This window comes from Frigoribacterium sp. CFBP 13729, from assembly GCF_014841875.1.
GTDB lineage: Bacteria > Actinomycetota > Actinomycetes > Actinomycetales > Microbacteriaceae > Frigoribacterium.
Window position 1 is genome coordinate 1 of record NZ_JACYUR010000005.1, and the last position, 56,202, is coordinate 56,202.

The window sequence follows — 56,202 nt, forward strand, 5'->3', positions numbered from 1 at the left end:
GCGGCGAGGCCGTGCTCAGCGTGCTGCGCGAGGCGACCTCCACGGCCGACGCGACCGCCGCCTCCGACCCGACCGCCGCCGGCACCGAGGCCGACGGCCCCGTCTGGGTCCAGGCGAGCACGATCGGCGCCGCCGACACCGCGCGGGTCGTCGACCTCGCCGCCGAGCGCGGCGTGCCGCTGGTCGAGGCGATGATGCTCGGCACCAAGAAGCCCGCCGAGACCGGCACGCTGGTCATGCTCGCCGCCGGCGCCCCCGACCTCCTGGCCCGGGTGCAGCCCGTGCTCGACGCGATGGGCGCGAAGACGATCGCCGCGGGCGACTCCGTCGGCCAGGGCACGGCGCTCAAGCTCGCCGCCAACGCGTGGATCGCGTCCGTCACCGCCGCGACCGCCCAGTCGCTGGCCCTGACCCGGACGCTCGGGCTCGACCCGCAGCTGTTCCTCGACGCGATCGAGGGCGGGCAGGCCGACACCCCTTACGCGCACCTCAAGGGCGCCAGCATGATCGCCGGCGAGTTCCCCGCGCAGTTCGCGCTCGACGGTCTCCGCAAGGACGTCTCGCTGATGCGCGAGGCCGCGACCGCGGCCGACGCCGGGTTCGACACCGCCCTGCTGGAGGCGCTGGCCGGTCTCTACGGCACCGCCTCCGACCGAGGGCACGGCGGCGACGACATCGCTGCGGTGCACACCGCCTTCACCGGGTGACCGCTCCCGGGGGCTGCGCTCCCGGAGCTGCCTCCCTGAGGCCGCGCCCCCGGAGCTGCCTCCCCGGGGCTGCGTTCCTGAGGCTGCGTTCCTGAGAACTTCCTCCTCCGTGCTCGTCGGACGGAATGACCGCGCCGTGACCCGGGTTGGGTCGCAGGTGCGCGACGACGGGCACTCTCCCTGACGCGTCGCGAGGCGACGCGGCCACCTCCTCCCTCACCACCGGAAAGGACCCCTTCGTGGATCTCTTCTCCTCCGCCGTCCTCGGCGACCTCGTCCTCTCGAACCGCGTCACCATGGCGCCGCTGACCCGCACCCGCGCCGACGCGGGCGACGTGCCCGGCGACATCGTGGTCGAGCACTACGGCCAGCGGGCCACCCTCGGCATGATCGTCACCGAGGGCACCTACCCGACCCAGGAGGGCAAGGGCTACACCGGCCAGCCCGGCATCGTCACCGACGAGCAGGTCGCCGGCTGGAAGCGCGTCGCCGACGAGGTGCACGCGAAGGGCGGCACCATCGTCATGCAGGTGATGCACGCCGGCCGCGTCTCGCACCCCGACGTCACCGGCACCGAGCGGATCGTCGGCCCGAGCGCCGTCGCCATCGACGGCCAGCTGCACGTGCCCTCCGGCAAGGCCGCCTACCCCGTGCCGCACGCCCTCACCACCGAGGAGGTGCGCCAGACCGTGCAGGACTTCGTCACCGCCTCGAAGCGCGCCGTCCTCGAGGCCGGCCTCGACGGTGTCGAGCTGCACAGCGCCAACGGCTACCTGCTGCACGAGTTCCTCTCGCCCGTGTCGAACGTCCGCACCGACGAGTACGGCGGCAGCCCCGCCGCGCGCGCCCGCCTCGGCATCGAGGTGGCCGAGGCCGTCTCCGCCGCGATCGGCGCCGGCCGCGTCGGCATCCGCATCTCGCCGATGCACAACATCCAGGACGTCGTCGAGACCGACCTCGACGACGTGACCGCGACCTACGACGCCCTGATGGACGGCCTCGCCCCTCTCGGCCTCGCCTACATGAGCGTGCTGCACTCCGACCCGCGCGGCGAGCTCGTCCAGCGCCTCCGTCGCCGCTTCGGCCAGGCGGTCGTGCTCAACAGCGGCTTCGGCACGGTCACCGACCTGGCCGAGGCGAAGGACCTGGTCGAGAACGGCCACGCCGACGCCGTCGCCGTGGGCCGCATGGCCATCGCGAACCCCGACCTCGTCGCCCGCTGGGAGCGCGAGACGGAGCTCAACGAGCCGAACCCGGCCACGTTCTACGCCGACGGGGCGACCGGCTACACCGACTACCCGACGCTCGAGTCCGTCTCGCGCTGACCTCGGGGCGCCTCCTCGGCACGCTCGCCGAGACGGAGCGAGAGCCCCGGCCCGGCACCTCCGGCCACGCCACGGCGTGTGCCCTGCACCTGCAGGGCGCACGCCGTCGTGCGTCCGCCCCCGATCGAGGTCTGTCCGAGGTCGGCGGCGCGGGATACGATCCTCGCGGCGGACGTACCCGGTCCGCCGTCGAGGAGCCGTCGCACCCGGCCCCGCCCGTCAGGAGCAGCCCGTGTCGCCGTCGATCCCTCCCACGCCCGCCGACCTCGAGCGCCTGGCCGGCCTGCTGCGCCACGGCCTGACGGGGGCCGAGATCGCCGTCGTCCCGTCCGTGTACTCGGCCGACCCGCGTGGGGCGGTCCGGGTCCGTCTCGGCCACCGCGCGTTCCTCGACCTCGCCGACGACGGCGCGTCCTGGTTCGTCGCGGGCCTCTGGGCCGACCAGGGCGGCGAGACCCCTCCGGGCGAGCGCCGTCGCGAGTTCCTCGCCGTGCCGCTGCAGGCCGAGGCCCCCGTCGTCGCGACCGCGGTCGTCGCCTCCGTCTGGCGCTGGGTCGAGGCGATCGGCGCGCAGGAGGCGGACGCTCCGTTCACGCGCACGTCCCGTTCCGCTCCTCCCGCGATCCCCGGCCCGGCCGCGTTCGGCGCGCCGGCGCCCGCGCCCTACGCGCCCCAGGCGTCGTCGACGCCGCCGGCCGGGGCGTGGCCGGGCTACCCCGCACCGAACGCCTACGTCCCCCACGCGGCCCCGGTCTACGGCGCGGCCCCGCCTCACGGGGCCTGGCCCCCGGCCGCACCGTCGAGGCCACGCAACCGGGGCCTGCTCATCGGCGGCATCGTCGCGGCATCCGTCCTCGTGCTCGGCGGGATCTCAGCCGCGGTGGTGCACGGCGTCGGATCCCTGGCGAGCGAGGTCGTGGCAGGCTCCGCCCCCGGCGTCGACCCCGATGCCGTCCCCGACACCGGCATCGAGGAGCTCACGGTCGGCGACTGCTTCTCGTTCGGCGCTGCCGACGCGTCGGCCGACCAGGTCTCGATGGTCGACCTCCGCTCGTGCGACGAGGACCACCAGAACGAGGTCTTCCTGCAGGACGAGCTCAGCGGCACGGCCGCCTACCCCGGCGACGACGAGACCGCGGTCGAGGCCGACGACCTCTGCTACGGCGCGTTCGAGGGCTACGTCGGGCTCCCGTGGGAGGAGTCCGAAGTCGATTACCTCTACCTGACCCCCACGGAGGAGAGCTGGAGCGAGGGCGACCACAGCGTGCTGTGCTACGTGTACCTGTACGGCGACACGTCGCCCGGCAGCCTGCAGGACTACGGGTACTGACCCGCCGCGTCCCCCCGAGGCCCCGTCCGCGCCTCCCGAGACCTCCCGTCCACGCGTGACCTCTCGTGCACGCGTGACCGGTGCGTCGACCGACTCGGTGGTCCCCGTAGGATCGGATGCGCCCCGGCAGCCCGCAGGGAGCCTGAACCCAGGAGCCCCCGTGCAGCTCGTCGACCGCCTCTTCCGCACCGACGAGTGGCGGACCGTGCCGAACGCGATCACGGCCCTCCGCCTCCTCCTGCTGCCGGTCTTCGTCGTGCTCATCGTCGGCGAGCACTACTGGTCGTCGATGGTCGTCATCGCGGTCGTGTTCCTCACCGACTTCGTCGACGGCTTCGTCGCGCGCCGCACGCACACCACCTCCGAGCTGGGCGCCTGGCTCGACCCGGTGGCCGACCGGCTCACCGTCATCGTCGTGGTGCTGGCCTTCTGGCTGGGCGGACTGCTCAGCTGGCCGGTGTTCGTGCTGATCCTGCTGCCCGACGTGGTGCTGAGCCTGATCGCGCTGATCGCGTTCGGGGGCGCCTCCTTCCCCGTGACGTGGGTGGGCAAGGTCCGCACCGCCCTGATCTTCGTCGGCCTGCTGATGCTGCTCGTCGGCGTCGCGGTCGTGGCCCAGTGGCGCGGCTCCGAGGGCGGCGACGGCCCTGAGGCGCTCGGCCAGCTGCTCGTCGTCGTGAGCAGCTTCGTGCTGCTGCTCGGGCTCGTCGGGCACTACGTCGCCGCCGTGCTCTACGGCCGCGACCTGGCCCGCCGCTGGCGGGCTCGCGGCCGCACCGCCGCCTGACCGGCGTCCTGTCCTCGCCGGTGGACACCGCGCCTCCTAGGCTCGGGGCATGTCGTCGCGCACCCTCGCCGCCGCCCGTGAGCCACGGTCGCCCGTCGCCCTGCTGCTGCCCGGAGCCGGCTACGCGGTCACGGCGCCGCTGCTCGCCTGGTCGGGGGCCGTCCTCGCCGCCCGCGGCTGGCACGTCGAGGCGGTCACGTGGTCGTTCGACGCCCGCTCCGGTGAGGGCGACCCCGTCCCGCTGATCGAGGAGGAGGCGGTCGCGGCTCGCGAGTCGGCCCGCGCCGCCGGGGCGCACGGCCCGTGCGTCGTCGTGGCCAAGTCGCTCGGCACGCTCGCCCTGCCGTGGGCGCTCCGCGAGGGCCTCGCCGGCGCGTGGCTCACGCCGCTCAGCACCGACGTCGCCGTCCGGACGGCGCTCGGCGACGCCGGCCCGGAGCACCTCGTCGTGGCCGGCGACGCCGACCCGTTCTGGCGGCCCGCCGAGCTGGTGACCCGAGCAGACGTCGTCACCGTCCCGGGGGCCGATCACGGGCTCACGCTCGGCGACGACTGGCGTGCGTCGCTCGCGGCCCAGTCCGCCGTCTTCGAGCACCTCGACGCCTGGGCTGCGCGGTTCGGCGCGTAGTCGGCGGCCAGCGCCTCAGGTCGCGTCCCAGAACCCCCGGTAGAAGGCGGTCCGCAGCGGGTCGGGGTCGATCCCGTAGGCGTCGAGCCAGACGGCGTCCCAGCCGGGGCCGTAGTTCCACTCGAGGCTCATCGTCGCGACGGCGATGTCGGCCCAGCGGTCGGCGGCCCCGAGCGCGTCGAGGTCGACGTGGCCCGACCACGTCCCGTCGTCGAGCAGCAGCGTGTTCGGCACGCACGCGTCGCCGTGGCAGACCACGAGCCGGTCGACCTCGGGGGCCGGCCCGAGCGAGTCGGGGTGCGACGACGGAGGCGCGGTGCGCGCCCGCGCACTCGTCGCGATCCGGTCCTCCACCGACCAGCTGAACGGGCAGCCGTCCACCGGCAGGGCGTCGTGCAGCACGCGGAGCCCGTGCCCCGCCGCCCGCACCGCACGCTCCGGGTCGCGCACCCACCGCAGGTCGACGGCGCTGCGGCCCGGCAGGCCCGCGGTCACGAGGTGGTCGCCCTCGTCGTCGCTGCCGATCTCGAGCACCCGCGGCACGACGGCGTGCTCGACGGCCCAGCGCAGGCGCATCTCCTCGGCGTGCAGGTCGAGCCCGCTGCCGTGCGGCGCCCACTTGGCGAACCGCCGGTCGGGACCGTCCCCGAGGCGGTACGTCACGCCTCCTGCCTCGTTCAGCCACACCGGCGTGACGGTGTCGCCGTCGGCCGCGGCGAGCACGGGCTCCGGCACCACGAGGAGGCGGTCGTCACCGGCCGAGGACGCGTCGGGGATCATCCGCCCACGCTACGGCAGCGCCCGCAGCGCCCGCAGCGCCCGCAGCGCCCGCAGCGCGGCGCCGACCGCGGCGGCGCCCACGTGGCCGCACCCCTCGGACCCGCGCGCACCCCTCGGCGCGCGCGAGGGTCTGCGCGGGTTCCGCGGGTCCGGACGCACTGGCGGCGCCTGCCGCGCACACGACGAGGCCCGCCCCGCTCAGCGGGACGGGCCTCGTCGACGTACGCGTGCTCAGGTCAGCGCGAGGCCTTCTTGGCCTTCTTGATCGCGGCCTTGCGGGCGACAGCGACGTTCTTCTTGGCGCTCTTGCGCGCCTTCTTCACCTGGGGGTCGTTCCAGAACGAGCCGACGTAGCCCGAGATCTGCTTGTAGCGACCGTGCCCGGCCTTCGCGCCGAAGGTGTAGGCGATGAACGCGATGATGGCGATGAGCAAGAATCGGAAACTCATGGGTCCTCCCAGGGAACGTTGACGTGTTGCCTCGACGGTAGTCCCCGCGCCTGTGCGGCGTCTCGCCCGTGCGGATGAGACCGCCGAGAACTCGCTCGGCGGCTCGACCGGGCCCCCGGCGAGCTCCGACCGGCCCCGACCTGGCCCCGCCGGGAGCCCCGTCCCCGCCCGCAACCGCCCGGAAACACCCTGGCAACACCCCGTCAGTAGCGTCGAGCCATGGCAGACCTCTTCGACCGCTACGCCGCGGCGACCCCGGCCCGGGGCTCCTCCATCAGGCAGCCGGCGCCCGCCTGGGACGAGATGTTCGCCTCCGACCGCGAGGTCCGCCGGGCGTACCAGGAGATCCACGCGACCCTCGAGGGCATGACGCAGGACGACCTGCGCGGCCGCACCGCAGCCCTCGCCGACTCGTACCTCGCGCAGGGCGTCACCTTCGACTTCGCGGGCGAGGAGCGACCGTTCCCGCTCGACGCCGTGCCCCGCGTGATCGAGCACGACGAGTGGCTGGACGTCGAGAAGGGCGTGAAGCAGCGGGTCAAGGCGCTGGAGGCGTTCCTCGCCGACGTCTACGGGCCGCAGCGCGCCGTCGCCGACGGGGTGATCCCCGCGGGGCTCATCACCAGCTCGAGCCACTTCCACCGCCAGGCCGCGGGCATCGACCCCGCGAACGGCGTGCGCATCCAGGTCAGCGGCATCGACCTGATCCGTGACGAGGCCGGCGCCTGGTGCGTCCTCGAGGACAACGTCCGCGTGCCCAGCGGCGTCAGCTACGTGATCTCGAACCGGCGGGTGATGGCACAGACGCTGCCCGAGCTCTTCGTCTCGATGAAGGTGCGCCCCGTGGGCGACTATCCCGCCCGCCTCCTCGCCGCCCTCAAGAAGAGCGCGCCGTCGGGGGTCGACGAGCCGACGGTGGTCGTGCTGACCCCCGGGGTCTTCAACTCGGCCTACTACGAGCACACCCTGCTGGCCCGGCTGATGGGCGTCGAGCTCGTCGAGGGCCGCGACCTGTACTGCTCGGGCGGCCGGGTGTTCATGCGCACGACCGGCGGTCCCGAGCGGGTCGACGTGATCTACCGCCGGGTCGACGACGAGTTCCTCGACCCGCTGCAGTTCCGTGCCGACTCCGTGCTCGGCTCGCCCGGCCTGCTGATGGCCGCGCGCCTCGGCACCGTCACCATCGCGAACGCGGTCGGCAACGGCGTCGCCGACGACAAGCTCGTCTACACGTACCTGCCCGAGCTGATCCGCTACTACCTGGGCGAGGAGGCGCTGCTGCCGAACGTGCGCACCTGGCGCCTCGAGGATCCCGGCGCCCTCGAGGAGGTGCTCGACCGCCTCGACGAGCTCGTGGTCAAGCCGGTCGACGGCTCCGGCGGCAAGGGGCTGGTCGTCGGGCCGGCCGCGAGCCGACGCGAGCTCGACGAGCTGCGCACCCGCCTGCAGCAGGACCCGCGCGGCTGGATCGCGCAGCCCGTCGTGCAGCTGAGCACCATCCCCACCCTCGTCGACGACGGCCTGCAGCCCCGCCACGCCGACCTCCGGCCCTTCGCCGTGCACGACGGCGACGACGTCTGGGTGCTGCCGGGCGGGCTGACGCGCGTGGCCCTGCCCGCGGGCCAGCTCGTCGTGAACAGCAGCCAGGGAGGCGGGTCGAAGGACACCTGGATCGTCGGCGGCGACGTGGCGGCCTGGGCAGGCCACGACGTGAGCGCCCTCATCGCGGAGCAGACGACGCCGACGCAGTCGATCCCGGTGATCACGCCGGAGGCGGCGGCCGCGGCAGCAGCGGCGGCCGCGGACCACACGCCCGACCACGCACCCCAGGACGACCCCCGCAACGACCAGCAGGCGCAGCAGCAGCAGCAAGAGCAACAGCAGAGACCCACGACCACGACTGAAGGACGACCATGCTGAGCCGCATCGCCGAGAGCCTCTTCTGGATCGGCCGGTACATCGAGCGGTCCGACGGGACGGCGCGCATCCTCGACGTGCACCTGCAGCTGCTGCTCGAGGACCCGTGGATCGACGAGGACACCGCCTGCCGCAGCCTGCTCGCGGTGATGGGCAGCGAGGCCGCCTCCGACGAGGCGCTGACACGCGGCGACGTGCTCGCCCGGCTGGCCGTCGACCGGCACGACCCGGCCTCCATCGCCTACTCGCTCGGCGCCGCCAGGGAGAACGCCCGACGGGCCCGCGAGATCGTCTCGACCGAGCTGTGGGAGTGCCTCAACACGACCCGCGCCCGCATGCCGCGAAAGGTCGCGGACGACAAGGTGCACGAGTTCTTCGCCTGGGTGCGGGAGCGCAGCGCGCTCGCCGTCGGCATCATCGAGAGCGCGACCAGCCGCGACGAGGTGTGGCAGTTCTTCACCCTGGGCCGGTCGATCGAGCGCGCCGACATGACGGCGCGGCTGCTCGCGACGCGCACGCTGACCGAGGCGTCGGGGCCGTCGTGGACGACGATCCTCCGCTCGTGCGGTGCCTACGAGGCCTACCTGCGGACCTACCGGGGCGTGCCGAGCGCCCGCAACGCGGCGGAGTTCCTGCTGCTCGACCGGCTGTTCCCGCGCAGCGTGATGTTCGCGGTCAGCCGTGCCGAGGCGTGCCTCCGCGAGGTCGAGCCGTCGAACGGGCGGGTGATCGCGACCGACGGGGGAGTGCGGATCCTCGGGCAGATGCGCAGCGAGCTCGAGTTCCGGCCGATCGGCGACATCCTCGACGACCTGCCGGCCCAGATGGACGCCGTCCAGGCGGCGACGAGCGCCGCCTCCGAGGCCATCCGCCAGCGGTACTTCCCGACCAGCGCGGCCCCGACCTGGGTCGGTGAGCGATCGTGAGCCGGCTGCGGATCCGCCACCACACCGGCTTCTCCTACGCCGGCGAGGCCGTGGCGAGCTACAACGAGGCGCGCATGCTGCCGGCGCACGCCGAGGGGCAGTTCGTGCTCTCGTCGCACCTCCGCATCGACCCCGCCGCAGGGACCCACGAGTACGTCGACTACTGGGGCACCCGGGTGTCGGCCTTCGAGGTGCTGCTGCCGCACCGGCAGCTGTCGCTGACGGCGACCTCGACCGTCGAGCTGCGGCCGGTGCTGCACCCCGAGACGACGACGGGCTGGGACGACCTGGCCCGCGTCGCCGGCGCCACCGCCCAGTTCGTGGAGCACCTCGAGCAGACGCCGCTGACGGCGCCGCCGGCCGACCTCGTCGACCTGGCCCTCGAGGCGAAGGGGGCGTCGACCTCGCCCTGCTCGACCGCGATGGAGATCTGCCAGAGGGTAGGAGGCGCGGTCCGGTACCTGCCCGGCGTCACCAACGTGAAGACGACGGCCGCCGAGAGCTGGGCCGCCCGGGCCGGGGTCTGCCAGGACATCGCGCACGTGACCGTGGGGGCGCTCCGCGCGGCGGGGATCCCGGCGCGGTACGTCAGCGGGTACCTCCACCCGCGGCCGTCGGCGGAGCTCCGCGAGACCGTCACGGGAGAGTCGCACGCCTGGATCGAGTGGTTCTGCGGAGCCTGGCACGGCTACGACCCCACGAACCTGATCGACATCGGCGACCGTCACGTGGTCGTCGGCCACGGCCGCGACTACCGCGACGTGCCGCCGCTGCGCGGGGTGTACGCGGGGTCGGGCGCGTCGTCGCTGTTCGTGACCGTGGAGATCACGCGCGAGGCGTAGCCGGCTCAGCAGCGAGCGAACGAGTACCCGGGGTCGTCGGCCGGCACCAGGTCGCGGTCGCGCACGACGGTGCTGCGCGGGGTCGTCGCCCGGGCGCAGAGCCCCTCGACGGTGTCGCGCAGGTCGTCCGTGTACTCGATCGCGAGCACGTGGTCGCCGTAGACGGACGTGTAGGCGTCGCACTCCGAGTAGCGGTCGCACTCCTCGGCCACCGCGAAGTCGAAGCCGATCTCGTCGCGGCCCCGCGCCTCCAGCTCGGCGGTGTTCTTCTGCCCGGCGAGCAGCCCGGTGTCGTGGGCCTCGCCGACGAGCAGGGTCGCGAAGGCGACCGCGTCGTCGAGGTCGAAGGCGCCGTCGGACCGGGTGTACGAGTCGAGGTTGTCGAACTCGACGGCGTCGAAGCCGTCGTCTGCGCAGCCCTGGACGGTCGCGCGCATCCGTTCGGCCACCGCCTCCCTCGTGGTCGCGTCGGCGAGGTCGAAGAGGTGCTCGTCGGGCCAGCCGGGGTCGACCAGCAGCTCGCCGGAGGAGCGGTGCAGCAGCCACTCGTCGGGCCACTCCACGCCCGGCTGGGTCTGGAACCCGTTCACGTAGCAGACGTTCCACACCCCGGAGGCAGGCTGCTCGGTGCTGTCCCGCACGACGATCCCGGTGCCGCTCGGCGGGTCGGAGGAGCCGCCGAGCTGGTAGTCGAGCGCCGCGCCGACGGGGAAGCCGTCCGGGTCCGGCGTGGCCGCCGGCATCGTCTCGACGAGGAGGGGAGCGCTGGCGCCGGACTCGCCCGGCGTGCAGCCCGTCAGCGAGAGCGCGAGGACGACCATGCCCGCGGCGGCTGTGCCGAGCGCCCTGGCCGCGGCTGTCCTGGGTCTGCGCATGCAGCGAGCATAGGTCCCCGGACAGCCGCGACCGCAGCTGCGGCCACGGCCGTGCCCGGTCCCTAGAAGGTGCGCAGCGGGATCTCCGCCGGCGCCTCCAGCAGGCGCTTCACCTCGTCGTCGAGCTTGACCAGGGTGATCGACGCGCCGGCCATGTCGAGCGACGTGCAGTACTCGCCGACGTAGCTGCGGACCGGGGTGATGCCCTGGGCGACGAGCTTCTCGTGGGCGATGCCGTAGAGCAGGTACAGCTCGCTGATCGGAGTGCCGCCGAGGCCGTTGACCATCAGAGCCACCTCGTCGCCGTCCGAGAACGGCAGATCGGACACGATGGGCTCGAGCAGCAGGTCGACGATCTCGTCGGCGGGCACGATCTTCTGACGGGCCCGGCCCGGCTCGCCGTGGATGCCGACGCCGACCTCGATCTCGTCGTCGCCCAGCTCGAACAGCGGCGAGCCCTTCGAGGGAGGCGTGCAGGCCGTCAGGGCGACGCCCATCGTGCGCGTGACCGAGTTGACCTTCTCGCCGACGCGGACGACCTCGTCGAGGTCGGCGCCCTCCTCGGCCGCCGCCCCGACCGCCTTGATCACGAAGAAGTTGCCGGCCACGCCTCGACGGCCGATCGTGTAGGTCGAGTCCTTGACGGCGACGTCGTCGTCGATGAACAGGGTCTTCACCTTGATGCCCTCGGCGTCGGCGAGCTCCTCGGCCATCTCGAAGGCCATCTTGTCGCCGGTGTAGTTGTTGACCAGCAGCAGCACGCCCTTCTCGCTCTGGACCCGACGCGCCGCCTCGACCACGTAGTCGGTCGGCGGGGCCGCGAAGACGTCTCCGGGGCAGGCAGCATCGAGCATGCCCTTGCCGACGACCATCACGTGGGCGGGCTCGTGGCCGGAGCCCGAGCCCTGCACGATCGACACCTTGTCCTGGTCCGGCGCGTCGGCGCGGACGATCAGGTTGTACTTCGGGTCGTAGGTGAGCGTGTCGGGGTTCGCCAGGGCGAGGCCCTTGAGCATCTCGGGGACGAACGCCTTCGGGTCGTTGATGAACTTCTTCATTGCGGGTGCCTCACTTCGTCGTGTGTCGCCGTGGTGGGAGGGGGAGGGGAAGTCGGTCGGACGTGCCGGGTCACCACGCGCCCGCGACGCGCTCGGCGAGCACGGCGACCGCGATCGCTCCGGGGTCGGGGGACCCGATGCTCCGCGCGCCCGTGTAGGAGGCGCGGCCCCGTCGTGCCTGGAGGCTCGCGGTGGCCTCGGCGGCGGCCCGCGCGACCTCGGCGGCGTGCCGCGCAGTCCCGGCCGCGTCGGTGCCCGCGGCGACGTCGGCCTCGACGGCGTCGGTCAGGGGCACGAGCGCGTCGAGCAGGGTCTTGTCGCCGACGTCGGCGCCGCCGCGCTTCTTGATGCCCTCGATCGCGGCCCGGAGCATCGCGACCGCGTCGTCGGGCGTCGTCTCGCTCTTGCCCTTCATCGTGATCGCGGCACGGAGGAAGGCGGTGCCCCAGATCGGGCCCGAGGTGCCGCCCATCCGGCTGCTCATCGTCGTGGCCACCTTCTGCAGGAACGCCCCGAGGTCGTCGTGGTCGAACTGGTCGAGGTCGGCGAGGACGGTCTCGAAGCCGCGCGCCAGGGAGTAGCCGAAGTCGCCGTCGCCCGCGACCGCGTCGAGGTCGCAGAAGTACGCCTCGTTGTCGACGCAGGTCTGGGCGATCAGCCGGACGGCGTCCACGAGACGGGACGAGTTCGTGTCGGCGGGGGGAGCGTCGTTGCTCATGTGTTCCTCGGTCTCCTGTGTTCGGGGTTCGGGTTCGGTCGGGTCAGTGCGTCAGCGCGACGAGGGTGCCGAGGTCCACGACGTCGAGGGGCCCGACGCCGCGCGGGTCGGCGAGCACCCGGCTCGGGGAGGCGGGCAGGTCGCCCAGGCTGTCGACGACGAGCGCGGCTCCCGAGAAGTCCTCGTCGACGGTGAAGCTGCTCGTCGTCACGACCGTCGACAGGCCAGCGGCGACCGCAGCACGCAGGCCGTTGGCGCTGTCCTCGACGACGACGGCGTCGTCGGCCGGCACCCCCAGCTCGCGGAGCGCGAGCTCGTAGATGTCCGGGGCGGGCTTCTTGCGGGGGACGACGTCCCCGGCGAACACCGCGAACCGCGAGGCGGCCTCGGGCCCCACCACGTGCTCGAGCACGGCCCGGACGGACTCCTCGGCCGAGGTCGACGCGACCGCGAGCAGCCAGCCGGCGGCGTGCGCCTCGTCGGCGATGCGGGCGATGCCCGGGCGGCCGGGCATCTCGCCCGCCCGCACCTTCGCGGTGTACCGGCGGGTCTTCTCCGCGTGCCATTCCGCGATCGTCGCGCGCTGCGCCTCCTCGTCGTCGGGCAGGCCGGCGCGCTCGACGAACTCGGGTGTCAGCAGCGAGGTGAGACGCTCCTTGCCGCCGCCGATGCGCAGCACCCGTGCGTAGTCGTCGGCGCTCCACCGGACGGGCAGCCCGAAGTGCTCGAACGTCTCGTTGAACGCGGGGAGGTGGCCGTCGCGTTCCGTGTCGGCCAGCACCCCGTCGCAGTCGAAGAGGAGGGCCCTCGTCATCGTGCGCTCCCGGTGCCGGCGGCCTTGCCGTCGGCCCCGAACCAGGCGACGTGCTCGGCGATGACGTCGGTCACGGCGGCGGAGACGTCGGCGATCAGGCGGGGCGGGTCCCAGCGGTCCTTCGCGCGCGCCACCTCGAGGTGGGCCAGGGACGCCTGCATGTAGGCGTGCTTGACCGCCGTCGAGATGTTGATCTTCGAGACCCCCGCGTCGATGAACGACCGGAAGTCCGCCTCCGACAGGCCGGTCCCGCCGTGCAGCACGATCGGGCGGTCGGTCAGCGCCGCGAGCTCGGCCGCCCGCTCGGGCAGCAGCTGCGGGTGCGCCTTGTAGAGCCCGTGGCTCGTGCCCAGCTGCGGGGCCAGCAGGTCGCTGCCGGTGCTCTCCGCGATCTCGGCGAGCTGCTCGACGGAGTAGGCGTGCTGCGACTCGTCGCTGCCGACCCCGTCCTCGACGCCGAGGATGTTCTCGATCTCGGACTCGACGTCCACGCCGGCCGCGTGGGCCTCGGCGGTGACCTCGTGCGTCTCGCGCACGGCGTCGTCGAGGTCGCGGTCGGAGGCGTCGAAGAGCACCGAGGACCAGCCGGAGGCGATGACCTCGGTGAGGACCGCCCGGTCGGGGCAGTGGTCGAGGTGCAGGGCCACCGGCACGGTCACGTCGCGGGCCAGGGCGGCGAAGAGGTCGGTGACGAACGCGCAGCCGGCGGTGCGGACGGTCTTGGTCGAGATCTGGACGATGAGCGGGGACGCGGTCCGCTCCGCGGCGGCGAGCACGGCTCGCATGCTGATCTCGTCGAAGACGTTGACCGCGGGCACCGCGTAGCCGGCGTCCCGCGCGGTCCGGGTCATGGACAGTGTCGATGCGACCACGGATTCGACCTCACTTCCTCGTGGGGGTGGTGCCGCCTCCGGCACCTGCTCGGAATGTACATGTCCATACAGGGCTAGACAAGTAGACTCCGCAAGAATTCGCCGTGAGGGATCTGGGAGGGTGGTGCTCGTGTCCGACGTCGTCGACCGGGACTCCCTCGTCCCCCTCTACCAGCAGCTCGAAGAGATCTTCCGCGCGCGCATCGCGAGCGGCGAGTGGGCCCCGAGCCAGCGCATCCCGTCCGAGAACGAGCTCAACCGGCTGTTCGGCCTGAGCCGGATGACCGTCCGGGGGGTCCTCACGAAGCTCACCGCCGACGGGCTGCTGGTGCGGGTCCAGGGCAAGGGCACCTACGTCGCCCCCGACAAGATCACGGCCGTCTCGCCGGCCTACCAGGGCATCCGCGAGCAGCTCGAGGTGCTCGGCTACGACATCTCGACCGAGCTCGTCTCGTTGGTCTGCGAGCCCGCGCCGACGCGCGTCCGCGAGCGGCTGAGGCTGCCGCCGGGTGCCCTCGTCTTCGCGATCGTCCGGCTGCGCTCCGTCGACGGGCAGCCGCTGAGCGTCCACCGCTCGTTCGTGCCCGCCGACCTCGCACCGACCCTCGACCGTCTCGACGTCGTGGGCGAGCAGCTCTGCGTCGTGCTCGAGTCGGCGTTCGACCTGGCCATGCACGACGTCGCCGAGTCGCTCGAGGCGGTGGCCGTCACCGCGGTCGACGCCGAGCTGCTGCACCTGCAGCCGCGCGACCCGGTCCTGCAGCTGACCGACGTCATCTCGGACGCCGCAGGCGGTGCCTTCGAGTACTCGACGATCGTGTTCCGGGGCGACCGGATGCGGCTGTCGTTCGACTACAGCAAGCGCTGAGCCGCGGCCCCGCGGGGTGCTGCACCGTGCCCGCCCGCCAGGGCACCTGGGCCGTCTGGGCGCTCAGGGGGCTCGGCCGGGCTCTGGTCGTCGTGCTGCGGACGGTCCAGGTCCCGGGCTGCCGCGGGCGACGACGTGGCGAGCGGGACGCCCGCGCCGACGGCGGTCCGCTCGGACTCGTCCTCGAGTGGTCCGGGAGCCGAGGTCGCGTGCGCAGCCGTCGACCTCGCCGCCCCGGCGGCACGCGCAGCGGCCACGGACCGCGTGACCGCGTCCGTGAGGGAGCTCGTCGCGGAACGCCGCGCCGCAGCCGCTCGGTGGGTCGCCGAGGTCGCCGCGCGCCCTGCCCTGGCCGCGTGCCGGCGGGTCGTCGTCCAGGCCGCCGCGAGAGCAGCCGGCTCCGAGGCCGACGTGCGGACCGCCTCCTCGGGGGTGAGCACGGTCGCGGCGGGGACCGGGGTCGGGGCCGTCTCCGAGCTCGACGTCGGCAGTCGCCCGAGCAGGCGGTCAGCCAGCGCGACGAGCAGCACGACGACGCCGCCGACGACGAGCGCGGACGCCAGCAGCAGGAACGCGACCGCGACGTAGTCGTAGGGGCCGTCGACGGCGCGGGCGTCCGCTGCCAGGCCGAGCGCGCCTCCGGCGACGACGGCGGCGAGAGCCGCTGCCGCGCACCGCGCTGTCCTGCCCATGTCGGGACCCTCCACGACGGGACGCCGCGGGGCCGGATCAGACCCGAGGACTCGTCATGGGCGGACTGTACGCCGGGCGGCCCGACCGTGGTAGCCCCTTGCGCTCAGCGGCCACGCGCTCACGACGTGCGCGACGCGACCTCGTCGGCGGCCAGCACGGCGGCGGCCTCGTCGCGCCGCTCGCGCGCGGGTCGGCCCCCGTCGCCGTCGTGCTCGACGGTGAAGTGCGGCACGAGCCGCGGGGCGATCCGCCGCACGACCCCGGCGTCCGCGGCCGCGGCGACCGGTGCCACGCGCCGCACCCGCAGGTGCTGACGGCGCACGAGCCAGACCACGGCGATCCCCGCGGCGACGAAGCCGGCCGCGGCGCCGACGCCGATCGCCCAGCGGGGCCCGGCCGTGTCGGCGACCCAGCCCACGATCGGGGCGCCGAGCGGCGTGCCGCCCGTGAAGATCGCCATGTAGAGCGCCATCACGCGGCCGCGCATCTCGGGCGCGGTCGACAGCTGCACCGTGCTGTTGGCCGTGGTCATCAGCGTGATCGACGACAGCCCGACGGCGACGAGCACGGCGGCGAACGTCCAGTAGCTGGGCATCAGCGCGGCGACGGTGCAGGTCACCCCGAAGGAGGCGGCGGCCAGCACCAGCACCCGCATCCGCGGGCGCTCGCGTCGGGCCGAGAGCAGGGCGCCCGTCAGCGACCCCACGGCGATGCACGACGACAGCAGGCCGAACCCGCTCGCGTCGACGCCGAACTCGACGCTCGCCATCGTCGAGGTGAAGATCGGGAAGTTGAGCCCGAAGGTGCCGATCACGAAGATCATCGTGAAGACGACGAGCAGGTCGGGGCGCCCCTTCACGTAGCGGAACCCCTCGCGGATCTGGCCCTTGGCCCGCGACACCGGCGGCTTGTGCTCGAGCTGCGACACCCGGATGAACCGCAGCGACAGCAGCACCGCCGCGAACGACGCCGCGTTGATCAGGAACACCCAGCCGGTGCCCACGCTCGCGATCAGCACGCCGGCGACGGCCGGGCCGAGGAGGCGCGCGCCGTTGAACGAGGCCGAGTTCAGCGAGACGGCGTTCGAGAGGTGCCCCGGGGGGACGAGCTCCGACACGAAGCTCTGTCGGATCGGGGCGTCGATCGCGTTCACCGTTCCGAGCAGGAGCGCGAAGATCCACACCATCCAGAGCTGCGCGACGTCGGTGAGCACCAGCAGGCCGAGGGCCAGGCCGAGCAGGGCCATCGTGCCCTGGGTGAGCATCAGCATGCGGCGCCGGTCGAACCGGTCGGCGATGAGGCCGGTGACGGGCACGAGCAGGATGGGCGGCGCGAACTGCAGCGCCATGGTGATGCCGACCGCGGTCGCGTCGTGGTCGGTGAGGTGGGTGAGCACGAGCCAGTCCTGCGCGGTGGCCTGCATCCACGTGCCCGTGTTCGAGACGAGCGCGCCGCCGAACCAGAGCCGGTAGTTGTAGAGGCCGAGCGAGCGGAACATCGCGCTCACGACCGGTTCAGCTTCCGCAGGATCTCGGTGGCGTCGGCCAGGGTGCGGCGCTCGTCGGCGGTCAGCGCGGCCAGCCGCGGCACCAGCCACTCGTCGCGGCGGCGTCGGGTCTCGAGCACGAACGCGGCACCCGCCTCCGTCGTCTCGAGCACCACCCGGCGACGGTCGTCGTCGTCGACCCGACGGCTGACCAGGCCGGCGTCGACGAGCTTGCCGACCGTGCGGTTCATCGACGGGGGAGTGACGCCCTCGTGCTCGGTCAGGGCCCCGATGGTGAGCGGCTGCTCGTGGAAGACGTAGCCCAGGGCCGTCATCTGCGCGTCGGAGACGTCGACGTCGGCCTTCTGCTGGCGCATCCGGCGGGCGAGGCGGAGCACCGAGCCGCGCACGTCGGAGGCGAGCTGGGCGTGCGGGACGGAGCGGCGGGCGGGTGCTGCAGCTGCGGGTGCGGTGGTCTCGGTCATCGCCCACCAGCCTAATCATTTAGCTCGCCTAAGTAAACGATTCGCCTCGATGTACGACACCTGTTGCTGTCAGGTCCATGCAGGCGTATCGTCGAGGGCGGCTCGTCGAAGAGCCCCACACGACACGAGGAAGAAGCGACAGCATGGGCAAGTTCAGCGGCAAGACGGCGATCGTGACCGGCGGCGGGAGCGGCATCGGCGCCGAGGTCTCGCGCCAGCTCGCGGCGGAGGGGGCGTCGGTCGTCGTGACCGACATCAACGTCGAGGCGGCACAGCGCATCGTCGACGAGATCACCTCGGCCGGCGGCACCGCGGCCCCGTTCGAGCAGAACACCGCGAAGTGGGAGCACTCGGAGGCGGCCGTCGCGTTCGCGAAGGAGACCTACGGCGCCCTGCACCTCGCCGTCAACAACGCCGGCATCGGCGCCGCGCCGCAGACCATCGGCGACTACGACATCGCCGCCTGGGACAGGGTCCGCTCGGTCGACCTCGACGGCGTCTTCTACGGCCTCAAGTTCCAGCTGCCCGCGATGGTGGAGGCCGGCGGCGGAGCCGTCGTCAACATGGCCTCCGTGCTCGGCTCGGTCGGCATCGCGAAGAACGCCGCGTACGTCACGAGCAAGCACGCCCTGATCGGCCTGACCAAGGTCGCGGCGCTCGAGTACACGGCGCAGGGCGTCCGCACCAACGCCGTCGGCCCGGGCTTCATCGACACGCCGCTCGTCCGCTCGTCGATGTCGACCGACGAGCTGCACGCCCTCGAGGGCCAGCACGCGTCGGGCCGCCTCGGCACCGACTCCGAGGTCGCGGCGCTCGTGCTGTTCCTCCTCAGCCCCGAGGCGTCGTTCATCTCCGGCAGCTACCACCTCGTCGACGGCGGCTACTCGGCGCACTAGCGCGCGGCTCCTGCGATCCGCCCCGCGCGCCGCTTCAGCCCTGCTTCAGCGCACCCGCGCCAGGATGGGCACGCGGGCAGGGTGCGCGCGAGGAAGGGGCTGTCGTGCGCGTGCTCGTCGTCGAGGACCAGCCGACGCTGGCCGAGGGGCTCCGCGTCGGGCTCGAGGCCGAGGGCATGGCCGTCGACGTGGCGGGCACCGGCACCGACGCGCTCTGGCGCACGCGCGAGGGCAGCTACGACGTGGTCGTCCTCGACATCATGCTGCCCGGCATGAGCGGCTACGCCGTCTGCCGGGCGATGCGTGAAGGAGGCGACTGGACACCGGTCATCATGCTCACGGCCAAGGACGGCGAGTGGGACCAGGTCGAGGCCCTCGACACCGGCGCCGACGACTACCTCACCAAGCCGTTCTCGTTCGCGGTGCTGCTCGCCCGCCTCCGTGCGCTCGTGCGCCGCGGGGCCCGCGAGCGGCCGGTCGTGCTCGAGGCGGGCGACCTGCGGCTCGACCCGGCGTCGCGCGACGTCCACCGCGGCGACGAGCAGATCGAGCTGACGAGCCGCGAGTTCGCCGTGCTCGAGTTCCTGATGCGCCGTGCCGGCAGCGTCGTCACGAAGCGCGAGGTGCTCGACGGCGTCTGGAACGACGACTTCGAGGGCGACCCGAACATCGTCGAGGTGTACGTCCGGCACCTCCGCAACAAGGTCGACCGGCCCTTCGGCCGCGAGTCGATCGTCACCCTGCGCGGCGCCGGCTACCGGCTGGAGGCGCGGGGTGGCTGACGACGCCGGTCGCGTCGGCCCCGGTGGTCGCGACGACGACGGTGGCCGCGCGGCCCGCGCCGGTCGACAGGCCCGCACCGGTCGCCGTGGCTCGCTGCGCCTCCGCATCACCGCGGCCGCCGTGCTCGCTGTGGCGCTCACGCTCGGCGCGTTCGCGCTCGTCTTCGCGCTGGTGCAGCAGGCGGTGCTCGCGGACGCCCCGCGCTCGGCCGCGTCCGCCGACGTCGACCGGGCCGTCGCCGCGCTCGCGGGCGGGTCGAGCCCGGCCGTCGCCGTCTCCGGCGACGCGGACGGAGCGCTCGTGGCCGTCTTCGACTCCGCGGGGCAGCTCGTCGCGACGGGCGGCGACGACGACCTCGCCGGGTACGCGCGACAGCTCGCAGGGGCCGCCTCGGGCAGCCGGGTCTCGCTCGACGGGGACGACTTCGTCGTCGAGACCGACGGTGCCGAGTCGGTGAGCACGACCACGTCGACTCCCTCGCCGTCGTCGAGCCCGAGCGCGAGCCCGTCCACCGCGCCGGAGCCGTCGGAGTCCCCGTCCTACGACGACGACGCACTCGACGAGGACGACGCCGCCGAGGCCGCTCGCGACGCGGCCGACGACGCGCGTGAGGCAGCCGAGGACGCGAGCGCTGCGGCTGCCGCTGCCGCCGCCGCCGAGGGCGACGACGACCTCGACGTCCAGACCGTCACGACACGGTGGGACGTCGTGGCCGCGCGCTCCCTCGACGAGGCGCAGGCCGCCTCCTCGGCCAGCCTGCTGACGCTCGGCGTGGCCGTCCCCGTGGCGCTGCTCGTGCTGGGGGTGACGACCTGGTTCGTGGTCGGGCGGGCGCTGCGCCCGGTCGAGTCGATGCGCCGCGAGGTCGCCGAGGTGACCGCCGCGAACCTGTCGCACCGCCTCGCCGACCCAGGTGGGGGAGACGAGGTGTCGCGGCTCGCCTCGACCCTCAACGGCATGCTCGACCGGCTGGACGCCTCCGCGACCGCGCAGCGGCGCTTCGTCGGCGACGCCTCGCACGAGCTCAAGACGCCGCTCGCGACCATCCGCCAGCACGCCGAGGTCGCGCTGCTGCACCCCGAGAGCATCGACGGGCGGGCGCTGGCCGGCACCGTCCTCGGCGAGGAGGCGCGCCTCACCTCACTTGTGCAGGGCCTGCTGGTCCTCGCCCGCGCCGACGAGGGCGCGCTCGGCGTCGCCCGCCGCCCGGTCGACCTCGACGACCTCGTGCTGACGGAGGCGGCTCGCCTGCGGTCGGGCACGGGCACGGGCACGAGCGCGGGCGCGGGTGGGGGTGCGGCCTCGGGTTCGGGGTCGACCTCGGGCTCGGGCGAGGGCGTCGGTCGTGGCGTCTCCGTCGACGCCACGGCCGTGGGACCGGCACGTGTGCGCGGCGACGAGGGGCTGCTCGGCCAGGTCGTCCGCAACCTCGTCGCCAACGCCTCGCGGCACGCGCGCTCGGCGGTGGCCGTGGGGCTCGTCGAGACGGCCGACGGTCGCGCGGTCCTGACGGTCGACGACGACGGTGCGGGGGTCGACGCGGACGACCGCGCGCGGATCTTCGAGCGCTTCGTCCGCCTGGACGAGGCCCGCGACCGCGACGCCGGAGGCAGCGGCCTCGGGCTCGCCATCGTCGCCGAGATCGTGCGAGTGCACGGAGGGTCGGTGCGGGTCGAGACGTCACCGCTCGGCGGGGCGCGCTTCGTCGTCGACCTGCCGGCCGACGCCGCCTGACCTGCAGGCCGACCTGATCTGACCTGTCGGCGTGACCAGCGCCTCCTGGCCTCCTCGATGTCGAGACACCCCGGAGTGGACCATGCACCCCGGAACGACGGGGTGCATCGTCCACAACGGGGTGCGGCGCGCAGTGACGGGCGGCGGGTGACTGACGGGCGGGCGGCGACGCTCGCTGAACGTTCCTTCAGGTCGCTTCAGGGGCGCTTCAGCGCCTGCCCGAGACAGTGGGGTCATCGCTCGAGAGAGCACCACCTGCCGCACCGCGGCCCACGATCGGAGACACCGTGAAGAACGTCCTGAAGAGCAAGAAGTCCCTCCTCGTCGCCGGCGGGGTCGTGGGGATCCTCGTGCTGGGCGGCGGCGGCGTGGCCGTCGCGTCGACCCTCGACGACCGCGTCGGCGGCGCGGCGAACGACCGGGCGCAGGAGGCGGCGCTCGCCGAGACCGGCGGAGGCACCGTCACCGACGTCGACCGCCTCGACGACGGCCTGCCCGGCTACGAGGTCGACGTCGTGCTGCCCGACGGCCGCGAGAGCACCGTGCTGCTGGGCGACGACTTCAGCGTCTCCTCGTCGCGCATCGACGACGACAGCGCCGGCCGCGACGACCGCTCTGGCCGCGACGACCGCTCTGGCCGCGACGACCGCTCCGGCCGTGACGACCGCGACGGCGACGACGACTCCGGCCGGGACGGCCGCGGCGACGACGACCTCTCCGACGACTCGACGGCCACGCCCGGCTCCTCGAGCACGCCCGGCTCCGACAGCACCTCGGGCAGCACCTCCGGCAGCGACGACGACCTCGTCGGAGCCGACTTCGACCAGGCCGCCGCCGCCGCGATCGCCGCTGCCGGCGGGGGCACCGTGACCGACGCCGACCGCAGCGACGACGGCGACACCGCGTACGAGGTCGACGTGCGCCTCGACGACGGGACCGAGGTCGACGTCGACCTCGACGCCTCCTTCGGGGTGCTCCGCACCGACGTCGACGACCGCCGCTGACCTGCCCGGCGCGCTCCGCGCCTCCTCCGCACCCTCCGGACCTGCGCACGCCCCCGTGCGCGCCGGAGGGTGCGCGGCGTAGGCCCGGGCTCTGTTCCGGTTCCGTAAATGCCGACTGGTCGGGCCCTACTTCGGCTACAAGACCGCGATATCCGGTGGTTGCAGCCTCTCCGGTCGGGTCCTGCAGCCCGAGTCGCCCCAGGCGCCGAGCCGCCCGCCGCCCACGGCCCGCTGATGCGAGGATGGCACCGTGCCCACCTTCTCCGCCGCGCGAGGCGACCACACGTTCGTCGACGCCCACGGCGTCACCGTCCACTGGTACGTCTGGCGGGCGGCTGACCCGCGCGGCTCCGTCCAGCTGATGCACGGCGTCGGCGAGCACGCGCTCCGCTACGAGGAGCTGGCGCAGGAGCTCGTCCGCGCCGGCTGGACGGTCTACGCCGACGACCACCTCGGCCACGGCGCGACCGGCCTCGGGCAGCACAGCGGTGACCACACGAAGCTCGGCCGCCTCGGCCCGTCGGGGCTGCGGGGAGCGGTGGAGGCGGTCGTCCAGTTCACGGGGATCATCCGCGACGACGCACCCGGCCTCCCCCTCGTGGCGCTCGGCCACTCGTGGGGGTCGCTGATGCTCCAGAAGATCGTCGACGAGCGGGCCTCGCTCTACGACGCCGTCGTGCTCAGCGGGACCGCGTACCGGGTGCCCGGCAGCATGAACGGCGGCGACCTCAACGCCCGGCACGCGCACCTCGGCACGACCGGCTTCGAGTGGCTGAGCCGCGACCCGGCGGTCGCGGCCGAGATGGCGGCCGACCCGCTGGCCGTCGACGCGAAGGTCGCGACCCTGTTCGGCTGGCGCGACGCGCTGCGCCTGCTCGGGCGTCCGGCCAAGCAGCTCGACCGCGACGTGCCGCTGCTGATCCTCGTCGGGGGAGACGACCCTCTCGGCGGCGAGGAGAGCGCCCGCAAGCTCGCCGAGGCCTACGTGTCGCGCAGCGGCCTCACGGACGTCGAGCTCGTCGTCTACGACGGCGCCCGGCACGAGGTCTTCAAGGAGACGAACCGGGCCCAGGTCTTCGCCGACCTCGTCGCGTGGCTCGACGCCCGCCTCCCGCGCCCCTGACCTGCCCTGCCGCGCCCCTCGACCCGCGGCGCGCCGTCGCCGTGCGCAAGCCGCAAATGCCGACCGCGGGACCTCGCATAGTGGGATATCCAAGGGTTGCGGGGCCGTTCATGCTGCTGCGGTCGGCATTTGCCACAGCCCCGACGCAGAGCGCGCAGGCATAGGCTGCAGCCATGCACGGTGAGTACAAGGTCCCTGGCGGCAAGCTCGTGGTGGTCGACCTGGAGGTGCGCGAAGGACGCATCGCCGAGTTCCGGCTCGCGGGCGACTTCTTCCTCGAGCCCGACACGGCGCTCGACGCCATCGACCGTGCCGTGAACGGCCTGCCGGTCGAGTCCGACGCGGTGTCCATCGCCGCCGCGATCAAGGCGGGCCTCCCCGACGACGCCGTCCTGCTCGGCTTCTCGCCCGACGCGGTCGCGACGGCCATCCGCCGCAGCCTCTCGAAGGCGACCGACTGGCGCGACCACGACTGGCAGATCATCCACGACGCGCCCGTCTCGCCGAACATGCACCTCGCCCTCGACCAGGTCCTGACCGAGGAGGTGGGGGCCGGCCGCCGCCAGCCCACCCTCCGCTTCTGGGAGTGGGACCAGCCCGCCGTCGTCATCGGCAGCTTCCAGTCGCTGCGCAACGAGGTCGACCTCGACGCGGCCGCCGAGCACGGCTTCGAGGTCGTGCGGCGCATCAGCGGAGGCGGCGCCATGTTCATGGACGCCCAGTCGATCGTCACCTACTCGCTCTACGCCCCCGGCGAGCTCGTGCAGGGCATGAGCTTCGCCGACAGCTACGCGTACCTCGACGAGTGGGTCATCACCGCCCTGAAGTCGCTCGGCATCGACGCGTTCTACCAGCCGCTGAACGACATCACCAGCGCGAAGGGCAAGATCGGCGGGGCCGCCCAGAAGCGCCTCGGCAACGGGGCCCTGCTGCACCACGCCACGATGTCGTACGACATGGACGGCGAGAAGATGGTGAAGGTGCTCCGCATCGGCCGCGAGAAGATGAGCGACAAGGGCACGACCAGCGCCGCCAAGCGCGTCGACCCGCTGCGCAGCCAGACCGGGCTGCCGCGCGCCGAGATCATCGAGCGCATGAAGCAGACGTTCACCGGCCTCTACGGCGCCGAGGTCGGCCACGTCACCGACGACGAGCTGCAGGCGGCCGAGCAGCTCGTCACCACGAAGTTCGCGACGCCGGAGTGGCTCCGCCGCGTCCCCTGAGCAGCAGAGCCTGACCGAAGGAGGCGCGGGCTCGGCCCCGGGGACCGGTCGCCGACCTCCCAGGACCCGGCCCCGAGCTCGGGACCCTCGAGTGGTCAGCAACTGTCCGTCCCGCGCGGGGGAACGACAGGAACTGACCACTCGACGTGACGCCCGGGCCATCGCGGCCCGAGCCCGTGCCCGTGCCCGTCCCCGAGCCTGAGGCCGGGCCCGTCCCCGAGGCCAGGGCCTAGCGCGTCAGGAGCTCCTGGTAGTCGACGTGTTCGTCGACCCAGTCGACGACGAACGGGCACATCGGCACGACGCGCAGCGACGTCTCGGAGCGGACGTCGTCGAGCGCGCCCTGCACGAGCTGTGCCCCGAGGCCGGCGCCGCGGCGGGCCGGCTCGATCTCGGTGTGCGTGAAGCGGATCTCGTCGCCGACGACGTCGTAGGCGGCGAGCCCGATCGTGCTGCCGTCCTCGACGAGGACGTACTGGTTCTGATCGGGGCGGTTCTCGACTGCTGTGCTCATCCCGACACGGTACGCCGGGTGGCTCCGGGGGTGTCCACCGGTGCGAGAGGATGGCGACCATGCCCGTCGACTGGACCCGCGCCTCCTCGAGTCTCGTGGTCCACGGCGACAACCTCGACGTGACCCCGACGCTGCCCGACGGCGCGTTCACGGTCGTCTACCTCGACCCTCCGTTCAACACGGGCCGGCCGCAGACGCGGCGCTCGACGACGTCGGTCCGCAGCGTGCCCGACTCGGTGACCGCCGTGACCGGTTTCAAGGGCCTCGGCTACGAGCGGATCCGCGGCGACCTGATGCGCTACGACGACCGCTTCGACGACTACTGGTCGTTCCTCGAGCCGAGGCTCGCCGAGGCGTGGCGGCTGCTCGCCGACGACGGCACGCTCTACCTGCACCTCGACTACCGCGAGGCGCACTACGCGAAGGTGCTGCTCGACGCGCTGTTCGGCCGCGACTCGTTCCTCAACGAGATCATCTGGGCCTACGACTACGGCGCCAAGAGCCGCAACCGCTGGCCGACGAAGCACGACACGATCCTCGTCTACGTGAAGAGCCCGAAGGGGTACTTCTTCGACTCGGAGACCGTCGACCGCGAGCCGTACATGGCGCCCGGCCTGGTCACGCCCGAGAAGGTCGCGCGCGGCAAGCTGCCGACCGACGTCTGGTGGCACACCATCGTGTCGCCGACGGGACGCGAGAAGACCGGCTACCCGACGCAGAAGCCCGAGGGGGTGCTGCGGCGCATGGTGCAGGCGTCGTCGCGCGAGGGCGACTGGGTGCTCGACTTCTTCGCCGGCAGCGGCACGCTCGGCGCGGTGGCCGAGGCGCTGGGTCGTCGCTACGTGCTGGTCGACAGCAACGAGGAGGCGGTGGCCGTCATGCGCAGACGCCTCCCGGACGCGACGTTCGTCGTCGCCGAGCCGCCCCGCGCCTCCTCGGCCAGCTGACCTGCGGCCGCAGCCGCCCGAGTTGCCGTCATGGCGGCTATAGCTCCGCAAATGCCGACCATCTGCCCGAAATCGCCCCTGCAACAAGGGGAAAAGCCGGTATTGCAGCGCGCCCGGTCGGCATTTGCGGCCAGCGGGTCCGGTCAGGCGGAGACGGGCTCCGAGCCGGCGTGGGCGTCGCGCGACGGCTCGGCGGCGGCAGTCCCAGCGGGGACGGCGTCGCGGCCCTCGAGCTCGGCGAGTGCCTCGGCCTCTGCCTCGGCCCGCGCCTCGGCCAGGGCGATCTCGGCGAGGGCGTGGTCGTCGACGTCGACGGCGGCCGTCATGGCCTCGAGGAACGAGACGACGGCTGCGGTCTCGTCGGGCGAGAGCCCCTGGGCCGCGGTGATCATGCGGCCGTGCATGCCGGAGAGCGTGTCGGTGACCTCGGCGTGCGTGCCCTCGGTGGCCCGCAGCAGGACGCCGCGCTTGTCGGTGGGGTGGGGCAGGCGCTCGACGTGGCCGCTGGCGACGAGGCGGTTGATCAGCACGGACGTGGACGCGGAGGTGATGGCGAGGTGCTCGGCCAGCACCTTGGCGCTGACGGGCTCGTGCTTGCGGCCGGCCCGCACGAGGAACCGGAGCGCGGCGAGGTCGGTCTCGTTCATCTTCATGCTGTCGCGGGTGCGACGACGCATGTCCGACTCGGCGGCGCGGTAACGACGGAGGGCGTTCAGCACGGCGACTCCGCGCTCGCTGGCGCTGGAGCCGTACCAGTACCCCGTCGCGTCGTAGTTACGCCGGGTCGGCTCGGGAGGCATGCTAGAGAGTGTAGCTAAGCCGATCAGGGAGTCCTAGCCTGCGGCGAGCGTCGCGAGGGGTTCCCAGTCAGTTCATGGCGGGTGCGACCAGCCCCGGTCAGCTCGAGGAGGGTCGGTCCGAGGACGGCCCGCCCGACGCGGGGCGGTCCGAGGACGGCCCGCCCGACGCGGGTCGCTCCGCCGACGGCCCGTCGCCCTCGACGACCGGGACGCTGCCCGTCGTCGGCGCGACCAGCGCGCCCGATGCGGCCGCCGCCTCCTGCGCTGCCAGCTCGGCCGCGAGCCGGTCGTCGTTCGCCTCGTCGATGGCCGACTTCTGCCTCAGCGGCGTCGCCTTGAGGAAGAAGCTGAGCACGAAGGCGACGAGCACGATGCCGAGCGCGACCCAGAACACGGTGACGGTCGCCTGCGCGAACCCGTCGAGGAACGGCGCCGCCAGCCGGCTGTCGGCCGTGTTCAGGAACGACGTGTTGCCGTTCAGCGCTCCACCGACCTGCGACGTGTCGCCGTTCTGTGCCGCCTGGTAGAGGCCGAGGATGCTCGCGTTCGCGCTGTCGGCGGTGACGCTCGGGTCGGCGAGCGCGGCCTGGGCGTCGCGCTGCAGGGCCGGGTCGGCGAACGCCGCGGCGATCGTCTGCGGGATGCGCGAGAAGAGCACCGAGAACAGCACGGCGGTGCCGAGCGTGCCGCCGATCTGGCGGAAGAACGTCGACGCCGAGGTGGCCACGCCGATGTCGCGCGGGCCGACCGAGTTCTGCGACGCGATGGTGAGCGTCTGCATCAGCTGCCCGAGCCCGAGGCCGATCAGCAGCATGCCGATCATCATGAACCAGTAGGGCTTGTCGTACGAGAGGTTCGTGAACCAGAAGAAGCCGAGCGACATGAACGCGGTGCCCGTGATCGGGAAGATCCGGTAGCGGCCCGTCCGAGAGATGAGCTGGCCCGAGACGATCGACGAGATCATCAGCCCGGCGATCATCGGCAGCATCTGGAACCCGCTCTCGGTCGGCGTCGAGCCGAGCACGAGCTGCAGGTAGAGCGGCACGGTCAGCAGCGCGCCGAACATGCCGAAGCCGACCAGCACGCCGAGCACGGTCGCCATCGAGAAGGTGGCGTTGCGGAACAGCTTCAGCGGGATGAGCGCGTCGTCGCCCATCGCCCGCTCGACCATGACGAACGACACGATGCCGATCGCGCCGATCACGTAGCAGGCGAAGGCGCCGGGCGACGACCAGCCCCACTCGCGGCCCTGCTCGGCGACGAGCAGCAGGGGCACGGCGGCGACGATCACCGAGGCCGCGCCCCACCAGTCGATGCGGACGTTCTCGCGACGCACCTGGCCGGGGATGTGCAGGAACCGCACGACGACCGCGAGCGCGACGACGCCGATCGGCAGGTTGACGAGGAACACCCAGCGCCAGCCGGTGACGAACAGGATCTGGTCGGCACCCGCGAAGAGCCCGCCCACCAGCGGGCCGATCACGCTCGAGATGCCGAACACGGCGAGGAAGTAGCCCTGGTACTTGGCGCGTTCGCGCGGAGCGAGGATGTCGCCCATGATCGTCAGCGGCAGCGCCATCAGGCCGCCGGCGCCCATGCCCTGCACGGCCCGGAACAGCGCGAGCTGGTACATGCTCGTCGAGAAGCCGGCCAGCAGCGAGCCCAGCAGGAAGATCGAGATCGCGATCAGGAACAGCGGCCGCCGGCCGAAGATGTCGGACAGCTTGCCGTAGATCGGCGTCGAGATCGTCGAGACGATCAGGTAGGCGGTGGTCACCCACGCCTGCAGGCTCAGCCCGTCGAGGTCGTCGGCGATGGTCCGCATCGACGTGCCGACGATCGTCTGGTCGAGCGCCGACAGGAACATGCCCGCCATCAGGCCGAAGATCACGAAGAGGATCTGGCGGTGGGTCATCAGCCCCTGTCGCTCCGCGGGTGCCGAGGAGGCGGTGGTCGCAGGGGAGGAGGAGGCGGTGGTTCTCGACATGGCGCGGCGTCCTTCGGAGGGCACGAGGTGGTGAGGCTGCGGAGCAGGGCGGGGGCTGCGGGACCGGGCGTGGGCTGCGGAACGGGAGGGGGCGAGGCGGCGACGCTGCAGCCGAGGGAGGCGCACCGAACGTGCGCAGACCGCAAAAGTACTGCACCGGCACGGCTTCCACCAGACGTCGTGATGAGCCTGGGGACGGAGCAGGCCGAGCGGCTGTCGGGGGAGGAGCCTTAGCCTGGTGCGATGCCGTCCTCCCGCCGCCGCCCGTCGCGTCACCGCACATCGGCGTCGGCCCCGTTGGCCGCGCTGGCGCTGGCCCTGGTGACGGCTGCGCTCGCGGGGTGCACCTCGGGTGCCGAGCCGGACGCGAGCACGAGTGCGAGGCCGAGCGCGCCTCCGTCGTCCTCTGCTCCCGCCGCGACCGCCGAGCCCTCCGAGGAGCCTGCCCCCGTGACCAGCCCCGCCGAGCCCCCGACGCCTGCCGCGCCCGCCTTCGACAAGTCGGCGATGTCGATCGACGACCCCGCGAGCCTCTGGGTCGTGAGCGACAAGCTGAGGCCGCTGAGCCCGATCGACTACGTGCCGAGCGACCTGGTCACCATCGACGTGGCGTCGCAGAACCCTCCCGTGTTCCGTCGCGAGGCCGGCGACGCCCTGCTAGCGCTGTTCGCCGCGGGGGAGGCGGAGGGGGCCGGGCAGTTCCAGGTGCAGAGCGCGTACCGGTCGTACGCCACGCAGGTGAGCGTCTACCAGGGCTGGGTCGACCGGCTCGGCCAGGCGCAGGCGGACATCCAGAGCGCTCGCCCCGGGCACAGCGAGCACCAGACGGGCCTCGTCGCCGACATCAGCCCGATCCCGCTGAGCTGCGCCCTGCAGGCCTGCTTCGGCGACACCGCCCAGGGGCAGTGGCTCGCCGCCAACGCCTGGCGCTACGGCTGGCTGCTGCGCTACCCGGCCGACAAGACGGCCGTCACGGGGTTCACCTACGAGCCGTGGCACTTCCGCTACGTGGGGGTGCCGCTCGCGACCGAGCTGCACACCACGGGAGTGACGACGCTCGAGGAGTTCTTCGGGCTGCCGGCCGCGCCGACCTACGCCGGCTGAGCCCGGACGCGACGGCGGGCGAGTCCGGCGCCGGCGGTCCGTCGTGACGGACCGCGCCGACGCCGAACTCGCCCGTCGAGCCAGACCCGCCGTCCGGCGCCTGGCTAGGCGCCGAGCGCCGCGTCGACGATCTGCTTCGCCTCGGCCTGCACACGCGTGAGGTGCTCGGGGCCCTCGAACGACTCGGCGTAGATCTTGTAGACGTCCTCGGTGCCGCTCGGGCGGGCCGCGAACCAGGCCTTGTCGGTGACCACCTTGAGGCCGCCGACCGCAGCCCCGTTGCCGGGCGCCTCCGCCAGCTTGGCCGTGATGGGGTCGCCGGCGAGCTCGGTCGCGGTGATGTCGTCGCCGCTCAGCTTGCCGAGGCGTGCCTTCTGCTCCTTGCTGGCGGCGGCGTCGACGCGCTCGTAGACGGGGTCGCCGAACTCCTCGGTCAGCTCTGCGTAGAGCTGCGAGGGGGTCTTGCCCGTGACGGCGATGATCTCGCTGGCGAGCAGCGCGAGCAGGATGCCGTCCTTGTCGGTCGTCCACACCGTGCCGTCCTTGCGCAGGAACGACGCCCCGGCGCTCTCCTCGCCGCCGAAGGCGACCGAGCCGTCGACCAGGCCGGGCACGAACCACTTGAAGCCGACCGGCACCTCCCACAGGCGACGACCGTGCTTCTCGGCGACCTTGTCGATGATGCTCGACGACACGAGCGTCTTGCCGATCGCGGCGTCGTCGCGCCACTGCGGGCGGTGGGTGTAGAGGTAGTCGATGGCGACCGCGAGGTAGTGGTTGGGGTTCATCAGGCCGCCGTCGGGCGTGACGATGCCGTGGCGGTCGGCGTCGGCGTCGTTGCCCGTGAGCACGTCGAACTCGTCCTTGCGGTGCACGACGCTGGCCATCGCGGAGGCGCTCGACGGGTCCATCCGGATCTTGCCGTCCCAGTCGAGCGTCATGAAGCGCCAGGTGGGGTCGACGCCGGGGTTCGTGACCGTCAGGTCGAGGCCGTAGACGTCGCGGATGGCGCCCCAGTACTCGACGCTCGCGCCGCCCAGGGGGTCGGCGCCGATCTTCACGCCGGCCGCCTTGATGGCGTCGATGTCGATGACGTTGATCAGGTCGCCCACGTAGCCGCGCAGGAAGTCGTGGCGTCCGGCGCTGCCGTCGGCCTTGACGACGTCGACGTTGCCCGCCGCGATGATCTCGTTCGCGCGGTTCGCGATCCACGACGTGGCGTCGCTGTCGGCAGGCCCGCCGTGCGGGGGGTTGTACTTGAAGCCGCCGTCGCGGGGCGGGTTGTGGCTGGGGGTGACGACGATGCCGTCGGCCTTCTCGGTGTTGGCCGGGTCGGCGTTGTGCACGAGGATCGCGTGGCTCAGCGCGGGTGTCGGCACGTAGCCGCCGTCGGCGTCGGCGAGCACGTGCACGCCGTTGCCGACGAGCACCTCGATCGCCGTGCGCTCGGCGGGGGCGCTGAGCATGTGGGTGTCGCGCCCGATGAAGAGGGGGCCGGTGATGCCCTGGCCGGCGCGGTACTCGACGATGGCCTGCGTGATCGCGGCGATGTGCGTCTCGTTGAACGCGGTGTCGAGCGACGAGCCGCGGTGGCCCGAGGTGCCGAAGACGACCTTCTGCTCGGGCACCGACACGTCGGGGACGAGCGAGTAGTAGGCGTCGACGAGCTCACCGGTGTCGATGAGGTCGCTGTCGAGTGCGGGGGTGCCTGCGCGATCGGTCATGCGCTCATCCTGGCACCAGCCGCCGACCTCCGTCGCTGCCCGGCCACGGCGCTCAGCAGGCTCTCGGACATCAGCGGGCTCTCGGACATCAGCAGGCCCCCGGTCGTCAGCACGCCATCTGCCATCAGTAGGCTCTCCGTCATGCCGACCCCCGCCTCCTCGTCGACCTACAGCTACCTCGGCCCGGCCGGCACCTTCACGGAGGCGGCCCTCAAGCAGGTGCCCGAGGCCGCGGGCGCCGAGTGGCGCAGCGTCAACAACGTGGGCGAGGCGCTCGCCGACGTCGTCTCCGGCCGCAGCGCCGCCGCGATGATCGCGATCGAGAACAGCGTCGAGGGCGGCGTCTCGGCCACGCAGGACGCCCTGGCCACCGTGCCCGGCCTCCGCATCGTCGGCGAGTACTTGGTCGCGGTCGACTTCGTGCTCGTCGCGCGTCCGGGCACCCGCCTCGAGGAGGTGCGGGTCGTCAACGCGCACCCGGTCGCCTACGCGCAGACCCACCTCTGGCTCGAGGCGAACCTGCCGGGGCACGGGCACCTGCCGGCGACCTCGAACGTCGCCGCGGCGGCCGACCTGCTGTCGACGCCGGCCGGCGCAGGCCGCGCGGACGCCGCGGTGGCCCCGCCGACGATCACCGAGCACCACGACGTCGAGGTGCTGGCCCGCGAGATCGGCGACAACCGCAACGCCGTGACCCGCTTCGTGCTCGTCAGCCGCACCGTGCCGGTGCCGCCCGCGACGGGCGCCGACAAGACGAGCATCATCGTCGAGCTGCCCGAGGACGGCGCGGGCGCGCTCGTCGACATGCTCGAGCAGTTCGCGACCCGCGGCATCAACCTCAGCCTGATCCAGTCGCGGCCGATCGGCGACGCCCTCGGACGGTACCGCTTCGTGATCGACCTCGAGGGGCACGTGCTCGACGAGCGCGTCGCCGACGCGCTGCTCGGCCTCAAGCGGTTCAGCCCGAACGTCATGTTCCTCGGGTCGTACCCCCGGGCAGACGCCCGCCCGGTCGTCGTCGTGCCGCGCTACGACGACGACGCGTTCGTCGACGCGCGCGACTGGCTGCGCGGGCTGGTCTCGGGAGCCTGAGCCGCGCCTCCTGGGGTCGAGCGCGTCCCTCGGTCCGGCGTGCCCGGCCGGGGGAGCGGAGGAGGCGCCGGTCGTCAGGCCGGGACGCGCACCGTCAGCGCCCCGGGGTCGACCCACGTCTTGATGGCGACGGCCTTGCCGACCGAGTCGCCGTCCATCTCGAAGTCCTGCGGCTCGTCGAGGCGCACGACGATCTCGCGCCCCTTCGAGTAGCGGACCGTGCGCACCTCGCGGCTGTGCGCCATGATCTTGCGTCCGACCGAGCTGCGACGCAGCACTCCGTTCTCCCACACGATCTTGACCCAGATCTGCACCCAGCCGAAGAAGCCGTCGGGGCGCAGGGCGACGATGTCGAAGACGCCGTCGTCGACCGCGGCGTCGGGCAACAGCATGATGTTGCCGGGCAGCAGCCCGCAGTTGCCGACGAGCACCGTGTGGGCACGCATCGTCTTGCGGCCCTGGCCGTCGAGGTCGTACCGGATGACCATGCTGTTGTCGTCGCGGAGCGAGCGCGCGATGGCGTCGACGTAGGCGAGCCAGCCGACGCGGGCCTTGAGCTTCGGGTTGGTGTTGGCGAGCATCTTGGCGTCGAGGCCGATGCCGGCCATGACGACGAACGCGAAGCGCTCCCGCTCGCCGTTCTCGCGCTCGACGTCGACGAGCCCGAGGTCGATGGCGCGGTCGCGGCCGGAGAACGCGGTGGCGACGGAGCCGTCGAGGTGGTCGAGATCGAGGTCCAGGTTGCGGGCCAGCAGGTTGCCCGTGCCGCTCGGCAGGAGGGCGATGGCGGCGTGCGAGCCCCGGAGCGCCTCGGCCACGGCGCGGACCGTGCCGTCGCCGCCGGCCGCGATGACGACGTCGGCGCCCTCGGCCACGGCCGTCGCGGTGATGCCGCCGCCGGGATCCTCGACGCTGGTCTCGTAGAAGCGGGTCGGCCCCCAGCCGGCCTCGGCCTCGTGCCGCAGCACGGCCGCGCGGAGCTTCGCGATGTCGACCTTGATGGGGTTGTAGACGACGGCAGCCGTCTTCTGGGCCGTCGCGGCGTCGGGCGCCGAGGGGGACTCGGCGGGCGAGGCAGCGGGGGAGGTCGTCATCCGCCCACCGTAACGGGCGGGCACGACGCGAGGCCTGCCTCCTGCACCGCCTGTGGAAGGATGCGCGGCCCGCACCTGTGCCTGGGGAGAGCGCCGAGCGTCAGGGGGCGTCCATAAGATGGACCCGTGATCGATCCCCAGCTGCTGCGCGATGCCCCCGACGTGATCAAGACGAGCCAGCGTGCCCGAGGTGAGTCGGAGTCGCTGGTCGACGACGCGGTCGCCGCCGACGCCGCCCGCCGTTCGGCCATCGCCTCGTTCGAGGAGCTGCGGGCCGAGCAGAACGCGTTCGGCAAGACCGTCGCCAAGGCGCCGAAGGAGGAGAAGGCCGGTCTCGTCGCGCAGGCCCAGCAGCTGGCCGCGAAGGTCAAGGAGGCGCAGGCCGCGTCGACCGAGGCCGACACCGCCTTCGACAAGGCCGTCCGGTCGCTCGGCAACGTCGTCGTCGACGGCGTGCCCGCCGGCGGGGAGGAGAACTTCGCGACGCTCCGCGAGGTCGGCACCCGCCCCTCCTTCGACTTCGAGCCCCTCGACCACGCCGACCTCGGCGAGAAGCTCGGCGCGATCGACATCAAGCGCGGCACGAAGGTGTCGGGCTCGCGCTTCTACTTCCTCCGCGGCATCGGCGCCCGCCTCGAGCTCGCGCTGATGAACATGGCGCTCGACAAGGCGATCGAGAACGACTTCACGCCGCTGATCACGCCGACGCTGGTGCGGCCCGAGATCATGGCCGGCACCGGGTTCCTGGGCTCGCACTCCGACGAGGTCTACCACCTGCCCGCCGACGACCTCTACCTGACGGGCACGAGCGAGGTGGCCCTCGCCGGGTACCACTCCGACGAGATCCTCGACGTGACGGCCGGGCCCATCCGGTACGCCGGCTGGTCGACCTGCTACCGACGTGAGGCGGGCGCCGCCGGCAAGGACAACCGCGGCATCCTCCGCGTCCACCAGTTCAACAAGCTCGAGATGTTCAGCTACGTGCACCCCGACCAGGCCGAGCAGGAGCACGACGCGCTCGTGGCCCTTCAGGAGTCGATGATGCAGGCGCTCGGCCTCAACTACCGCGTGATCGACGTGGCGGCGGGCGACCTCGGCTCGAGCGCTGCGCGCAAGTTCGACATCGAGGCGTGGGTGCCGACGCAGGGCACCTACCGAGAGCTCAGCAGCACCTCGAACTGCACCACGTTCCAGGCTCGTCGCCTCGACACCCGCTACCGCACCGAGAGCGGCAAGACGGCGCCCGTCGCGACGCTGAACGGCACGCTGGCGACCACGCGCTGGCTGGTGGCGATCCTCGAGACGCACCAGCAGGCCGACGGCTCGGTCGTCGTGCCCGAGGCGCTGCGTCCGTGGCTCGGCGGCCTCGAGGTCATCGAGCCGGTCGCGTGAGCGGGGGCGACGTGGCGACGGACTCACCCGTGCCTGCTGGCTCGGGCGCCGTGTCCGGCCCGGGTGTCGTCTCGGCCGACGAGCGCTGGCTCGTCGCGCTCGACGTCGACGGCACCATCATGCAAGAGGGCGGCACCATCTCGGAGGCGGTGGCCGACCAGATCACCCGTCTCGCCTCCCAGGGGCACGCGGTGATGATCGCGACCGGACGGTCCGTGTCGATGACGCTGCCCGTGATGGACCGCCTCGGCCTCGTGTCCGAGTACGTGGTCTGCGCGAACGGGGCGATCACGCTGGGTCGCGACGAGTCGGCGCCGACCGGCTACTCGCAGTTCCACGTCGAGGAGTTCGACCCGACCGACGTGCTGACCACCATCCGCGAGGGACTGAACGAGGCGGCCTACGCCGTCGAGGACCGCGACGGGGTCATGCGCTACTGCGGCTCGTTCCCCCAGGTGGAGCACACGGGCGGTGCCGAGAAGGTCGAGTTCGAGCAGCTCTTCGACATCGCGGCGACCCGCGTCGTCGTGGTGTCGCCGTCGCACGACACCGACGACTTCCTCGAGGTGGTCGAGCGAATGGGTCTGCAGAAGGTGAACTACAACGTCGGCTGGACGGCCTGGCTCGACATCGCGCCCGACGGCGTCACGAAGGCGACGGCCCTCGAGCGCGTGCGTGCCGAGCTCGGCATCCCGCGCGAGCGCGTCCTCGCCGTGGGCGACGGCCGCAACGACATCGCCATGCTGCACTGGGCCGCTGCCGAGGGCCGCGGCGTCTCGATGGGGCAGGCTCCCGACGACGTGCACGAGGTCGCCAACGAGCGCACCCGCACCGACCTCGACGACGGCCTCGCGGAGGCGCTCGCGCAGCTCTGAGCTGCCGCTGCGGCGCTGTCGCGCGGCGCACGCACCGGGTTTCGTACACTGCACCGCGTCTAGACCCGGTGCAGTGTACGAAACCCGGTGCGGTGTCCTCGCGCGCGGGTTCGCGGGCCGCGGCGGCCTGCTGCCCCCGAGACCCGCGGGACCCGCGCGGACCCTCGCTCGCGCGGAGGGGTGCGCGCGGGTTCGGCGGGTGCGGACGCATCAGCCCCGCGGCGCCCGACGAGGAGGGCGGCAGCGCGGCGATCCTGCCCGGCTGGTGTCGCGCCTCCTCGGCTAGACTCGGCGCGGTCGCACCGGCTCCGGCGGGTGTGCCGGGAGGGCTGTCCGAGCGGCCGATGGAGCTTGTCTTGAAAACAAGTGGGCAGAGATGTCTCGTGGGTTCGAATCCCACGCCCTCCGCCACCACGACTCGTCCCGCCACCGCGGCCAGCACGGCCGGCACGGCCAACACGACTCGCCCTGCCACCGCGGCCAGCACGGCCGCACGGCCGGCGTCGAGACGCGCTAGTCGTCCTTCGGGCGGCGGCGCTGCTGCTTCGTGGCAGAGCGCTCGTTCTTCGCGGTGAGTCGACGGCGGTCCGAGCCGCGGGTGCGCCGGGTCGGACGTCGAGGCGCCGCGTCGGGAGCGAGGCCGGCCGCGACCACGTCGGCGAGCTTCGCCAGCGCGGTCTCGCGGTTGCGCAGCTGCGACCGCTGCTCGGACGACGTGACCGTCAGGGTCCCGTCGACGAGCCGGTCGCCGAGGCGGGCGAGCAGCAGGTCGCGCTGGTCGTCGCTGACGGCGGCCGAGGAGGCGACGTCCCACGAGAGCTGCACCCGGCTGTCGGACGTGTTCACGTGCTGACCTCCCGGGCCCGACGAGCGCGAGAACCGCCAGACGAGCTCGGCCGCGGGCACGGTGAGCGCACGCGACACGACGAGGTCCATGCGGTCAGCTTCGCACGAGGGAGGCGCGGGCGGTGAGGGAGGCGCGGGTGGGGCTGGGGCGGCGCGGCTACGCGCCCTGCCCGGTCGCCTTGCGCAGCAGCGCCGCGATGACGGGGCTCGTCGTCTCGTCGACGCTCGCGAGCGCGTACGACGTCGGCCACATGTCGCCGTCGTCGAGCTGGGCCGCGTCCTGGAAGCCCATCGTCGAGTAGCGGCCGCCGAACTTCGAGCCGGGCTGGAAGAACACGACGATCTTGCCGTCCGCGTCGGCGTACGAGGGGAACCCGTACCAGGTCTTGGGGGCGAGCATCGGGGCGTGCTCGAGGACCAGGGCGTGCAGTCCCTCGGCGACGACCCGCTCCTCCTCGGGCATCGCGGCGTGCGCGTCGAGGACCGCCTGCAGCTCGGCCGCCGCCTTGTCCGCGGACTTCTGCCGCTTCGCCTCGGCGCGCAGCTCGGCCGCGCGCTCCTTCATCGCCGCGCGCTCCTCCTTGCTGAAGCCCTGCTCGCCTGACGCCATGATGTGTTCCTCTCGTCGTGGACCCGTCGCCGTTGCTCGCACAGCCGCAGCCGCAGCCGCAGCCGCAGCCGCAGCCGCAGCCGCAGCCGCAGCCACGCGCACGGCAGCCGCGAGCGGGTCGGGCTCATCCTGGCCGCGCACCCCCGGCACCACAAGTGCGCGCCCCTAGGGTGTGCACATGTCGTCGCCGTTCACGCGCATCCCCGCCGACCAGCACGTCGCCGCGAACGACCTCGCCTTCGCGGTGCGCGACGCGAACCCCGTCTCGCCCGGCCACACGCTGGTCGTGCCGCGACGCGAGGTGGCGACCTGGTTCGACGCGACGGTGGACGAGCACGCGGCCTTGGGCGCCCTGGTCGAGGAGGTGCGGCTCCAGCTGGACGACGAGCTCGCGCCCGACGGCTACACCCTCGGCGTCAACGTCGGGGAGGCGGCCGGCCAGACGGTCATGCACCTCCACGTCCACGTCATCCCCCGGTGGGCGGGCGACGTGCCTGCGCCCCGCGGGGGAGTCCGGGGCGTGATCCCCGAACGGCGCGACTACCCGCCGACGCCGTAGGCGGCCAAGGCGGCCGAGCCGGCAGGCGGCCGGGCAGGCAGCCGAGCCGGCAGGCGAGCGCGGAGGAGGCCAGGCGACCAGTTGAAGCGGGGACGGCAGACCTGCCGTCAGGCGGTCGACACCGCCGCCACGATCCGCTCCGCACCGAACCGCCAAGCAGCGTCGACGTCGCCGCCGAGGCCGAAGCCGCCGGCGAGCTCCATGCTCACGAAGCCGGCGGCCCAGGCGGTCACCGTGCGCGCCGCCTCCAGCGCCCGGTCCTCGCCCGCGAGGGCGCCCGCGTGACGCAGGATCGGCCGGCTCGTCGCCGCACCGAACTCGGGCCGCGCGGTCGGGACGCCCGGCCCCGGCGTCATGACCAGCTGGAACGCCGCCGGCCGCTCGTGCCCGAAGGCGCGGAACCGGTCGACCAGGTCGCCCAGGTCGGCGCTCTCCTCGAGCCGCGCGCCCACCTCCTCGAGGGTCGCCTCCGCCACCAGCTGCACCAGCTGGTCCCGCCCCTGCACCCGCTTGTACAAGGAGGGGGCGCGCACGCCGACCCGCTCGGCCACCGCCTTCATGGTCAGGCCGGCCAGCCCCTCCGTCTCGAGAAGGTCGCGGGCGGCGGTGACGATGGCCTCCAAGGAGGTGCGGTCGGGAGTCGGCATCCGTCCACCATACCTATTGACCATAGCCATGATGGCTATGTATCGTAGCCATCATGAAGATCAGCGAGCACGTCCACCGCCTCGGCAACGACATCGTCGCCTCCTACCTCGTCGTCACGCCCGAGGGCGTCACCGCCGTCGACGCCGGCCTGCCCGGCCACCGCCGCGAGCTGCTCGCCGAGCTCGCCTCGCTCGGCCTCGGACCGGCCGACGTCGCCGGCGTCGTCCTGACGCACGGCGATTCCGACCACATGGGCTTCGCCGAGTGGCTGCGCCGCGAGCACGGGGTGCCGGTCTTCGTCCACGCGGCCGACGCCTCCCGCGCGAAGGGCGGCGACAAGCCCGCCGGCTTGAAGCAGCAGATGAAGATCGGCGCGATGCTGCAGTTCCTCACGTACTTCGTCCGCAAGGGCGGCGCACGTTCGGCCTGGCTCAGCGAGGTCGTCGAGGTCCACGACGGCGACGTGCTCGACCTGCCCGGCTCGCCGCGCGTGATCAGCGTGCCCGGCCACTCGGAGGGCAGCATCGCCGTCCACGTGGCGCTCGCCGACGCCCTGTTCGTGGGCGACGCGCTGACGACCAGGCACGTGCTCACCGGAGCGGAGGGGCCGCAGCCGGCGCCCTTCACCGACGAGCCCGAGCGTGCCGTCGCGTCGCTGCGCGCCCTGGTCGACACGGGCGCGACGTGGGTGCTGCCCGGGCACGGCGCCCCCTGGGGCGGGGGAGTCGCCGCCGCGGTCGCCGCCGTCGAGGCCGCCGCCGCGCGCCTCTGACCCGCACGCTGCCGCGCCGGGTCCACGCGCGGACAGTGCGCGCACCGTGAGCGTCGAGGAGGCGCCCACCCGACGTGCAGGATCCCGCACCCCAGTCCTGCGCAGCGGGGACGCGCGACGTACCCCCACCCCCGAAGACGGGCGACGTGCGCCTCCGGACGGGGGGTAGGGGCAGCCGCGCCGTCGTGGTGCACTGAGCCAGTCGCGGCGCTCGCCGAGCGGGCCGGCGTGACCGGCACCTCCTCGTCAGCACCCTCCACGCACCTGCCCGCACACCACCTCCTCACCCCGAAGGACCCTCCCGTGATCGACCTCGCCCGCGCGGGCGTCGTCGCCGGGGCCGTCGTCGCGCTCGCGGCCGGTCTCGTCGTCGCGCCTCCCGCCTCCTCGTTCCCCGGCTCGGCTGCGGAGGCCGCGGCTCCCCGCACGACCGCGACCACCACCTCCTCGACGATCCGCACCGCGTCGGCCGCGACCGTCTTCAAGGGCGGGCTGCACGTCGAGCAGTACGGTCCCGCGGCCACCGCCGCGAGCCAGCTCGCCGCCCAGGGGCGCACCGTCGACGCCGCCGCGGCCCGCACGATCGCGGCGCAGCCGATCGCGATCTGGCTCGGCTCCTGGTACGACGACGCGATGCTGGTGAAGGTGATCCAGCGGAACCTGGCCGCCGCCGAGGCGAAGGGGACGACGCCGGTGTTCGTCACGTACGACATCCCCGGGCGCGACTGCGGCGGGCACTCCGCAGGAGGCGCGGCGAGCGACGCCGCCTACCTGGCCTGGAACCAGAAGGTCGCGACCGCGCTCGCGGGGCACCGTGCCGTCGTGCTGGTCGAGCCCGACTCGCTGGGGCACCTCAGCTCGTGCCCGGCCCTGACCGCGACCCGGACCGCCACGATCGCGAGCGCCGTCGCCGCCTTCTCGCGCGCCGGCGTGCCCGCCTACCTCGACGGGGGCAACTCGAACTGGGTGAAGCCCGCGGACATGGCCGTCAGGCTCAAGGCGGCGGGGATCGACAAGGCTCGCGGCTTCTACACGAACGTCGCGAACTACTACACGGTCGACCAGGAGCGGGCCTACGCCGACGCAGTCTCCGCCGCGACGGGCGGGGCTCGGTACGTGATCGACGTGTCCCGGAACGGGCGCGGGTGGAAGGGCACCTGGTGCAACGCCCCCGGCGCCGGACTCGGACAGACGCCCCGCGTGGCGACCTCGGGGACGAGCGCGCTCGACGCGCTGCTGTGGGTCAAGACGCCCGGCGCGAGCGACGGCACGTGCAACGGCGGGCCCGCGGCGGGCGTGTGGTTCCCGTCGTACGCGACGGCGCTGGTCGCGAACCGGCGCTGAGGCTCGGGCCGGGCGGGAGTCCCTCGGGCCCGTCGCGCGCTGATCGGCTTCCTGCCCGCGTGCGCTCGGAGCCGCAGATGCCGACCGCAGGTGCCCTGCAGCTCCGATCGTGACGGGAAAACCCGCTGTTGCAGGGGGCGCGGTCGGCATTTGCGGAAAGCAGACCCGCCGCGCTCCGGGGAGGACGGGCTGGTCCGAGCATGGGCTGCGCAGTCGCCCGGCCGCAGACGCGCAGGAGGCGCGGCGCGAGCCTCGCTCGCACCGCGCCTCCTGCAGGCGGCCGGGTCGTCCCGGCGGGGCCGACCTAGAGCGTGGCCTCGGACGGGTCCCAGGCCTCGGCGAGCGGCTGCGGCTTCGCGACGGTCGAGGCGACCTCGACGACCGAGCGCGACTCCGCGGCCTCGCTGACCGCGAGCAGCACATCGAGCACGTGCGAGGCGACGGCGCCGCTCGCACGCTCGGCGTCGCCGCCGCGCAGCGCCCGGGCGAGGTCGAGCACGCCCGAGCCTCGGCCGTACGTCGATCCCGCGGCCGTGAGGGTGCTCGGCTCGTCCTGGCCGAAGCGCCAGATCGTCGAGTCGCCCTCGAAGGTGTTGGGGTCGGGCAGCACGATGGTGCCCTCGGTGCCGCTGATCTCGACGAAGCCCATGCGGGGCAGCGCGTTCTGGAACGAGAAGGTCGACTGCGCCGACTGCCCGCCCTCGAACGAGATGAGCGCCGCGTGGTGCGTCGGCACCTCGACGGGGAACTCCGTGCCGGCACGGGGGCCGCTGCCGATCGAGCGCGTGGTGCGCGACGTCGACGAGACGGCGCTGACCGAGCTCGCGGCGCCGAACGCGTGCACGAGCGTCGTCACGTAGTACGGGCCCATGTCGAACAGCGGGCCGGCGCCTTTCGCGAAGAGGAACTCGGGGTCCGGGTGCCACGCGTCGGGCCCTGGCACGTGGAACAGCGTCGTCGCGGTCAGCGGCTCGCCGATGTCGCCGCGGGCGATCGCGCGCATCGCTGACTGGATGCCGGCGCCCAGCACGGTGTCGGGTGCGCAGGCGACACGGACGCCCGCGGCGTCGGCCGCGGCCAGCAGGTCGCTGCCCGAGGTGTGGTCGAGGGCCAGCGGCTTCTCGCTCCAGACGCTCTTGCCGGCGGCGACGATCTTGCGGCCGACCTCGGCGTGCACGGCGGGGATCGTCAGGTTGACGACGATCTCGATCTCGTCGATCGCCAGCAGCTCCTCGACGGTGCCGTGGCGGGGCACGCCGTACTCCTCGGCGCGCGACCGGGCGCGGTCGGCGATGAGGTCGGCGACGAAGAGGACCTCGAGGTCGGGGAACCTCGTCATGTTCTCGAGGTAGGTGCCGCTGATGACGCCCGCGCCGATGACGCCGACTCCGACGCGGCCCGTGCGGCCGGTCCCGCCGGTGGCGTCCGTCTCGACGCCGGTCACTTGTCGTTCTCCGCGAGCCACGCGAGCGACTCGGCGATGCCGTCGAAGACGTCTGCGCTGTAGTCGTCGAACTCGACGACGCGCAGCGCGTGCGGCGCGGCGGCGAGCACGGCGGCGACGTCGACGTCGCCCTGGCCGGCGGGCGTCTGGTTCTTGAACGCGGCGGCGAGGGCCTCGGGCACCTCCAGGGCGCTCTCGCTGCTGGGCAGCGCGGTGGCGATGTCGCCCGAGATGCGGCCGTCCTTGACGTGCAGGAACTGGACGCGGTCGCCCAGCGACCGCAACAGCGCGGGGGTGTCCATGCCGCCGACGGTCGACCAGAAGGTGTCGATCTCGAGCACGACGTCGTCGTTCAGGCGCTCGAGGAAGAACTCGTAGACGGGGCGCCCGTCGACCTTGTTCGCGAACTCCCACTGGTGGTTGTGGTAGCCGAACCTCAGTCCCGTCGCGGCCGCCTGCACCTGCAGCTCGTTGACGCGGTCGGCGATCGCGCGGGCGTCGTCGGCGGTCTGCCAGCGGTCGCTGGGGATGAAGGGGTCGATGACCGTGCCGACGCCGAGCTGGGCGGCGGCGGCGAAGGCGCGCTCGGGCTCGGTCGAGTCGATGACCGGCGCGTGGGCGGAGGGGGCGGTGACTCCCGAGGCGGCGAAGGCCTTCTCGAGCTCGTCGGCGCGGGCGACGAAGTCGTAGGGCTCGACCTTGGTGAAGCCGATCTCGGCGACGCGGGCGACGGCGCCCTGCAGGTCGGCCGAGATGGCGTCCCTGACCGTGTAGAGCTGGACGGAGGGTGACGAGGTCATGGCGAACTCCTTTGTCGTGGTGGATCTCGTGGTGGCCGGAGGGCCGGAGAGGAAGATCGAGGGCGTGCACGTCAACTCTGTCACTTCTGTCGACCCATGACAAAAGGTTCCCGACGATCGACAGGACGGATCTCGGGATCGAGGAGGCGCCTCCTAGGCTGACGGGGTGCGCCTGCGACTCAGCCCCCGACTGCAGGGCGCCCCTCCCGTGGTCGTCGTGCTCGTGCTGTACGCCCTCTCGCGGCTCGTCTCGAGCGCCTGGCTCGGCGGGCTCTTCTCGCTCGCGATCTCGCAGGGCTGGGCCTTCGCGAGCCATCGTGCCGACCCGAGCTTCGCCTCCTTCTCGGGCTCGTGGGACGCCAGCTTCTACCGGACCATCGCCCAGCAGGGCTACCCGACCGAGCTGCCCGTCGACGACGACGGCCACGTGCTGCCCAACCCGTGGGCGTTCCTGCCGGTGTTCCCGGGGCTCGTGCGCGGCGTCGCGTCCGTGCTCGGCGTCGAGCTCGCCGGGAACGCCTTCTTCGCGATCGGCCTCGTCGTGGCCGTGGTCGCAGGAGGCGGCGCCGCGGTGCTGCTGCACCGGGTCGTCCTCGAGACGGTCGGCCCGCAGAGCGCCCTCTGGGCCGTCGCCCTGTTCTGCTTCGGGCCGCTCTCGTTCGTCCTGCAGGTCGCCTACGCAGAGAGCCTGATGCTGCTGCTCACCTTCGCGGCGCTGCTGGCCCTGGTGCGCCGGCAGTACCTGCTGATGGTGCCGTTCGGCGTCGTCGCCGCCTTCACCCGGCCCGGCGTGCTGGCGCTCGCCCTGGCGCTCGCCGTGACCGCGATCGTGCGGCTGCGACGCGAGGGTCGAGGGTTCAGGAGGCGCGAGCGCGTCTCGGTCGTCGTGGCCGGGCTGCTGATCTCGGCGGCGGGTCTCGCGTGGCCCGTGATCGCGGACCACGTGACCGGCCGCTCGGGCGCCTACCTCGACACCGAGCTCTCGTGGTGGGTCGGGTTCGTCGGGCGCCAGCACTTCGCCCCGCTGACGCCCTGGTTCGTGATGGCGGGCACGTTCCTCGGCGTGGCGGGGATCGTGCTCGTCGGGGTGCTGCTCGGCGTCGTGGCCTGGGCGTTCACCCGTCGCTCGACGCAGGCGATGGGCGTCGAGGTCGTGTCGTACGCCGCGAGCTACCTGCTCTACCTCGTCGCGGTCTTCCTGCCGCAGCAGAGCCTGCCGAGGTTGCTGCTGCCCGTCGCGCCGCTGCTCGGCCACCCCGTGGTCGTGGCCGTGCCGCGCCTCCGGTGGGTGCTGCTCGGGGTCGGCGTCGTGCTGCAGCCCGTCGCCGTCGTGCTGCTCTGGTTCGTCGGCTACCCCTGAACCCCACGAGCCCCCCGTTCTGGGCGACGGACCGTTTCGTCGGGTTCCGCCCGTTACGATGCCGTTCTGCCCGCCCATCGCGCAGGCACGATCCCCGCCGACCGTCACCGGGTCCGCGTCGTGCCCGCGTCGACCGAGAGGACTCCGCGTGACCGACGACCGCGACCGCACCGCCAGCCGCACCGAGAGCCGTACGGGCCGCCGCGCGGCCGAGACCTCGGGCCGAGGCGTCGCCCGTCACGGGCGCCTCCGGGCCACGGGTCCGCTCGGCACGATCGGCAAGGTCGTCGCCGGCGCCCTCGCCGTCGTGCTCGTGAGCGGGGCGTCCGTCGGGGCCATCGCGGCCTACCAGGTGCGCTCGGACCTCGGCACGGGCGTCGCGCTGCCCGCCGCGAAGGGGAAGACCCCGGTCGTCGCGTCCCCGCCGTCCGTCGACGCCTACCCGGGCGGCTTCAACGTGCTCGTCGTCGGCACCGACAACGACGCGGCCCAGGACGAGGGCGCGTTCGGCAAGCGCGACGCCACCCTCAACGACGTCAACATCCTGCTGCACGTGTCGGCCGACCACTCCAACGCGACGGCCGTGAGCATCCCGCGCGACATGGTGGTCCCGATCCCCGCCTGCGCGAAGGAGGACGGCAGCGGCTACTACTCGGCCATGTCCGCCCGGCCGATGAACGAGGCGTACTCGTACGGCGGCCTCAGCTGCGTCGTGTCGACCGTGTCCGAGCTGACCGGCCTCGACATCCCCTTCGCGGGCATGATCTCGTTCAACGGCGTCATCGAGATGTCGAACGCCGTCGGCGGCGTCCCCGTCTGCGCCGCGACCCCGATCAAGGACCGCTACACCGGCCTCGACATCCAGGCCGGCGAGACGGTGCTCCAGGGCGAGCAGGCGCTGCAGTTCCTCCGCACGCGCCACGGCGTCGGCGACGGATCCGACCTCGGCCGCATCAGCAGCCAGCAGGTCTACCTGTCGTCGCTCCTGCGCACGGTCAAGAGCGCCGACACCCTCACGAACCCGACCAAGCTGTATTCCCTCGCACGAGCGGCCGCGAGCAACATGACCCTGTCCGAGCAGCTCACCGACCTCGGCACCATGGTGCAGATCGGCTCGGCGCTGCGCGACCTCCCGCTCGACCAGGTCAACTTCGTCCAGTACCCCGGCACGACCGAGGGCACCGGCGTCTACGCGGGCAAGGTGCAGCCGATCACGTCGGTCGCGACGAAGCTCTTCGACGCGGTCCGGGCCGACCAGCCGTTCACGCTCGAGGCAGGGAGCGAGGGGCTCGGTGCGGCGTCCGCCGCCATGGACGACGCGGCTGCGGGCGACGCGGCTGCGGGTGACGTCGCAGGAGGCGCCTCCGCGGCTCCCGAGACTCCCGCCGCCTCCGCGTCCGGGACGCCTGCCCCCACGACCCCGGCGACCGGCACTCCGACCGACCCTGCCGTGGCCCCTGCCGGCCCGGAGGTCATCTCCGGCCTCACGGGCCAGTCGGCGGCCGAGCAGACCTGCTCGGTCGGCTTCCTGCAGAAGTAGTCCTGCCGCCGGCGCCGGCGCCGGCGCGGTGCCCGGCAAGGCGGGAGAGAGGGCGCCCCGGCGAGTAACCAGCTCGCCGGGACGACCGGGGATCCCCGCGCGGGCGCCCGAACGCGCCGTGGGGGGCCCTGCGGTGCCGGGATCAGGGGTTCGGCACCGCAGGGGGTGTGACGTCGACGTCGTCGTCGACAGAGATGCCTCCGGTCGGTGCCGCGTCGGGAGCGGCACAGCGTCGGGAAGTGCGTCGGAGGTCGGGGTCGGCGCTGTCAGGGGGGAGCCGTCGCGTCCGGGGACGCCCCGTGCTGCCGGGTGGTGCACGACTCCGCCGTCTCCGGCGCCAGGGGTACTCTATGAGTCGGCATATAGGTGGACAAGGCCGGGACGCCCCCCGAAAGGGGGATCAGCGGGTGAAACACGGGTGAGCAGGCCCGCTCGTCGCGCCGAGGAGGTGCGGCTCGGCCCGCCGAGGAGGCATGGTTCGGCAGATCGCGTCCGGCCCGCTATGATCGTGGGTGCGCCGTCACGTCCCGCACGAGACTGCGCATGGAGCCGTCGCATAGTTCGGCCTAGTGCACCACCCTGCTAAGGTGGAGTTCCCTTTGTGGGAACCGTGGGTTCAAATCCCACCGGCTCCGCGGGGCCCCGTCGCGTTGTGATCTCGCCAGATCGATGCACGGGGCCTTTTTCTTTGCCCTGACGCGTGCGAGCCATCCGCTCCGCGTCGCCGACCGGCCGCTCCGCGTCGCCAGTCAGCCGCACCGCGTCAGCGAACCGCGAGGATGCCGCCCGCCGCCGTAGGGAACCCGTGAGGACGGCCGTGCGGACCCGTGCGCCGGTGTCTGCTGGGTGACCGTGCCCCCGTCGGGCACGCGACCGGCGCCGCCGGCCGCACCCGCTCCTCCTGGACTCGGAGTCACCACCGTGCTCGACCTCGTCTACCTGCTCGCCATCGTCGCCGTCATGGCGGTCGTCGCCCTCGTGGCGAAGGGGGTGGAGCGCCTGTGACCGCCCTCGGCATCGTCGCGGTCGTCCTCGCCGTCGCCGCCCTCGTCTACCTCGTGGTCGCGCTCGTCGCGCCCGAGAAGTTCTAGGCGGCCGGCGTGAACGACACCTTCGCGGGCCTCCTCCAGATCGCCACCGTCGTGCTGGTGCTCGTGGTGCTGCACCGGCCGCTCGGCGACCACATGGCGCGCACCTTCACGAGCACCCGCGACCTCGCGGCCGAGCGGCTGCTCTACCGCGTCATCGGCGTCGACAGCTCGTCCGAGCAGACGTGGCGGGCCTACCTCCGCGGCGTCCTGGCCTTCTCGGTCGTGGGCCTCGTCCTGCTCTACGTGCTGCAGCGCACGCAGGCGCTGCTGCCCGCCTCCCTCGGCCTGCCGGCCGTGCCGCCCGACCTCGCGTTCAACACCGCCGCGAGCTTCGTCGCGAACACGAACTGGCAGTCGTACTCGCCCGAGCTGACGATGGGCTACGCCGTGCAGCTCGCCGGCCTCGCCGTGCAGAACTTCGTCTCGGCGGCCGTCGGGATCGCCGTCGCCGTCGCTCTGATCCGCGGCCTCGCCCGCGCTCGCAGCGGCACCCTCGGCAACTTCTGGGTCGACCTCACCCGCTCGGTGACGCGCATCCTGCTGCCGCTCGCGGTCGTCGCAGCGTTCGTGCTGCTGGCCGGCGGCGTCGTTCAGACCTTCGCCGCGCCCGAGACGGTCGGCACGCTCACCGGAGGCTCGGCCGTGATCCCGGGCGGGCCGGTGGCCTCGCAGGAGGCGATCAAGCTGCTGGGCACGAACGGCGGCGGCTTCTTCAACGCCAACAGCGCGCACCCGTTCGAGAACCCGACCGCCTGGACCAACCTGTTCCAGGTCGTGCTCATGCTCGTCATCCCGTTCTCGTTGCCCCGCACCTTCGGCCGCATGGTCGGCTCGGCCCGCGAGGGCAGGGCGATCGCCGCCGTCATGACCACCATCGCCGTCGTCTCGCTCACCGCGATGACCTGGGCGGAGGTCCGGGGCGCCGGCACGGCTCCTCAGCTCGCCGGCGGTGCCCTGGAGGGCAAGGAGGTGCGGTTCGGCGTCTGGGGATCGACCCTGTTCGGCTCGACCTCGACGCTCACCTCGACGGGCGCCGTCGACTCGATGCACGACTCGTACACGGCGCTCGGCGGCATGGTCGCGATGATCGACATGATGCTCGGCGAGATCGCCCCCGGCGGGGTCGGCTCGGGGCTCTACGGGATCCTCGTGCTCGCCGTCATCACGGTGTTCATCGCGGGGCTGCTCGTCGGCCGGACGCCCGAGTACCTCGGCAAGGCGATCGGGCCGCGCGAGATCAAGCTCGCGAGCCTGTACGTCCTCGTCACCCCGACCCTCGTGCTCACCGGCACGGCGCTGAGCTTCGCGATCCCGGCGGTGCGCGCCGACGTCGAGGGCACGTCGATCTGGAACCCCGGCCTGCACGGCTTCAGCGAGGTGCTCTACGCCTTCACGTCGGCCGCGAACAACAACGGCTCGGCCTTCGCCGGGCTCACGGCGAACACGCCCTGGTTCAACACGGCCCTCGGCGTCGCGATGCTGCTCGGCCGGTTCGTGCCGATCGTGCTCGTGCTCGCCATCGCCGGCTCGTTCGCCGCCCAGGGCAAGGCGCCCGCGACCGCGGGAACCCTGCCCACCCACCGCCCGCAGTTCGTGGGCCTCCTCGCCGGCGTCTCCGTGATCGTGACGGCGCTGACCTACTTCCCCGTGCTCGCACTGGGGCCGCTCGCCGAAGGGCTGAACTGACCATGGCCACCTCCACCGACACACCGACCGACTCGCCGACCGGCTCGTCCGTCGAGTCCACCACCCCCGAGCAGGGCGCCGACGGCGCGACGGACGGCTCTGCCGGCTCGGGCTCGTCCCGGGGCGGCGGCGCCTTCAGCGTCGCCCAGCTCGCCGCGGCGCTGCCCGGCGCGCTCCGCAAGCTCGACCCCCGCCTGATGTGGCGGAACCCCGTCATGTTCATCGTCGAGGTCGGCGCCGCCTACACGACGGTGCTCGCCGTCGCGGGCGTCTTCACGGGACCGCAGACCTCCGGCGGCTCGGCCGTGCCCGGGTCGTTCACCTGGGCCATCGCGCTCTGGCTCTGGGCGACCGTCGTCTTCGCGAACCTCGCCGAGTCCGTGGCCGAGGGCCGCGGCAAGGCGCAGGCCGAGACGCTCCGGGCGACCCGGACCAGCACGACGGCGCGACGCGTGGCCTCGTGGGACGAGACCGGCGACCCCTCGGCCGAGCGCGCCTCCTCGGAGCAGGTGTCGTCGTCCGACCTCGTGCTCGGCGACGTCGTCGTGGTCGTGGCCGGCGAGGTCGTGCCGGGCGACGGCGACGTCGTCTGGGGCATCGCGAGCGTCGACGAGTCGGCCATCACGGGCGAGTCCGCCCCGGTGATCCGCGAGTCCGGCGGCGACCGCAGCGCCGTCACCGGCGGCACCCGCGTGCTGTCCGACCGCGTCGTCGTGCGCATCACGAGCAAGCCCGGCGAGACCTTCGTCGACCGGATGATCCGGCTCGTCGAGGGCGCCTCGCGGCAGAAGACGCCGAACGAGATCGCGCTGAACATCCTGCTCGCGAGCCTCTCGGTCGTCTTCGTCGTCGTGACCCTGACGCTGAACCCCATCGCCGCCTACAGCGACGCGTCGGTGAGCATCCCGGTGCTGATCGCCCTTCTGGTCTGCCTCATCCCCACGACGATCGGAGCGCTGCTCAGCGCCATCGGCATCGCCGGCATGGACCGCCTCGTGCAGCGCAACGTGCTCGCGATGTCGGGCCGGGCCGTCGAGGCCGCGGGCGACGTGACGACCCTGCTGCTCGACAAGACCGGCACCATCACCTACGGCAACCGGCGCGCGTCGGAGTTCGTGCCGCTGGACGGCGTCGCCCCGGGCGAGCTCGTCGACGCCGCGGCGACCGCGTCGCTCAGCGACCCGACCCCCGAGGGGCGCTCGATCGTCGACCTCGCCCTGACGACGGGCTGGCACGAGGGAGGCGCGTCGGGCTCCGCGGGCGACGGGAGCGTCGTCGTGCCGTTCACCGCCCAGACCCGCATGAGCGGCCTCGACCTGCCCGACGGGAGCGTCGTGCGGAAGGGGGCCGCCGCCTCCGTCGTCGCCTGGGCCGAGGAGGCGCGCGCCCTGCCCGCAGACCGGCGCGAGCAGCTGCGGGGCCTGGTCGACGCCGTGTCGGAGGCGGGCGGCACGCCGCTGGTCGTCGCCGTCGCGGACGCCACGGGCGAGCGCCGGGTGCTGGGCGTCGTCCACCTCAAGGACGTCGTCAAGGACGGCCTGCGCGAGCGCTTCGCCGAGCTGCGCACGATGGGGATCCGCACCGTGATGATCACGGGCGACAACCCGCTCACCGCCAAGGCCATCGCGGCCGAGGCCGGCGTCGACGACTACCTCGCCGAGGCGACACCGGAGGACAAGCTCGCGCTGATCCGCCGCGAGCAGGAGGGCGGCGCGCTCGTCGCCATGACCGGCGACGGCACCAACGACGCCCCGGCCCTGGCCCAGGCCGACGTCGGCGTCGCGATGAACACGGGCACGTCGGCCGCGAAGGAGGCCGGCAACATGGTCGACCTCGACAGCGACCCGACGAAGCTGATCGACATCGTGCGCATCGGCAAGCAGCTGCTCATCACCCGCGGCGCCCTGACGACGTTCTCGATCGCGAACGACGTCGCCAAGTACTTCGCGATCATCCCGGCCATGTTCGCCGGGGTGTTCCCGGGGCTCGGGGTGCTGAACGTGATGCAGCTGAGCTCGCCGGCCTCGGCGATCCTCTCGGCGATCGTCTTCAACGCGCTCGTCATCGTCGTGCTCATCCCGCTGGCGCTGCGGGGCGTCGCCTACCGCGCGGCGTCGGCCTCGCAGGTGCTCAGCCGCAACCTGCTGGTCTACGGGGTCGGCGGCGTCGTCGCGCCGTTCGTCGGCATCAAGCTGATCGACCTCGTCGTGGCGCTGATCCCCGGCTACTGAGCGCGCGCCTCCTGCTCGGCCCGCTCCTCCTGCACCACCGCCTCCTGCACCGCACCCGCACCACCAGAAGAAGGAACCCCATGGACACCCGCTCGACGCTGCGCCAGTACGGCACGGCCCTCCGCGCGATGGTCGTCGCGACCGTCGTGCTCGGCCTCGGCTACACCCTGCTGGTCACCGGCGTCGGACAGCTCGTGCTGCCGCACCAGGCGGACGGCTCCCGGCTCACCGTGGACGGCGAGGTCGTCGGCTCGTCGCTGCTCGGCCAGTCGTTCGTCGACGCCGACGGGGCCGCCCTGCCCGAGTGGTTCCAGTCGCGTCCCTCGGCGGCGGGCGACGGCTGGGACGCCGGCGCCTCGAGCGGCAGCAACCTCGGCCCGGAGAACGCCGACCTGATCGCCGCGATCGAGGAGCGTCGCGCCGCCGTCGCCTCCCTCGACGGGGTGGACCCCGCGTCGGTGCCCGTCGACGCGCTGACCGCCTCGGCCTCGGGCCTCGACCCGGACATCTCGCCCGAGTGGGCGCGCCAGCAGGTCGAGCGCGTCGCCGCCGCGCGGTCGCTGCCCGTCGACGAGGTGAGCGAGCTCGTCGAGCAGCACGTGCACGGCCGCGAGCTCGGCTACCTGGGGGAGCCCACGGTCGACGTGCTCGAGCTGAACGCCGCGCTGGCGGAGCTCGGGTCGTGAGGGCGGCGGGCGGGGCCGGTGCGACGCGCGCGGCGTGTGCGGCCCGTGCCGTGGGCGTGGCGCGTGCCGCGGGCGTCGCCGTGTGCGCGGCCCCGGACGTGTCGGCGGCGCGTGCGAAGCTGGGCGCATGACACGAGGTCGGCTGCGGGTGCTGCTCGGTGCCGCTCCCGGCGTCGGCAAGACCTTCACGATGCTCGAGGAGGGCGCGAGGCTGCGCGACGAGGGCAAGGACGTCGTGGTGGCCGTGGTCGAGACCCACGGCCGGGCAGCGACCGCCGCCCGGCTTGGCGACCTCGAGGTGGTGCCGCGCGAGCGGCACGTGCACCGCGGGGTCGAGCTCGACGAGATGGACCTGGAGGCGGTGCTCGCCCGGGCGCCGCAGGTCGCGCTCGTCGACGAGCTCGCGCACAGCAACGCCCCGGGCTCCCGGCACGACAAGCGCTGGCGCGACGTGCAGGCCCTGCTCGACGCCGGGATCTCGGTGGTGTCGACCGTCAACGTGCAGCACGTCGAGTCGCTGGCCGACGTCGTCGAGCAGATCACCGGCGCGGCGCAGCACGAGACCGTGCCCGACGCGGTGCTGCGCGCGGCCGACCAGATCGAGGTCGTCGACCTGGCGCCGCAGGCGCTCCGCGACCGGCTCGCGGCGGGCGATGTCTACCCCGCCGCCCGGGTCGACGCGGCGCTCTCGAACTACTTCCGGCTCGGCAACCTCACGGCGCTGCGCGAGCTCGCCCTGCTCTGGCTCGCCGACGAGGTCGACAGCGCCCTGCGCGCCTACCGCGTCGAGCACGGCATCGACGCCGCGTGGGAGGCGCGCGAGCGCGTGGTCGTGGCCCTCACCGGAGGCGCGGAGGGCGAGACGCTGATCCGTCGCGCCGCGCGCATCGCGGCCCGCAGCGCCGGGGGCGAGCTGATCGCCGTGCACGTGAGCACCCCCGACGGCCTCCGGCAGGGCGCGCCCGGCGCGCTCGCGGCCCAGCGCGCCCTCGTCGAGAAGCTCGGCGGCAGCTACCACCAGGTCGTCGGCTCGGACGTGCCGAGGGCGCTGGTCGACTTCGCCAAGGGGGCCGACGCCTCCCAGCTCGTGATCGGCGTCAGCCGACGCGGCCGGCTCGGGTCGCTCGTCACGGGGCCGGGCATCGGCGCGACCGTGATCCGCGAGTCGGGCCAGCTCGACGTGCACATCGTCACGCACTCGGCGGCGGGCCGGGGCTGGTCGCTGCCCAAGCTCGGCGGGGCGCTGTCGCGGTCGCGGGTCGCCACGGGCTTCGTGCTCGCGGCCGTCGTCGGGCCGCTGCTCACCTGGCTGCTCGCGGGGCACCGCACCGAGGACGGCATCGCAGGCACCGTGCTGCTGTTCCAGCTGCTCGTCGTCGTCGTGGCGGTGACCGGCGGCGTCTGGCCGGCGCTCTTCGCCGCCCTGCTGTCGGGCGTCACGCTCGACCTCTTCTTCATCGCGCCCATCTACAGCGTCACGATCGCCGAGCCGCTGCACCTGCTCGCGCTCGTGCTCTACGTGCTCAACGCCGCCATCGTCAGCTGGGTCGTCGACCAGGCGGCACGGCGCAGCCGGTCGGCGGCCCGGGCCCTCGCCGAGACCGAGCTGCTCGCGACCGTGTCGGGCAGCGTGCTGCGGGGGCAGGACGCGCTGCAGGCGCTCGTCGCGCGCACCCGCGAGGCGTTCGGGCTGAGGCGGGTGCGGGTGCTGTCGGGCGACGAGGTGCTCGGCGACAGCGGGGTGGCGGGCGACGGTGCTGGTGCTGGTGCTGGTGCTGCTGCTGCGGCTGCTGGTGGTGGTGGTGCACGTGCGGGTGGGGCTGCTGCTCGTGCGCGTGCCGGTGCGCCTGATGCGGGTGCCTCGGCCGACGTCTCGACGCTGCCCGCGGGGGAGCACGGCGTGCTCGAGCTCACGGGCGAGCCGCTGCAGGCGGGCGACCGACGCCTCCTCGCCGTGGTCGCCGCGCAGGTCGAGGCGGCGCTCGAGCACTCGGCGCTCACCCGCACGGCCGGCCAGGTCGCTCCGCTCGCCGAGGTCGACCGGATGCGCAGCGCGCTGCTGGCCGCCGTCGGGCACGACCTGCGCCGCCCGCTCGCTGCGGCGACCGCCTCCGTCAGCGGCCTGCGCCAGCCCGGCGTCGAGTGGAGCGACGCCGACCGGCACGAGCTGCTCGCCACCGCGTGGGAGAGCCTGGAGTCGCTGTCGTCCCTCGTCACCAACCTGCTCGACGTCAGCCGGGTGCAGGCCGGCGCGCTGGCCGTCCGCACGGCGGTCGTCGACGTCGACGACGTCGTGCTCGGGGCGCTCGACGAGCTCGGGCTCGGGCCCGCCGACGTCGAGCTGGCGCTGCGCGCCTCGGTGCCGGCCGTCGTCGCCGACGCCGTGCTGCTGCAGCGCGTCCTCGTCAACCTGCTCGACAACGCGCTGCGCCACTCGCCCGACGGCACGCTCGTGCGCATCTCGACCAGCGGCTTCGCCGGCCGGGTGGAGGTGCGGGTCGTCGACCGCGGGCCCGGCGTCCCGCCGGAGCGCCGCGACGAGATCACCGTCGCGTTCCAGCGGCTCGGCGACACCGACAACTCCACGGGGCTCGGGCTCGGCCTCGCGCTGAGCAAGGGGTTCACGGAGGCGATGGGCGGCGCCCTCACGATGGACGACACCCCGGGAGGCGGCCTCACCGCCGTCGTCTCCCTGCCGGAGGCCCCTGCCCCTGGTGCCGGCGCGGATCCTCACGGGATCCCTACGTCGGGAGCGCGAACAGCACCTCCTGCGGGCGGTACCGTCGTCGAGGAGGGCCCGTGAAGATCCTGATCGCCGACGACGACCCGCAGATCCTGCGGGCGCTCAAGGTGACCCTCGGCGCCCACGGCTACGAGATCCACACGGCGTCCGACGGTCGCGAGGCCCTCGACGTCGCCATGACGCAGCACCCCGACCTGGTCATGCTCGACCTCGGCATGCCTCGACTCGACGGCGTCGAGGTGATCGCGGGCCTGCGCGGCTGGTCGACCGCCCCCGTGCTCGTCGTCTCCGGGCGCACCGACGCCGCCGACAAGGTCGAGGCGCTCGACGCCGGCGCCGACGACTACGTGACGAAGCCGTTCGCGATGGAGGAGCTGCTCGCGCGGATCCGAGCGCTCACCCGCCGCCTCGCACCCGGCGACGACGACGCGCCCGTGGTCGAGTTCGGCGACGTGAGGGTCGACCTGTCGGCCACGACGGTGACGCGCGCCGGCGAGCTCGTGCGCCTCACGCCGACCGAGTGGCGCGTGCTCGAGCTGCTGCTGCAGAGCCCCGGCAAGCTCGTCACCCGCGAGACCCTGCTGACGCAGGTGTGGGGCGCGTTCCACGCGAAGGACACGGGCTACCTCCGCCTCTACTTCGCGCAGCTGCGCAAGAAGCTCGAGCCGGTGCCGGCCGAGCCGCGCTACCTCGTCACCGAGCTGGGCATGGGCTACCGCTTCGTGCCGGACGGAGGCGCCGAGAAGCCCTGATCCCAGAGGAGCCAGACCTCAGAGGAGCCAGACCTCAGAGGAGCCTGCCCGCCGAGACCGTCGCCGGGCTGCCCCGCACGTGACCTGCGGGCCCGCCGTGGGCCCGCTGGGCGCCTGCTGCGGACGTCCGAAGTCCTCACGACATCCTTACGGCCGACCGCCCCGTGCCGCCCCACGGCGGGCGTAGCGTTGCTCCGTCGAGCCGTCCCGGGTGCGACGAGCGACGAGAGGTCACCGTGTCCACGACGTCCGAGCAGCGCGACGCCGACGCGCTGGAACCGGCGCTCTCCCGCACGTCGGGGTCGCGCCTCCGGGGCTGGCTGCTGGGCGGCCTCTCCGAGAACAGCGGTGCCCACCAGGGCCCGCACGCCACCACCGTCGAGAAGACGCACTCGTGGTGGCGCGTCATGTGCCTCACCGGGGTCGACTACTTCTCGACCCTCGGCTACCAGCCGGCGATCGCCGCCGTCGCGGCCGGCCTGCTCTCGCCGCTGGCGACGATCGTGCTCGTGGTGCTCACGCTCTTCGGCGCTCTGCCCGTCTACCGCCGCGTGGCCCGCGAGAGCCCCCGCGGCGAGGGGTCGATCGCGATGCTCGAGCGCCTGCTGCCCTGGTGGGGCGGCAAGGTCTTCGTGCTCGTTCTGCTCGGCTTCGCCGCCACCGACTTCATGATCACCATCACCCTCTCAGCCGCCGACGCCACGGCGCACGCCGTCGAGAACCCCTTCGCGCCGTCGTGGTTCCACGGCGCCGAGGTGCCGATCACGTTGTTCCTGGTCGCGCTGCTGGCCGCGGTGTTCCTCCGGGGGTTCAAGGAGGCGATCGGCATCGCCGTCGTCCTGGTCGGCGTGTTCCTGGCGCTGAACCTCGTCGTGATCGCCGTGGCGCTCGCCCACGTCGCCGAGAACCCGGTCGTCATCGGGAACTGGTGGCAGGCGCTGACCGTCCAGCACGGCAACCCGCTCGTCATGGTGGGCATCGCGCTGATCGTGTTCCCGAAGCTCGCGCTCGGCCTGTCGGGGTTCGAGACCGGCGTCGCCGTCATGCCGCAGATCACCGGCGACGCGAGCGACACCCCGCAGCAGCCGGTCGGCCGGATCCGCGGCGCGCGCCGCCTGCTCACGTCGGCCGCGATCATCATGAGCTCGTTCCTCATCCTGTCGAGCTTCGTGACCACGCTGTTGATCCCGCAGGAGGAGTTCCAGTCGGGAGGCGAGGCGAACGGCCGTGCCCTCGCC

The 56,202-nt window shown here is 73.1% G+C and carries 54 protein-coding genes and 2 tRNA genes (1 of these 56 only partly in view); 35 read left to right on the forward strand and 21 right to left on the reverse strand.

Annotated features, from left to right (window positions below; translation table 11 throughout):
- The 5 genes from IFT77_RS13570 to IFT77_RS13590 form a co-directional block, all read left to right on the forward strand.
- Positions 1–707: NAD(P)-dependent oxidoreductase (locus tag IFT77_RS13570; RefSeq protein ID WP_192170292.1), on the forward strand; the 707-nt coding region annotated here is incomplete at its 5' end.
- A 239-nt stretch (positions 708–946) separates the two neighbouring features.
- Positions 947–2,032, forward strand: a complete 1,086-nt coding sequence (locus IFT77_RS13575; protein ID WP_192170293.1) for an alkene reductase — start codon at positions 947–949, stop codon at positions 2,030–2,032.
- A gap of 232 nt (positions 2,033–2,264) precedes the next feature.
- The gene (locus tag IFT77_RS17540; RefSeq protein WP_192170294.1) at positions 2,265–3,362 is read left to right on the forward strand and encodes a septum formation family protein; all 1,098 of its coding nucleotides are present in this window, start codon (positions 2,265–2,267) and stop codon (positions 3,360–3,362) included.
- Between the two features lie 160 nt (positions 3,363–3,522).
- Positions 3,523–4,149 carry a CDP-alcohol phosphatidyltransferase family protein gene (locus tag IFT77_RS13585; RefSeq protein WP_192042410.1) on the forward strand — a complete coding sequence of 209 codons (627 nt, stop codon included), beginning with the start codon at positions 3,523–3,525 and terminating at the stop codon, positions 4,147–4,149.
- A 49-nt stretch (positions 4,150–4,198) separates the two neighbouring features.
- A complete protein-coding gene (locus IFT77_RS13590; protein ID WP_244638821.1) occupies positions 4,199–4,777 on the forward strand; it encodes a hypothetical protein in 579 nt (192 codons plus the stop codon).
- Positions 4,778–4,792: 15 nt separating this feature from the next.
- Here IFT77_RS13590 and IFT77_RS13595 read toward each other — a convergent pair whose 3' ends face one another.
- Both IFT77_RS13595 and IFT77_RS13600 read right to left on the reverse strand, forming a co-directional pair.
- Complete coding sequence (locus IFT77_RS13595; protein ID WP_192170295.1) at positions 4,793–5,557, reverse strand: aminoglycoside 3'-phosphotransferase; 765 nt, start codon at positions 5,555–5,557, stop codon at positions 4,793–4,795.
- A gap of 236 nt (positions 5,558–5,793) precedes the next feature.
- Positions 5,794–6,006, reverse strand: coding sequence for a hypothetical protein (locus IFT77_RS13600; protein ID WP_123547114.1), 213 nt, complete (start codon positions 6,004–6,006; stop codon positions 5,794–5,796).
- A 219-nt stretch (positions 6,007–6,225) separates the two neighbouring features.
- Here IFT77_RS13600 and IFT77_RS13605 point away from each other — a divergent pair, with 219 nt between their 5' ends.
- From IFT77_RS13605 to IFT77_RS13615, 3 genes are read left to right on the forward strand one after another with little or no spacing between them, the layout of a single operon-like run.
- Entirely contained in the window at positions 6,226–7,926 is a 1,701-nt protein-coding gene (locus IFT77_RS13605) for a circularly permuted type 2 ATP-grasp protein (RefSeq protein WP_192042412.1), read from the forward strand.
- Positions 7,920–8,849: an alpha-E domain-containing protein gene (locus IFT77_RS13610; RefSeq protein WP_192042413.1), complete on the forward strand. Its 930-nt coding sequence runs from the start codon at positions 7,920–7,922 to the stop codon at positions 8,847–8,849. The genes IFT77_RS13605 and IFT77_RS13610 overlap by 7 nt, the downstream gene beginning before the upstream one ends.
- Positions 8,846–9,691 carry a transglutaminase family protein gene (locus tag IFT77_RS13615; protein WP_123547111.1) on the forward strand — a complete coding sequence of 282 codons (846 nt, stop codon included), beginning with the start codon at positions 8,846–8,848 and terminating at the stop codon, positions 9,689–9,691. The genes IFT77_RS13610 and IFT77_RS13615 overlap by 4 nt, the downstream gene beginning before the upstream one ends.
- A 5-nt stretch (positions 9,692–9,696) precedes the next feature.
- Here IFT77_RS13615 and IFT77_RS13620 read toward each other — a convergent pair whose 3' ends face one another.
- The 5 genes from IFT77_RS13620 to IFT77_RS13640 form a co-directional block, all read right to left on the reverse strand.
- Positions 9,697–10,566: an endo alpha-1,4 polygalactosaminidase gene (locus tag IFT77_RS13620; RefSeq protein ID WP_192042414.1), complete on the reverse strand. Its 870-nt coding sequence runs from the start codon at positions 10,564–10,566 to the stop codon at positions 9,697–9,699.
- Positions 10,567–10,628: 62 nt separating this feature from the next.
- Positions 10,629–11,624, reverse strand: coding sequence for a dihydroxyacetone kinase subunit DhaK (gene dhaK / locus IFT77_RS13625; RefSeq protein WP_192042415.1), 996 nt, complete (start codon positions 11,622–11,624; stop codon positions 10,629–10,631).
- 70 nt (positions 11,625–11,694) lie between these two features.
- Positions 11,695–12,342: a dihydroxyacetone kinase subunit DhaL gene (gene dhaL / locus IFT77_RS13630; RefSeq protein ID WP_192042416.1), complete on the reverse strand. Its 648-nt coding sequence runs from the start codon at positions 12,340–12,342 to the stop codon at positions 11,695–11,697.
- Between the two features lie 43 nt (positions 12,343–12,385).
- Positions 12,386–13,156 carry an HAD-IA family hydrolase gene (locus IFT77_RS13635; RefSeq protein ID WP_192042417.1) on the reverse strand — a complete coding sequence of 257 codons (771 nt, stop codon included), beginning with the start codon at positions 13,154–13,156 and terminating at the stop codon, positions 12,386–12,388.
- A complete protein-coding gene (locus tag IFT77_RS13640) occupies positions 13,153–14,007 on the reverse strand; it encodes a class II fructose-bisphosphate aldolase (protein WP_192170296.1) in 855 nt (284 codons plus the stop codon). The genes IFT77_RS13635 and IFT77_RS13640 overlap by 4 nt, the downstream gene beginning before the upstream one ends.
- Before the next feature lie 151 nt (positions 14,008–14,158).
- Between IFT77_RS13640 and IFT77_RS13645 the strand changes: the two genes are divergently transcribed.
- Positions 14,159–14,896, forward strand: coding sequence for a GntR family transcriptional regulator (locus tag IFT77_RS13645; protein ID WP_197980861.1), 738 nt, complete (start codon positions 14,159–14,161; stop codon positions 14,894–14,896).
- Here IFT77_RS13645 and IFT77_RS13650 read toward each other — a convergent pair.
- From IFT77_RS13650 to IFT77_RS13660, 3 genes are all read right to left on the reverse strand, one after another.
- Positions 14,881–15,588 carry a hypothetical protein gene (locus IFT77_RS13650; protein WP_192170297.1) on the reverse strand — a complete coding sequence of 236 codons (708 nt, stop codon included), beginning with the start codon at positions 15,586–15,588 and terminating at the stop codon, positions 14,881–14,883. The two genes, IFT77_RS13645 and IFT77_RS13650, sit on opposite strands and share 16 nt — an antisense overlap.
- A 119-nt stretch (positions 15,589–15,707) precedes the next feature.
- Positions 15,708–17,096: an MFS transporter gene (locus tag IFT77_RS13655; protein WP_192042421.1), complete on the reverse strand. Its 1,389-nt coding sequence runs from the start codon at positions 17,094–17,096 to the stop codon at positions 15,708–15,710.
- Positions 17,093–17,560 (reverse strand): MarR family winged helix-turn-helix transcriptional regulator, encoded by a 468-nt coding sequence (locus tag IFT77_RS13660; RefSeq protein WP_192170298.1) that lies wholly within the window; start codon positions 17,558–17,560, stop codon positions 17,093–17,095. Before IFT77_RS13660 ends, IFT77_RS13655 begins: the two co-directional genes overlap by 4 nt.
- Before the next feature lie 143 nt (positions 17,561–17,703).
- Between IFT77_RS13660 and IFT77_RS13665 the strand changes: the two genes are divergently transcribed.
- The 6 genes from IFT77_RS13665 to IFT77_RS13690 all read left to right on the forward strand — a co-directional run bounded on the left by IFT77_RS13665 (position 17,704) and on the right by IFT77_RS13690 (position 24,323).
- Positions 17,704–18,456: an SDR family NAD(P)-dependent oxidoreductase gene (locus IFT77_RS13665; RefSeq protein ID WP_192042423.1), complete on the forward strand. Its 753-nt coding sequence runs from the start codon at positions 17,704–17,706 to the stop codon at positions 18,454–18,456.
- Between the two features lie 104 nt (positions 18,457–18,560).
- Positions 18,561–19,238, forward strand: a complete 678-nt coding sequence (locus IFT77_RS13670; RefSeq protein WP_192170299.1) for a response regulator — start codon at positions 18,561–18,563, stop codon at positions 19,236–19,238.
- The gene (locus IFT77_RS16990) at positions 19,231–20,973 is read left to right on the forward strand and encodes an ATP-binding protein (protein ID WP_371741061.1); all 1,743 of its coding nucleotides are present in this window, start codon (positions 19,231–19,233) and stop codon (positions 20,971–20,973) included. The genes IFT77_RS13670 and IFT77_RS16990 overlap by 8 nt, the downstream gene beginning before the upstream one ends.
- Before the next feature lie 287 nt (positions 20,974–21,260).
- Positions 21,261–21,977 (forward strand): PepSY domain-containing protein, encoded by a 717-nt coding sequence (locus tag IFT77_RS17545; protein WP_197980862.1) that lies wholly within the window; start codon positions 21,261–21,263, stop codon positions 21,975–21,977.
- A 250-nt stretch (positions 21,978–22,227) separates the two neighbouring features.
- Positions 22,228–23,100 carry an alpha/beta fold hydrolase gene (locus tag IFT77_RS13685; protein ID WP_192042424.1) on the forward strand — a complete coding sequence of 291 codons (873 nt, stop codon included), beginning with the start codon at positions 22,228–22,230 and terminating at the stop codon, positions 23,098–23,100.
- Positions 23,101–23,273: 173 nt separating this feature from the next.
- Positions 23,274–24,323, forward strand: coding sequence for a biotin/lipoate A/B protein ligase family protein (locus IFT77_RS13690; protein WP_192170300.1), 1,050 nt, complete (start codon positions 23,274–23,276; stop codon positions 24,321–24,323).
- A 229-nt stretch (positions 24,324–24,552) separates the two neighbouring features.
- Here the strand turns inward: IFT77_RS13690 and IFT77_RS13695 are convergent, their stop codons facing one another.
- Positions 24,553–24,837 (reverse strand): GNAT family N-acetyltransferase, encoded by a 285-nt coding sequence (locus tag IFT77_RS13695; protein ID WP_192042426.1) that lies wholly within the window; start codon positions 24,835–24,837, stop codon positions 24,553–24,555.
- A gap of 59 nt (positions 24,838–24,896) precedes the next feature.
- Between IFT77_RS13695 and IFT77_RS13700 the strand changes: the two genes are divergently transcribed.
- Complete coding sequence (locus tag IFT77_RS13700) at positions 24,897–25,784, forward strand: site-specific DNA-methyltransferase (RefSeq protein ID WP_192042427.1); 888 nt, start codon at positions 24,897–24,899, stop codon at positions 25,782–25,784.
- A 143-nt stretch (positions 25,785–25,927) separates the two neighbouring features.
- Here IFT77_RS13700 and IFT77_RS13705 read toward each other — a convergent pair whose 3' ends face one another.
- From IFT77_RS13705 to IFT77_RS17000, 3 genes are all read right to left on the reverse strand, one after another.
- Positions 25,928–26,584, reverse strand: coding sequence for a MarR family transcriptional regulator (locus IFT77_RS13705; RefSeq protein WP_192042428.1), 657 nt, complete (start codon positions 26,582–26,584; stop codon positions 25,928–25,930).
- A gap of 97 nt (positions 26,585–26,681) precedes the next feature.
- Positions 26,682–28,571 (reverse strand): MDR family MFS transporter, encoded by a 1,890-nt coding sequence (locus tag IFT77_RS13710; protein ID WP_371741063.1) that lies wholly within the window; start codon positions 28,569–28,571, stop codon positions 26,682–26,684.
- Between the two features lie 272 nt (positions 28,572–28,843).
- Positions 28,844–29,122 (reverse strand): hypothetical protein, encoded by a 279-nt coding sequence (locus IFT77_RS17000; RefSeq protein ID WP_244638853.1) that lies wholly within the window; start codon positions 29,120–29,122, stop codon positions 28,844–28,846.
- On the opposite strand from IFT77_RS17000, the gene IFT77_RS13715 reads away from it, so the two are divergent.
- Entirely contained in the window at positions 29,112–29,675 is a 564-nt protein-coding gene (locus tag IFT77_RS13715; protein ID WP_371741064.1) for a M15 family metallopeptidase, read from the forward strand. The genes IFT77_RS17000 and IFT77_RS13715 overlap by 11 nt on opposite strands.
- Before the next feature lie 104 nt (positions 29,676–29,779).
- Here the strand turns inward: IFT77_RS13715 and pgm are convergent, their stop codons facing one another.
- Positions 29,780–31,399 (reverse strand): phosphoglucomutase (alpha-D-glucose-1,6-bisphosphate-dependent), encoded by a 1,620-nt coding sequence (gene pgm / locus IFT77_RS13720; RefSeq protein WP_192170302.1) that lies wholly within the window; start codon positions 31,397–31,399, stop codon positions 29,780–29,782.
- A gap of 141 nt (positions 31,400–31,540) precedes the next feature.
- Here pgm and pheA point away from each other — a divergent pair, with 141 nt between their 5' ends.
- Positions 31,541–32,491, forward strand: coding sequence for a prephenate dehydratase (gene pheA, locus IFT77_RS13730; RefSeq protein WP_192170304.1), 951 nt, complete (start codon positions 31,541–31,543; stop codon positions 32,489–32,491).
- A gap of 74 nt (positions 32,492–32,565) precedes the next feature.
- Here pheA and IFT77_RS13735 read toward each other — a convergent pair whose 3' ends face one another.
- Positions 32,566–33,585, reverse strand: a complete 1,020-nt coding sequence (locus tag IFT77_RS13735; RefSeq protein ID WP_192042431.1) for a diacylglycerol kinase family protein — start codon at positions 33,583–33,585, stop codon at positions 32,566–32,568.
- 126 nt (positions 33,586–33,711) lie between these two features.
- Here IFT77_RS13735 and serS point away from each other — a divergent pair, with 126 nt between their 5' ends.
- From serS to IFT77_RS13750, 3 genes are all read left to right on the forward strand, one after another.
- Entirely contained in the window at positions 33,712–34,977 is a 1,266-nt protein-coding gene (gene serS, locus IFT77_RS13740; protein WP_192042432.1) for a serine--tRNA ligase, read from the forward strand.
- Between the two features lie 11 nt (positions 34,978–34,988).
- The gene (locus IFT77_RS13745) at positions 34,989–35,852 is read left to right on the forward strand and encodes an HAD family hydrolase (RefSeq protein ID WP_371741065.1); all 864 of its coding nucleotides are present in this window, start codon (positions 34,989–34,991) and stop codon (positions 35,850–35,852) included.
- 323 nt (positions 35,853–36,175) lie between these two features.
- Positions 36,176–36,263 (forward strand) — tRNA-Ser (locus tag IFT77_RS13750).
- A gap of 102 nt (positions 36,264–36,365) precedes the next feature.
- Here the strand turns inward: IFT77_RS13750 and arfB are convergent.
- The gene (arfB, locus tag IFT77_RS13755; RefSeq protein ID WP_192170305.1) at positions 36,366–36,788 is read right to left on the reverse strand and encodes an alternative ribosome rescue aminoacyl-tRNA hydrolase ArfB; all 423 of its coding nucleotides are present in this window, start codon (positions 36,786–36,788) and stop codon (positions 36,366–36,368) included.
- A 67-nt stretch (positions 36,789–36,855) separates the two neighbouring features.
- Entirely contained in the window at positions 36,856–37,308 is a 453-nt protein-coding gene (locus IFT77_RS13760) for a hypothetical protein (RefSeq protein WP_123547091.1), read from the reverse strand.
- A gap of 178 nt (positions 37,309–37,486) precedes the next feature.
- Here IFT77_RS13760 and IFT77_RS13765 point away from each other — a divergent pair, with 178 nt between their 5' ends.
- On the forward strand, positions 37,487–37,867 hold the full coding sequence (locus tag IFT77_RS13765; protein ID WP_192170306.1) for an HIT family protein: 381 nt from the start codon (positions 37,487–37,489) through the stop codon (positions 37,865–37,867).
- Positions 37,868–37,974: 107 nt separating this feature from the next.
- Here IFT77_RS13765 and IFT77_RS13770 read toward each other — a convergent pair whose 3' ends face one another.
- Positions 37,975–38,514 carry a TetR/AcrR family transcriptional regulator gene (locus IFT77_RS13770; RefSeq protein WP_192170307.1) on the reverse strand — a complete coding sequence of 180 codons (540 nt, stop codon included), beginning with the start codon at positions 38,512–38,514 and terminating at the stop codon, positions 37,975–37,977.
- A 53-nt stretch (positions 38,515–38,567) separates the two neighbouring features.
- Here IFT77_RS13770 and IFT77_RS13775 point away from each other — a divergent pair, with 53 nt between their 5' ends.
- Positions 38,568–39,287, forward strand: coding sequence for an MBL fold metallo-hydrolase (locus IFT77_RS13775; RefSeq protein WP_192170308.1), 720 nt, complete (start codon positions 38,568–38,570; stop codon positions 39,285–39,287).
- 228 nt (positions 39,288–39,515) lie between these two features.
- Positions 39,516–40,631 carry a glycoside hydrolase family 6 protein gene (locus IFT77_RS13780; RefSeq protein WP_192170309.1) on the forward strand — a complete coding sequence of 372 codons (1,116 nt, stop codon included), beginning with the start codon at positions 39,516–39,518 and terminating at the stop codon, positions 40,629–40,631.
- Between the two features lie 304 nt (positions 40,632–40,935).
- Here the strand turns inward: IFT77_RS13780 and IFT77_RS13785 are convergent, their stop codons facing one another.
- Entirely contained in the window at positions 40,936–42,075 is a 1,140-nt protein-coding gene (locus IFT77_RS13785) for a Gfo/Idh/MocA family oxidoreductase (RefSeq protein WP_192170310.1), read from the reverse strand.
- On the reverse strand, positions 42,072–42,875 hold the full coding sequence (locus IFT77_RS13790) for a sugar phosphate isomerase/epimerase (RefSeq protein ID WP_192170311.1): 804 nt from the start codon (positions 42,873–42,875) through the stop codon (positions 42,072–42,074). Before IFT77_RS13790 ends, IFT77_RS13785 begins: the two co-directional genes overlap by 4 nt.
- Positions 42,876–43,041: 166 nt before the next feature.
- Here IFT77_RS13790 and IFT77_RS13795 point away from each other — a divergent pair, with 166 nt between their 5' ends.
- The 11 genes from IFT77_RS13795 to IFT77_RS13845 form a co-directional block, all read left to right on the forward strand.
- On the forward strand, positions 43,042–44,235 hold the full coding sequence (locus IFT77_RS13795) for a mannosyltransferase family protein (protein ID WP_192042441.1): 1,194 nt from the start codon (positions 43,042–43,044) through the stop codon (positions 44,233–44,235).
- A gap of 148 nt (positions 44,236–44,383) precedes the next feature.
- Entirely contained in the window at positions 44,384–45,775 is a 1,392-nt protein-coding gene (locus tag IFT77_RS13800) for an LCP family protein (RefSeq protein ID WP_371741066.1), read from the forward strand.
- Positions 45,776–46,320: 545 nt separating this feature from the next.
- A tRNA-Ser gene (locus tag IFT77_RS13805) sits at positions 46,321–46,410 on the forward strand.
- Between the two features lie 211 nt (positions 46,411–46,621).
- Positions 46,622–46,780: a hypothetical protein gene (locus tag IFT77_RS17550; protein ID WP_192042443.1), complete on the forward strand. Its 159-nt coding sequence runs from the start codon at positions 46,622–46,624 to the stop codon at positions 46,778–46,780.
- Positions 46,777–46,866: a potassium-transporting ATPase subunit F gene (locus IFT77_RS17555; RefSeq protein WP_123547082.1), complete on the forward strand. Its 90-nt coding sequence runs from the start codon at positions 46,777–46,779 to the stop codon at positions 46,864–46,866. Before IFT77_RS17550 ends, IFT77_RS17555 begins: the two co-directional genes overlap by 4 nt.
- Before the next feature lie 9 nt (positions 46,867–46,875).
- Positions 46,876–48,552: a potassium-transporting ATPase subunit KdpA gene (gene kdpA / locus IFT77_RS13820; RefSeq protein ID WP_192170313.1), complete on the forward strand. Its 1,677-nt coding sequence runs from the start codon at positions 46,876–46,878 to the stop codon at positions 48,550–48,552.
- Between the two features lie 2 nt (positions 48,553–48,554).
- Positions 48,555–50,783: a potassium-transporting ATPase subunit KdpB gene (gene kdpB / locus IFT77_RS13825; RefSeq protein ID WP_192170314.1), complete on the forward strand. Its 2,229-nt coding sequence runs from the start codon at positions 48,555–48,557 to the stop codon at positions 50,781–50,783.
- An 80-nt stretch (positions 50,784–50,863) separates the two neighbouring features.
- Positions 50,864–51,469, forward strand: coding sequence for a K(+)-transporting ATPase subunit C (gene kdpC, locus IFT77_RS13830; RefSeq protein WP_192042446.1), 606 nt, complete (start codon positions 50,864–50,866; stop codon positions 51,467–51,469).
- Between the two features lie 127 nt (positions 51,470–51,596).
- Entirely contained in the window at positions 51,597–54,272 is a 2,676-nt protein-coding gene (locus IFT77_RS13835) for an ATP-binding protein (protein WP_192170315.1), read from the forward strand.
- Complete coding sequence (locus IFT77_RS13840; RefSeq protein WP_192042448.1) at positions 54,269–54,964, forward strand: response regulator transcription factor; 696 nt, start codon at positions 54,269–54,271, stop codon at positions 54,962–54,964. The genes IFT77_RS13835 and IFT77_RS13840 overlap by 4 nt, the downstream gene beginning before the upstream one ends.
- A gap of 272 nt (positions 54,965–55,236) precedes the next feature.
- On the forward strand, positions 55,237–56,202 hold the start of the coding sequence (locus IFT77_RS13845; protein ID WP_192170373.1) for an APC family permease. Its footprint extends 984 nt past the window's final position; 966 of the gene's 1,950 nt are visible here — the first part of the coding sequence; it begins with the start codon at positions 55,237–55,239; its stop codon lies off the right edge, out of view.

Excerpts from the sequence above, each read along its gene's own strand:
- IFT77_RS13710 (WP_371741063.1), bottom strand. The coding sequence starts at position 28,571 with ATGTCGAGAACCACCGCCTCCTCCTCCCCTGCGACCACCGCCTCCTCG.
- IFT77_RS13735 (WP_192042431.1), bottom strand. The coding sequence starts at position 33,585 with ATGACGACCTCCCCCGCTGCCTCGCCCGCCGAGTCCCCCTCGGCGCCC.
- IFT77_RS13760 (WP_123547091.1), bottom strand. The coding sequence starts at position 37,308 with ATGGCGTCAGGCGAGCAGGGCTTCAGCAAGGAGGAGCGCGCGGCGATG.
- pheA (WP_192170304.1), top strand. The coding sequence starts at position 31,541 with ATGCCGACCCCCGCCTCCTCGTCGACCTACAGCTACCTCGGCCCGGCC.
- IFT77_RS13775 (WP_192170308.1), top strand. The coding sequence starts at position 38,568 with ATGAAGATCAGCGAGCACGTCCACCGCCTCGGCAACGACATCGTCGCC.
- IFT77_RS13590 (WP_244638821.1), top strand. The coding sequence starts at position 4,199 with ATGTCGTCGCGCACCCTCGCCGCCGCCCGTGAGCCACGGTCGCCCGTC.
- IFT77_RS13700 (WP_192042427.1), top strand. The coding sequence starts at position 24,897 with ATGCCCGTCGACTGGACCCGCGCCTCCTCGAGTCTCGTGGTCCACGGC.
- dhaL (WP_192042416.1), bottom strand. The coding sequence starts at position 12,342 with ATGAGCAACGACGCTCCCCCCGCCGACACGAACTCGTCCCGTCTCGTG.
- IFT77_RS13620 (WP_192042414.1), bottom strand. The coding sequence starts at position 10,566 with ATGCGCAGACCCAGGACAGCCGCGGCCAGGGCGCTCGGCACAGCCGCC.
- IFT77_RS13770 (WP_192170307.1), bottom strand. The coding sequence starts at position 38,514 with ATGCCGACTCCCGACCGCACCTCCTTGGAGGCCATCGTCACCGCCGCC.
- IFT77_RS13665 (WP_192042423.1), top strand. The coding sequence starts at position 17,704 with ATGGGCAAGTTCAGCGGCAAGACGGCGATCGTGACCGGCGGCGGGAGC.
- kdpB (WP_192170314.1), top strand. The coding sequence starts at position 48,555 with ATGGCCACCTCCACCGACACACCGACCGACTCGCCGACCGGCTCGTCC.
- IFT77_RS13695 (WP_192042426.1), bottom strand. The coding sequence starts at position 24,837 with ATGAGCACAGCAGTCGAGAACCGCCCCGATCAGAACCAGTACGTCCTC.
- arfB (WP_192170305.1), bottom strand. The coding sequence starts at position 36,788 with ATGGACCTCGTCGTGTCGCGTGCGCTCACCGTGCCCGCGGCCGAGCTC.
- IFT77_RS13595 (WP_192170295.1), bottom strand. The coding sequence starts at position 5,557 with ATGATCCCCGACGCGTCCTCGGCCGGTGACGACCGCCTCCTCGTGGTG.
- IFT77_RS13705 (WP_192042428.1), bottom strand. The coding sequence starts at position 26,584 with ATGCCTCCCGAGCCGACCCGGCGTAACTACGACGCGACGGGGTACTGG.
- IFT77_RS13835 (WP_192170315.1), top strand. The coding sequence starts at position 51,597 with ATGACACGAGGTCGGCTGCGGGTGCTGCTCGGTGCCGCTCCCGGCGTC.
- IFT77_RS13690 (WP_192170300.1), top strand. The coding sequence starts at position 23,274 with ATGCACGGTGAGTACAAGGTCCCTGGCGGCAAGCTCGTGGTGGTCGAC.
- IFT77_RS13765 (WP_192170306.1), top strand. The coding sequence starts at position 37,487 with ATGTCGTCGCCGTTCACGCGCATCCCCGCCGACCAGCACGTCGCCGCG.
- IFT77_RS13660 (WP_192170298.1), bottom strand. The coding sequence starts at position 17,560 with ATGACCGAGACCACCGCACCCGCAGCTGCAGCACCCGCCCGCCGCTCC.
- IFT77_RS13650 (WP_192170297.1), bottom strand. The coding sequence starts at position 15,588 with ATGGGCAGGACAGCGCGGTGCGCGGCAGCGGCTCTCGCCGCCGTCGTC.
- dhaK (WP_192042415.1), bottom strand. The coding sequence starts at position 11,624 with ATGAAGAAGTTCATCAACGACCCGAAGGCGTTCGTCCCCGAGATGCTC.
- IFT77_RS13640 (WP_192170296.1), bottom strand. The coding sequence starts at position 14,007 with ATGACCCGGACCGCGCGGGACGCCGGCTACGCGGTGCCCGCGGTCAAC.
- IFT77_RS13605 (WP_192042412.1), top strand. The coding sequence starts at position 6,226 with ATGGCAGACCTCTTCGACCGCTACGCCGCGGCGACCCCGGCCCGGGGC.
- pgm (WP_192170302.1), bottom strand. The coding sequence starts at position 31,399 with ATGACCGATCGCGCAGGCACCCCCGCACTCGACAGCGACCTCATCGAC.
- IFT77_RS13790 (WP_192170311.1), bottom strand. The coding sequence starts at position 42,875 with ATGACCTCGTCACCCTCCGTCCAGCTCTACACGGTCAGGGACGCCATC.
- kdpC (WP_192042446.1), top strand. The coding sequence starts at position 50,864 with ATGGACACCCGCTCGACGCTGCGCCAGTACGGCACGGCCCTCCGCGCG.
- IFT77_RS13610 (WP_192042413.1), top strand. The coding sequence starts at position 7,920 with ATGCTGAGCCGCATCGCCGAGAGCCTCTTCTGGATCGGCCGGTACATC.
- IFT77_RS13635 (WP_192042417.1), bottom strand. The coding sequence starts at position 13,156 with ATGACGAGGGCCCTCCTCTTCGACTGCGACGGGGTGCTGGCCGACACG.
- IFT77_RS13600 (WP_123547114.1), bottom strand. The coding sequence starts at position 6,006 with ATGAGTTTCCGATTCTTGCTCATCGCCATCATCGCGTTCATCGCCTAC.